Genomic DNA, 55,750 nt, shown 5'->3' on the forward strand with positions numbered 1-55,750 from the left:
CGGCCGAGACCCCAGGCTCCGCCGTCCGGCGTGGTCGGCAGCACATAGGTGTGCTCCCCCCGCACGAAGGCGTCGGTCCACCCTCCGTGCACGTGCCATAACAGGATCCTCATCGGTGTCCCCTCGTTGGTCGGCGGCCCTCGGTGCGGCCGATGCTGCGGCGTGAGCCGAGTGACGATATCCCGGAGCTGAGCCGGAGCACGGCGTCCATGACGTCCTCCGGGGAGACGCCGGACAGGCAGGGATGCCCCTGCACGGGGCAGACGCGGGCCCGGCTGAGCGCGCAGGCCGCGTCCTGGTCGCCGAGCAGTTCCACGGGCACACGGTAGGGCGCCCAGCGTACCGCCGGGACCACGGGCGAGAACAGGCAGACGACGGGCGTGCCGACGGCGGCCGCCAGGTGCGCCGGCCCGGTGTTGCCGGTGACGATGACGGACGCCCCGGCGATGACGGAGCCCAGCGTGGCGAGGTCCGTCCTGCCCCCGAGGTCCAGTGCCTCGGGGCCCGCGACCGTGGACGTCAGGTCGGTCTCGTTCGGCCCGCCGGTGACGACCACTCGGAAGCCCGCGGCGGTCAGGAGCTCGACGGCGGCCGCGTGGTGGAGCGGGGGCCAGGCGCGCGCGGGCACGGTGGCACCCGGGTGGACGACGACATAGGGTCCGCTGCCGACGAGGCCGGAGGCGTCGGTGAGGCCCGTGACCTGCAGCCGGCCGTCGTCCTCCGGGGGCAGGGCGTAGCCCGCCGCCTCGGCGATGCCGAGCGCCCGTTCCGCTTCCGGCTGGTCCTCCGGGAAATCCTCGCCCGGCTTGAGCCGGACGTCGAGGAGCGATCCGGCGTAGTCGACGGACGCCCCCGCGATCCGGCGGACGCCGGCGAGCCGGAGCAGCAACGCGAGCGGCAGCGGCGACTGGTGGAACGAGGTCAGGAGTACGGCCTCGTCCACGGCGAGCGCCACCACGGCTTCGTGCAGCTCGGTCATCAGCTCCGGCGTGGGCTCGGGGGCCGGGTCCACGATCCAGGGGGCGGACCAGGTGATGACGTCGACGACGCCGGGCAGCAGCCGCGCGGCAGCGGCGCCCTGCGGCCCGCACAGCATGACGACGTCGTTCGGGGAGTCCCCGTGGTCCCCCGCGGCGATGGCACGGACGGCGGGCCCGGCGAGGAGGACGTCGCCGGCGCTGTCCAGGCGGGCGACGAGGACCCGGCGCCTCACGGCGCCCCCGTCCACAGCGTGTCGACGGCCTCGGCGAGGGTCCGTGCGACGGCGGGAGCCGACCGGATCTCGTCCTCGAGCGTGACGCTCGTCGGGACGAGGACGGCCCGCGCACCCGCGGCGGCCGCGGCTCCCATGTCCGCCCCGATGTCCCCGATCACGGCGACGTCCCGGGCCTCGAGCCCCAGGCGGGAGCTGGCCGCCAGGACCATCCCCGGCGCGGGCTTGCGGCACGCGCAGCCGTCGTCGGACCCGTGGGGGCACAGTTCCCAGACGTCGAACGGTCCGAGCAGTTCCTCGACGCGGGCGTTGACGGCGTCCACCTGGTCACGGGTGATGAGTCCCCTCGCGATCCCCGACTGGTTGGTCACCACTCCCACCGGGATGCCGCGGGAGCGCAGGCCGTCGAGCACCTCGCGCGCCCCGGGCATGGGCCGGACGAGCGCGGGATCGCCGTTGTAGGGGACGTCCACGACGATCGTCCCGTCGCGGTCGAACAGGACAGCCCGGGGAGCTGTCCGCGTGGGTCCGGCCGAAGTATGCATACAGGCTTAGTTCCCGGACAGGAGCACTGCTAAACACTTTCCGTCGAACTTCTTCCCGGGAGGCGCTCTCGCATGCCCCGCGAGGTGCAGCACTCATCCTCTGGCAGGATCATTCCCATGACTCCCGAGGGCACCAGCACCACAGGCACGTCCGCTCGACCGTCCGGGCCCGATTCGGGGCCCGGTCCGCGGCCGGTGGCGGCCTCGACCCCCGCACCGGACGGGCGCCCCGAGATCCTGGCGCTGCGGGCCCTCAAGCTCGGGGACCTCCTCGTGGCGGTGCCCGCGCTGAAGGGGTTGCGGCGCGCCTTCCCGGAGCACCGCATCCTCTATGCCGCCCAGGAATGGCTCCGTCCGATCATTCCGCTCACGGACGCCGTCGACGACCTGCTGCCCACCCATGGTCTGGACGACCCCCTGCCCATCGAGCACGGCCGGATCGACCTCGCCGTGAACCTCCACGGGAGCGGCGGGGAGAGCCGGGGGCGTCTCGAGGAGATCGGCGCACGACGCCGGATGGGGCACCGCTCCCGGGGCTGGGACGGACCCGAGTGGCGCACCGGCATCCTCGAGCGTGAGCGGTGGGCGTCGCTCATGACCTGGCACGGGGTCCCCGCCGACCCCCTGGACTGCAGGCTCCGTGTGCCCGACGTCGGGAATCCGGCGCCGGGCGCGGTCGTCGTGCATGTCGGGGCCGCCTACGGGAGCCGGCTCTGGCCTGTGGAACGGTTCGCCGAGGTTGCACGCACCCTGGCCGCCGCCGGACACCGGGTGGTGTTCACGGGTAGCGCCAAGGAGCGTCCGCGCGCCCTCGCGGTCGCCGACGCCGCGGGCCTGCCGGAGGCTTCGGTCGCCGCCGGGGCCCTGCCGCTCGACGTCTTTGCGGGACTGGTGGCCGGCGCTTCCCTCGTGATCTCCGCGGACACGGGGGCGGCACACCTAGCCTCGGCCTATGCGCGGCCCTCCGTGGTGCTGTTCGGGCCCGCGCCGCCCTCGGAGTGGGGCCCGCCGCCCGGACCCCACACCGTCCTGACGGACGAATCGGTGCGGGTCGGTGAGACGTTCTCCGCCACACCGGATCCGGCCCTCCTCGCCGTCACCGTGGACCATGTGCTGGCCGCGGCGGCGGACCACGGGATCTCCTAGGCGATACCGGACCGCACGGGGTGCTCGGCCTCGGCGACGGGGGCGCCCAGGAGCCTCTTCTGCAGCTTCACCAGGATGCGTGCCAGCGCCCGCGAGACCTGCATCTGGGACATACGGAGGTCGTCGCCGATGCCCTGCTGGGTCTGCTCCATGAAGTACCGGCGGTAGAGGAGTTCCTTCTCGCTGCCGCTCAGTTCGTTGACCGCACCGCGCAGGGAGATCAGGTCGTCGCTGCGCTCCGCGCCCCAGGTATCGCTCGCCAGGGTATCGGCCCACGTGCGCCCCTCGACGGGCGCGTCGAGCGACACCGGCCGGAGGCTCGACGAGCAGGCCTGCGCTTCGAGGACCCTGCCCTCGGGCCGGCCGAGCTCGAGCGCCAGCTCCCGGGCGGTGGGCTCCCGGCCGAGCCGCTGTGCCAGGGCGGGAGCCGCCCGGGCGATCTCCGTGCGGAGGTCCTGCACCTCCCGCGGCGGCCTGACGACCCAGCAGGAGTCACGGAGGTAGCGCTTGATCTCACCGCTGATGGTGGGGACGGCGAACGAGGCGAACGCGATGCCACGCGAAGGGTCGAAGCGCTGCACTGCCTTGATCAGTCCCAGATAGGCGACCTGACGGATGTCGGCTGCTTCGGGGCCGCTGACCGCGAAGGACCGCGCGACCGATTCGGCGATGTCCAGGTGCCGCAGGGCGATGTCGTCCTGCAGGGCGGCTTTGAGGGGCCTGTCCCGAGGTGCAGGACCGGCCTGAGCATCCACGGCAGCTGCATCGGCGGAACGGCTCGGGCGCGCCAGGACGGTCGGCCGGGCTTCGGCGGTGGTCTGCATGCTGTTCTCCGATGGGCGCTGGACACTCACGTGTCCCAACCAAACATCAGCACGCTTAGTAAGCAAGGGTGCTCGGCAAGAAAAGCACAATCAGCCGGGGGTCTTCCCTTTTCCGCCGCGTGGAGGTACGGCACGGTGGTCCGTGCCGGCCGCCGCCGGGCATCGTCCCTTCCGATGGCTTCGGACCGTTGTCACGGCGGGTGCGTGGTGGCAGGATCACAGCGGGGTCACCCTGGGACCCCCGTGAAGTCATCGCACACGAGCGCATCGAGGAGTTGTTCATGAACTGGACGCTGGAGGTCGTGGTCGTGCCGGTGGCCGACATCGACCGCGCCAAGGCCTTCTATTCCGACAAGCTTGGCTTCGTGGTCGACCACGACATCACCATGGGTCCCGGCCACCGGCTCGTTCAGCTCACGCCGCCGGGCTCCGGCTGCTCGGTCGTGATCGGCGAGGGGGTCGTACCGCGGATGCCCCCTGGCTCCCTCCAGGGACTGCAGCTGGTCGTCCCGGACGTGGTCGAGGCGCACGCGCAGCTCGTGGAGCGCGGCGTCGACGTCGGCGATATCCAGGTGATGGGCGGTGACCCGGATGCGGTGCGGCAGGGCGGGACGGCCCTCGACAACGTCGGGTTCGTGTTCTTCAGCGACCCGGACGGCAACGGCTGGGCGGTGCAGCAGATCTCCGCGCGGGCCTGATGGGGCGTCAGAAGCCGCATGGAAGTGCCACTGCCGGGTTCAGTGCAGCTCTGTCGAATTGCCCCCACTTCCCCCGTTAGGGAATGCTCGCTGCTACGCCGGCGCCGCCGTCCGCATGCGGAGGGCCGGCGAAACGCTTCAGGGCGCTCCCATCAGAACCGCGGCCGATCGACGATCCATCTACGGGAATGCCTTCCCTCGCATGCTGAGGTCCTTGAACGCGACCACCTCACCGAAGAGTTCCTCTCCGGTGGGAACGAAGCCGAGCTTGAGGTAGAACCCTTCCGGACCATGCTCGCCTCGCTCCCACAGGACGGAGATGCGCTCCACGCCGCGGTCACGGGCCTCCTCTTCCAGGGCATTCACGGCGAACCGTCCCACGCCGCGTCCTTGAGCGGACGCGGCCACGCTGAGTCGCCAGATGCCGGCGCGGAATGCTTCGAGTTCGTGGTCGGGATCGAAGTTACCCATGATGAAGGCCAGCACGTCGTCGCCGTCAACCACGACCCGTGGCCAGGCCGTGGGGTTCACGTAAGCTTCGGCGATCGATTGCACAACCGGTGCGACGAAGGCCTCCTGTTCGGGCCGGAGCGTGATGCCGACGGCCTTGCCGAGGTTCTCCGGAGTCAACGGCACAAGTCTCATGAACCGACGATAGGTGCAGTTGCGGTCACGTGCGGTCCTGATCGGCGAACAGCAACAGGCGCTTCAGTCGACCCTTACCGGACAACGAGGCGTGCTGGACCGGCGAGTTCAGAACTGGAGATTCTCCGGGATCAGCTCTTTGGCACGATCCGTGATTTCGAAATACAGCTTCATGACCGGGCCCAAGGGGTCTTCTACGGGGGCGTCGTCGAGCCACGCCTGCATTCGGGAGGACAGCCCGGCGCCCGCTTGATCCCACAATTGAATGCGATCGGGAAGTATCACACCGACGCGGACGTAGTCCGCCGCTTGATGGAGCACGGCCCACTCGATGGAGTCTCGCCTGACGTTCAGTGAACCGCGGTCCCGGAGTTGCTCTCCGACTTCAGCAAAGAGGATCCAGTCACGCCACCCTCGGGAAAGTGTTGTGAGGTCAGGAACCGGAACCAAGGTCATGGCCGTCCTTCCAGATGCATTCCCAGCGATACGGTCCCACCCTACCCATACCGAGCCCGGCCCTCCCGCCGAGCGGTCGCCCGTCGGGCGTTTCGCTGGTGGGTGCGACGATCGTTGTCGGGGATTGGTCGCGTAATTGCCCATGTGGCGGTCGAGGGTCGATCAGAATGAGGTTATGGGAAAAACACGTCGGCCTTGGATGGGATCTCTGATCTTCAGCGCGGGGGTGTTGCTCGCTACGGTCGCGGTCATGGTCTTCGTCCCGACGGAGCAGGTGATTCTGGAAGTCGGCGTGATGCTGGCAGGACTATGTCTGGGGGCTGTGTGTACGCGGTGGGGCGTCGCCCGGCGGTGGATGGGCTCCGTCGTTCTCGTGTCATTTCTGGCAGTGTGGTTCGCCCTGGGCACTGCGGGGTATGCCTGGTTCGGCGGGTTCCTTGCGGGTGTCTGGCTCGGAGTGGCGTGGGGGCGGGCTGGTAGGACGCGCGTCGTCGAACCGGCGGCACTCTGGACTGTCAACGAGCAGGGCTTCCAGAGCGTCGCGGACGCCGGTGCGGCCGCGATCGGCGCGCTGCATGCTTTGAATGGCACGACGCGCGGGCGGTTGGTCGTCGAGTACGGGTCGGCTCGCTTCGAGGCGGCCGGGAGTGCGGCGTCCGGACTTGTATGTCATCGCACCGCCCGAGGTGAGCAAGATGGCTCGTGGGCTGTCCTGTCGCAGGCTGGAGGGACGGACGACGAGGGTGTGGAGGTGCCGATGGGTCCGGTGACGGCTCGCATTCCTTTGCGCTTCGTGCAGGAGGCTGGACCAGTGGAGGCGGCCCTGAAAGATTTTCTGAGAAGTCCTGAATCAGAGTTGCCGAGTCCGGACTGGATCCTCGGCAATGACGCTGCGGCGATGCGCCTCAGGTCCTGATTCCCCGGCACCGCGCCGACAATGGATGTCGGCCCCCTTTCCGCCCACGCAAGATACCCCTACCTCCCGGGCGAGGGGCTTTCATCAGGACACTGGGTCCCGCAGTCGGGTCAGCTGGGCACGGTAGGGACGGTGGCAGCGGGCCCGGCAGCGTTGGAGCCCTCGGCTGCGACACCCTCGCTCGAGGCCGCGCCCGCCGCTGTGTAGTTCCAGCGCGGCGCACCGAGTTCCCGGATGACGGTCTTCAGGTGGCTCCGCAGCTCCTCGGAGACCAGACCCCCGCCGGCCACCAGGGTGCGCTCGATGTCCTCGGAGGCCTCGAGGACCTGGCGCCCCGCGGGCGAGATCGAGACCATGTGGGAGCGCCGGTCCAGATCGTTCCGCACACGCGTGACATGGCCCCTGGATTCCAGCCGGGAGAGGGTCTTGCCCATCGTCTGCGCCTGCACACGCACGATCTGGGCGAGACTCGCCTGCGTCATTGCTCCCTGATCAGCGAGGACACCGAGGGCTATCACTCCGGCGTGGGTCACTCCGATATCGACCAGACGCTCATTCCATGCGTGCTCGACCAGACGCGCCGCTGTCGTCAGCAGTCGACCGGTGGGCCATTGCTCCAGATCGGGCATAGAACCGTGCACTTCCTCTCGCTCACGAGACCGGCGGCCGCCATCGGCGTCGGACCTTCCAACTATGATAGCTAGGCTGGCTGCCCGATCTCTCCATTCCGGCCACCAGGGCCCCGGCCCTGCGGCGCGTCCCGCGACGCCGCCGTCCCATCGATTCCCAGGAGCATGCATGTCGCAACGACTGACCACGGGCGCTGGTGCCCCCGATTTCACGCTCAGGGATGCCTCGGGCCGGGACGTGACGCTGTCCTCCCTCAGGGGCACCAACGTCGTCGTGTACTTCTACCCGGCCGCCGCCACTCCGGGCTGCACCACCGAGGCCTGCGACTTCCGCGACAACCTGGCCTCGCTCGGCGCGGCCGGTTACAAGGTGCTGGGAATCTCCCCGGACCCGGTGGGTAAGCTGGCCGCCTTCTCCGAGAAGGAATCGCTCACCTTCCCCCTCCTCTCGGACGAGGACCACGCGGTCGCCGAAGCGTACGGGGCGTGGGGCGAGAAGAAGAACTACGGGAAGACCTACGAGGGCCTCATCCGCTCCACGGTGGTGGTGGACCCCGAGGGCAGGATCGCGATGGCCCAGTACAACGTGCGCGCCACCGGTCACGTCGCGAAGCTGCGTCGCGACCTCGGGATCGACCGGTAGGAAGTTTCCAGGAACCACGGACGCCGATCCATTGGCGTTACAGTGAAGGACAAGGAATGCCCTCCGCGTGAGCGGCATCCCGAGCGCGAGTGGCGGAATTGGCAGACGCGCTGGATTTAGGTTCCAGTGTCTTCGGACGTAGGGGTTCAAGTCCCCTCTTGCGCACGGTAGGACGCACAGGCAGAAGCATTCCCGCGGGCTTGGGCCCGCCACTGTCAGCATGTGCTGATCGCGTTCAGTCATGGCGATCGAGGACGTACCGTCTCGCCAAGACCTGCGTCGATTTGTTATCGTGTCGACTTTGGAGTCGAGTTGAGGAAACAGCTTGGCTCAAGCACGGCGAACGGCCAGCTGTGACCCCTGCAAGTGAGAACTTGACCCCCCTACCGGGGGCTGTATCCGGTATCGAGTACTTCGTTGGTTGCCCGACCGGCACCGCCGAACAGTACTTCTTTGATGGCGCTCTCCGGTGGTCGGACGGGCTGTACCGCATCCACGGCTACGAGCGCGGCGACATCATCCCCACTCTTGACCTGTGCCTGTCCCACATCGAACCCCCCGACCGCGATGCCGCCCGCAACTTCTGGGACGGCCTCTCCTCGACAGGGGGGCCCACATCGATATGCATGTCCATCCGTGACCTCAAGGGGCGAGCCCACAAGGTCCTCATCTTCGGCGACCGCATCCTCGACGGCGCGGAAGCGATCGGCCGGATGATTCTGGTCGTGGACCTCACCCGTTCGATCCACTCCGATACGCTCCAGGTCGCGAACGAAGCTGTCACCGCCTCGGCAGCGGGCCGCGCGGTCATCGAGCAGGCCAAGGGCGTCCTCATGGCCTTCGCCGGCATGAACGCCGCAGAAGCCTTCGACCGGATCACTTCATACAGCCAGCGAACGAATGGCAAGGTCCTCATCGTGGCGCAGGAGATCATCGACTGCGCAGTCAAGCTCACCCCCGAGAATCAGCACCAATCCCGCGAGCAAGCCTTTCTGGACCTCGTCGTCGCACATTGAGTCATGAACTGAACGGGCGCCCGATGTCGCAGGCAGCGGCAGTGGGTGACCCAGAGCCCCTCCGTGATGGCGCCAGCTGATCAGAGGCGCGGCAGCTGGTGACCACTGCCCCCTCCTGCGCACCATCACCACCACGCACCGGACCGGACCGACGCCGCATCCGCCCGCATCGTCGCAGGTCACGGCCCGGTCGCGGAATCGGCCTGGGATACCTTCCCGAGAAATCCGACCCATCCACCTCTCCGGCACGCCCGAAGTACCTCCGAGACATCGACACGATGTGTTTCACACGACAGTCACAGACCGAGGCAGATGCCGGGTCGTAACTATGGAGGAATTTCATGCAGATCACCAAGCGTAGGAACCTGTCCATCCTGGGTATCGCGGCAGTCTCGATGTTCGGCCTCGCGGCCTGTGGCGGAGGCGACGAAGCAGCGTCCGGTTCGGACTCGAGCAGCATGGCCGAGGAGACCACCATGGCCAGTGAGTCCCCCTCGATGGAGGCCAGCATGAGCCCCTCCGCTGACGCCATGATGGACCCCGCAGCGAACCTCGTCGGCCCCGGTTGCGAGGGCTACGCCGCTGAAGTTCCCGAGGGCGACGGATCGGTGGCCGGCATGGCGCTCGATCCCGTGGCGACCGCCGCCGGCAACAACCCCCTCCTGACCCAGCTGACCGCTGCCGTCTCCGGCGGCATCAACCCCGAGGTAGACCTCGTGGACACCCTCAACGGCGGCGAGTTCACCGTCTTCGCACCGGTCGACGACGCCTTCGCGGCACTGCCGGCCGAGACCGTCGAGGGCCTGAAGACCGACACCGACGGCCTCAACAGCATCCTCACCTACCACGTGGTCCCGGGCAAGATCCAGCCGTCCGAGCTCGAGGGCACCATGCAGACCACGGTCCAGGGCGCGGAGCTGGAGGTCACCGGTTCGGGCGACGAACTCCAGGTCAACGGTGCCAACGTGATCTGCGGCGGCGTCCAGACCGCCAACGCCGTCGTGTACCTGATCGACACCGTCCTCACGCCCCCCGCCGGCTAAGGACTCCCCCGCCTCCCTGGCGCATCCCTCTAACATGTCCCAGGGATCACGGACGGGCCCTCGCACCCCTCGGGGTGGGGGGCCCGTTCGTGTATCCGGACCGGCCAGTCCCTGGGCGGGCCGGACAGGACCATCGCCTACACTGGGGCATTCCAGCCACCGGCCCATGACGGACCGGCCCCCTGCCCTTCGGAGACCGACGCCAGTGAACAACCCTGCCGCGCGCCGCACCAGCCACGCACGGGCGACCCACGGTGTGAAACGCGTCGCCGCTATGGCAGCCGCCCTCGTCTCAGCGGTATCGCTCGCCTCCTGCACGGTGGGCCAGGTTCCGTCCCCCGAACCCGTGACGACGACGTCGGCCCCGGCCTCGGACGCCGCCACGTTCACGTTCGGCACGGCCGCGCATCCCCGCACGCTGGACCCGGCGCTCGCGAACGACACCGAGTCCTACCGCGTGAGCCAGCAGATCCTCCAGGGACTCGTGGGCGTCGATCCGCTGACCTCCGAGCCGACGCCGCTCCTGGCGGAATCCTGGGACGAGTCGGACGACGGGCGGACCTACGAGTTCACCCTGCGCGACGACGTCGTCTTCCAGGACGGCGAGACGTTCGACGCCGCCGCCGTGTGCGCCAATTTCGACCGCTGGTACACGCTCCCCGAGAGCGCGCGAGCCGCTACGAACCGGCTGCCCTTCGAGAACGTGTTCAAGGGATACTCCGACACCCCCGAGGTGAGCCTCTACGAGGACTGCACCGCGACCTCGGCGCACACCCTGGACCTCCAACTCACCTCCCGGATCACGGGGCTGATCCCGGCGCTCGCCACACCCGCCTTCGCCATGTCCTCGCCCGCCGCGCTCGAGGCCGGTGCTGCGGACGAGTTGACCGGGACACGGGACGGCGCCCCCATCTCCCGCTACGGCCAGGCGCCCGTCGGAACCGGACCGTTCCGACTCGTCTCCTGGGAGGAAGGGGATGTGGAGCTCGCGTTCTTCGACGACTACTGGGGTGAGCGCGGCGAGGTGGATCGCGTGGTCTTCACCACCATCGCGAACCCCGACTCCCGGGCGCGCGCCCTGACCTCGGGCCGGATCGACGGCTACGACTTCGTGTCCGTGGACAGCGCCGTCGACCTCGCCCGCAACGGTCTCCAGTTCCTGCAGCGCGATCCGTACTCCGTGCTCTACCTGGGCATGAACCAGGGCTTCCCCGGCGTCGACGACCCCCTGTTCCGCGAAGCCGTAGCGCACGCCATCGACAAGAGCGCCCTCATCGACGGCCGTTTCCTCAACGGGACGAAGCCGGCCCGTCAGTTCATCCCCGAGAAGCTCGGTGTGAGCAACGAGACGGTCGAGGATTACGGCTACGACGTCGAGCTCGCCAAGGACCTGCTCGAGCGCTCCGGGTACGACGGGCGCGAGCTGCCCTTCTACTATCCCCGCAACGTCTCCAGGGCCTACCTGCCCTCCCCCGAGAAGGCCTACGCGGAGCTGAGCCGGCAGCTGACCGAGGCCGGCTTCAACATCAAGCCGGTACCCGTCGACTGGAGCGAAGGCTACGTCGAGGCGGTCCAGCAGTCCGGGGACCGGGCGTTCCACCTGCTCGGATGGAGCGGCAGCTACCAGGACCCCGACAACTTCGTGGGTGCACTCTTCGGCATGTACTCGGAGGAGTTCGCCTATGAGGACCCGCAGCTGTTCAGCAAGATCAACCGGGCACGGGGACTGCCTGCGGGCGAGGACCGCACCGAGGCCTATGCGGACATCAGCGCGCAGGTCTCCGACCGGATCCCGGCCGTCCCGCTCGCGTTCCCGATCTCCGCGCTGGCGATGAGCCCGCGCGTGACGACCTACCCCGTGAGCCCCGTCATGAACGAGGTCTTCAACCGCATCGACCTGGCCGATGTCGAACCCCGGCCGACGCCGTCGGACTGAGCTGCCCGGCACGGCATCCCGGGGGCGGCCGCGACCTCAGGACGATTTAAGTTCGGTCACCACCAGACGCTAGTGTTTGTCTCCTAGTGACCTCGCGACTGGAGACTCCGTTGACCACAATCCATCAGGGCACGCCCGCCAAGACCACCGACGTCGTCCTGATCGGCGGCGGGATCATGAGCGCCACCCTCGGCGCGTTCCTCCGGCAACTGCAGCCCGAGTGGGACATCTCCCTCTTCGAACGGCTCGACGTCGCGGGCCTCGAGAGCTCCGACCCCTGGAACAACGCCGGCACCGGCCACTCGGCCCTCTGCGAGCTGAACTACTCCCCCGCGGGGAAGGACGGTTCCGTCGATCCGGCGAAGGCCGTGGCGATCAACGAGCAGTTCCAGGTCTCGCGCCAGTTCTGGTCGCACATGGTGTCCGAGGGGTTCATCGGCGACCCCCGCACCTTCATCAACCCGGTGCCTCACATGAGCTTCGTATGGGGCCAGGCCAACGCCGAGTACCTGCGCCGGCGCTACGAGGCACTCAGCCCGCAACCGCTGTTCAGCACCATGGAGCACAGCGAGGACCACGACACCATCGCGGGATGGACCCCCCTCGTGATGCAGGGCCGCAACCCCTCCCAGCCCGTCGCCGCCTCGCGCGTCGAAGGCGGCACCGACGTCGACTTCGGTGCCCTCACGCGCCACCTCACCACCTACCTCGAGGGAACCGGCGTCGACCTGCACTACGGATTCGATGTCCTCGACGTCGCTCGGGCGACCGACGGCCGCTGGGACGTGAAGGTCAGGAACAAGGCGACCGGCGAGACCAGCACCGTCACCACGAAGTTCGTCTTCATCGGCGCCGGCGGAGGCGCCCTGCACCTGCTGCAGCGCAGCGGCATTCCCGAGGGCCGCGGGTTCGCGGGCTTCCCGGTCTCCGGCCAGTTCCTGCGCTGCACCGATCCGGACCTCGTGGGCCGGCACAACGCGAAGGTCTACGGCCAGGCGTCGGTGGGTGCCCCGCCGATGTCCGTCCCGCACCTGGACACGCGCTTCGTCAAGGGCGAGCGCTCCCTGCTGTTCGGCCCCTACGCCGGTTTCTCCACCAAGTTCCTCAAGAGCGGTTCCTACCTGGACCTGCCGACGTCGATCCGCCCGTCGAACCTCGTGCCGATGCTCGCGGTCGCCAAGGACAACATGTCCCTGACGAAGTACCTCATCACGGAGGTCCTCAAGAACCGCGATGCCAAGAACGACGCCCTCACCGACTTCCTGCCGATGGCCGAGGGCGGAAGCTGGGAACTGATCTCCGCGGGCCAGCGTGTACAGGTCATCAAGAAGGCTCCCGGGAAGGGCGGCGTGCTGCAGTTCGGGACCGAGGTCATCACCTCCTCGGACGGCTCGGTCGGTGCGCTCCTCGGCGCCTCTCCCGGAGCGTCCACGGCGGCGCCGATCATGGTGGAACTGCTCAGGCGATGCTTCCCGGCCAAGATGTCCGGCTGGGAGCCGAAGCTCAAGGAGATGCTGCCCGGGTACGGCGTCAAGCTCAATGAGACTGCGTCCCTGGCCGCCGAGGTGCAGTCGATGACCGACCGGGTCCTCAAGCTCGCATAACGTCCGACGGAGCCAGCCGGCCGGTCGACCCCAGCATCAAAGGCAGGTTCCTTGTTCCGTCTGGCTCACTTCTCCCTGGGCAACAGGGCGCTGATCGCGCTGATCACCATCCTCGCTTCCGTCTTCGGCGTCATCACCCTCGGCTCCCTCAAGCAGGAACTCATCCCGTCCCTCGAGTTCCCGCAGATCACGGTCATCTCCGCGCTGCCCGGGGCGTCCCCGGAGTACCTCGACCAGCAGGTCGGCGGGCCGCTGGAGGCGGCGCTGAGCGGCGTCGAGGGCCTCGAGTCGTCGTCGTCCACCTCGCGCTCCGGCATCTCGACCGTCAGCCTCGTCTTCGTGTACGGCACGAACCTCGACCGGGCCCGGGCGCAGGTGGACCGCGCGATCTCCACGGTGCGCCCCACCCTGCCGGAGGACGTCGAGCCGCAGGCCCTCGCCGGCAGCATCAGCGACCTGCCGATCGTGTTCATGGCGGTCTCCTCCGACCAGTCGCTGAGCGAACTGAACGGTGACCTGGCCCGGTTGACCGTCCCCCGCCTGCAGAAGATCGACGGCGTGCGGACCGCCGACGTCTCCGGAGGATCCACCCAGCACGTCGCGATCCTTCCGCGCGAGGGCGCCCTCGCCGCCGCGGACCTGACGGTCGGCGACATCAGCAGCACCCTCGAGGACAACGGTGCCCTGTTCCCCGTCGGCAGCCTGGAGGAGGACCCGCGATCGCTGACCATCCAGGCGGGCAGCCGCATCGGGTCCCTCGAGGACATCGAGGCGCTCCCGGTGCTCCCCTCCTCGGACACCCCCTCCCCGGGTCCGGTCAGCACGATCGGCGACCTCGCCGACGTCGGCCTGGCCGACGACGAGCCCACCTCCGTCGCTCGCACCAACGGGATCGAGACGCTCGCACTGACGGTGACCAAGGTGCCCGACGGCGACACCGTGGAGATCTCCCAGCAGATCGTGGGCCTCGTTCCCGAGCTCGAGACCGAACTGGGCAACGCCGCGGACATCACCGTGGTCTTCGACCAGGCCCCGTTCATCGAACGCAGCATCGACGACCTCACCACCGAGGGGCTGCTGGGCCTCGGCTTCGCCGTGCTGATCATCCTCGTGTTCCTGCTCTCGGTCCGCTCCACCCTGGTCACCGCGATCTCGATCCCGCTGTCCCTGCTCATCACGTTCATCGGGCTGTACGTCGCGGGGTACTCCCTCAACCTGCTGACCCTCGGCGCCCTGACGATCGCCGTCGGGCGCGTGGTCGACGACTCGATCGTCGTCATCGAGAACATCAAGCGGCACCTCGGGTACGGGGAGGAGAAACGGGAGGCCATCCTCACGGCGGTGCGCGAGGTGGCCGGAGCCATCACCGCCTCGACGCTCACCACGGTGGCCGTCTTCGCTCCGATCGGCTTCGTCGGCGGCCTCGCCGGAGAGCTCTTCCGCCCCTTCGCCATCACCACCGGGATCGCCCTGCTGGCCTCCCTCGCCGTGTCCCTCACCATCATCCCGGTGCTCGCCTACTGGTTCCTGAGGCGCACACCCCCGGCACCCCACGAGGCCCGCCACGTCGCGGCCCCGGCCGCCTCCGCCGTTCCCTCCACCTCCCTGGCCGCCGCCACATCCCCCGCCTCCCGGGCGGAGCCGTACGATCGGCCGTCCCTCCTCCAGCGCGGTTACCTCCCGATCCTCACCGGCACCCAGCGCCACCCGGTGATCACCCTCATCAGCGGTGTGATCGTCCTGGGCGCAACGGCCGCCATGGTCCCGTTCCTGCCGACCAACCTGCTCGGCTCCTCGGGCCAGAACAGCTTCTCCATCACGCAGACCCTCGCCCCGGGCACCAGCCTGGCGACGACGGCGGAGACGGCGGCCCGGACGGAGGAGGTCCTCATGGACAACCCGGAGATCCGCGACGTGCAACTGACGGTCGGCAACGCCGACGGGGCATTCGCGGCGCAGTTCTCCGGCGGCGCCTCGGTGGCGACCTTCACCGTCATCACCGACCAGGACGCGGATCAGGAAGGCCTGCAGGAGTCCGTGCGCCAGGACCTCGAGGGCCTCGATGACGCGGGCACCATCTCCCTGTCCAGCCAGCAGGGCGGCTTCGGGACCTCCAGTACCATCGACATCGACATCACGGCGCCCGTCACCGCGGATCTGCAGGCCGCGGACCGCGCCGTCCTCGAGGGGCTCCAGGGGCTCGACGGCGCGGGCGAGATCACGAGCAACCTGGCGGCGGCCCAGCCGCAGGTCCAGATCGACGTGGACCGCACGGCGGCCGTCGAGGCGGGCCTGAGCGAAGGCCAGATCGCGGGCCTCCTCGGTGGCAGCATCAGCCCGGTCCCGGCCGGTTCGGTGCGCTTCGATACCGACGATTTCCCGGTGCTGATCGGCGAGGGGACCACGATCTCGAGCCTCGACCAGCTCCGGGACCTGCGGATCCCGACGGCGACGGGGCCGGTCCCCCTGACCGACGTGGCGTCCGTCGAGGAGGTCCAGGTGCCGCTGTCGGTGACGAGCTCCAACGGTGAGCGCACGGCCCGGATCTCGATCACGCCGTCCGGTAACGATCTCGGCACCCTGACGGGGGCGGTGGACGAGCGCCTGGCCGGCATCGACCTGCCACCCGGTGCCACCGCGACCATCGGTGGTGCCTCCAGCCAGCAGGCGGAATCGTTCGACCAGCTGTTCCTCGCGCTGTGGGCCGCCGTCGCCATCGTGTACGTGATCATGGTCGCGACGTTCAAGAGCCTCCTCCAGCCCCTGATCCTGCTCGTGTCCATCCCGTTCGCGGCCACCGGCGCCATCGCCCTGCTGCTGATCACCGGGACCCCCCTCGGACTGCCCTCCCTGATCGGCATGCTGATGCTCGTGGGCATCGTGGTCACGAACGCGATCGTGCTGATCGACCTCATCAACCAGTACCGCCTCCCCCACGACGGCCGACCGGGGATGCCCGTCGCTGACGCGATCCGCGAGGGCGCCCGTCAGCGCCTGCGGCCGATCCTCATGACCGCGCTGGCGACCATCTTCGCCCTGACGCCGCTGGCCCTCGGCCTGACGGGGAAGGGTGGCTTCATCTCGCAGCCCCTCGCCATCGTGGTGATCGGCGGACTCGTCTCCTCCACCGCGCTGACCCTCGTCCTGGTCCCTGTCCTGTACCGGCTCGTCGAGGGCCGGCGCGAGCAGCGGGCGCTGCGCCGGGAGGCCGAGGCCACCGCCTGACCGGTGGGCCGGCGGGAGGAGGACGGCGTAGACTCGATGCGTCCGTATCTAGTTGCCGGTGCCCCGGCAGGAGGCCCGAAACCGCCATGGCTGACCGCTTGCCCACCGCCGTCGACCCCGCCGACGAACCCGCCGACGGCCCGGCGAGCGTCGGGGGCGCCGAGTCGACGGCTTCCGTCCGCCAGGCCTCGGAGACGTGGGAGTCGCTCTTCCGTGCGCAGGTGGGCATCATGCAGCGCATCCGGCAGGACCCCTCCTTCAAGGACCTGCCCATTCGCGAGTACGACGTCCTGTTCAACCTCAGCCGGTGCCCTACGGGCTGGACGCGCCTCAACGAGCTGAACCACCACCTCCTGATCAGCCAGCCCAGCCTCAGCCGCATGGTCGATCGGCTCGAGGCCAGGAACCTCGTGCGCAGGCGGCCTGCCGCGACCGATCACCGGGGCATCGAACTCGCGCTGACCGAGGAGGGCAGGGCGCTCCAGCGGCGGATCGGCTCGGGGCATGTGCAGCGTATCCGGGAGGTCCTCGCGCCCGTCCTGGACCCCGAGGAGATGGACCAGCTCAAGGCCCTCACGGACAAGATCAACGCCCGGCTGGGCGCCTGACACCGAACCCCGCGGACCCCGGGGCAGGACGCACGAACAGTAAGGACCAGGATGAACGACGACTTCACAGCGGACGCGATCGGCGATCTCACGGGCAGGCGCGCGGTCATCACCGGGGCCAACAGCGGGCTCGGTCTCCAGACCGCCGTCGGGCTCGCGAGGAAGGGCGCCGAGGTCATCCTCGCCTGCCGCAGCGAGCAGCGCGGGCGCGAGGCCGAGCAGCGGGTCCGCTCGATCACGGGCAGCGAGAGGGTCGAGCTGCGCCTCCTCGATCTCGCCAGCCAGCAGTCCATCCGCGAGTTCGCGGCCGGGCTCAGCGGTCCGGTGCACCTCCTCGTCAACAATGCCGGGGTGATGGCGACGCCGCGGTCCACGACGGCCGACGGCTTCGAACTGCAGTTCGGCACCAACCACCTCGGCCACTTCGCCCTGACGGGCCTGCTGCTGCCGAACCTGCGCGAGGCAGGGTCCTCCCGCGTCGTCACGCTCTCGAGCCTCGCCCACAAGCGGGGGCGCATCGACTTCGACGACCTGCAGTCCGAGCGCCGCTACCGCCGGTGGGCCGCCTACGGACAGAGCAAGATCGCCAATCTCTACTTCATGGTCGAGCTCGACCGGCGCGCCCGTGCCGCGGGCTGGGACCTCACGTCGGTGGCAGCGCATCCGGGCGGGGCCACCACGAACCTGACGGCCGGCATGAAGATGCCCGCGGTACTCGACGTGCTCTCGGGGTTCGTCGCACTGATGGGCCAGTCCGCCGCGGCCGGCGCGCTGCCCGTCCTCTACGCGGCAACGGCTGCCGACGTCCGGGGCGGGGACTACTACGGGCCGTCCGGTTTCGGCGAGACCCGCGGCGCACCCCGCCTCGTCGCCCCTGTGCCCCGCGTGCTGGACCGCGACGTCGCGGTGCGCCTCTGGAACCGCAGCGCCGAGCTCACCGGAGTGGACTTCGGGGCCCTGCAGCCCGTCGACTGAGGACTCGCTGCGCGAGGAGGTCAGCCGGTGGTGCCCGGGGCGATCCGGAGGGAGCGGAGCATCTCGCGGATGGTCGCGAAGTCCGGGGTGTCGTAGTAGGCCTGGGCCTCCCCGATCGTCCCGAAGGTGACCGTCTGCGGTCCGGTGTTCGCGGGCGCCTTCGGTGCCAGCACCTCGAGGTCGCCGAAGCTGACCCGGCCGAGGGCGTCGCCGCCCTCGACGGTGTTGGACAGCGTGCAGGCCAGACCGTCCGCGCCGCCGGCCTGATCGGTGATGCCGTAGGCCGCGAAGAACCGGAAGCCCGTGATGAGCCGGATCACGAAGCGCGGCTCGACATCCGCATCCGCCGATGCTTTACCCGTGAGTTCGAGCGGTTCGCTGCCGATGACGTAGTAGGGGGTCCGCTCCGCCTCGGGGCAGGGCGCCTCCGGCGTCTGGATGCCGGTGTGCAGCTCGGCGGTCGTCACGCCCTCCGGCGTGCGGACCGCATAGTGCAGCGAATCGGGGGCGTAGACCCCGGGTTCCGGCTCCAGGAGCTGCACCACCCACGCCTCGGGGAGCTCGAAGCTCAGAAGCCGCCCCGGATCGGTGAAGACCTTCCAGCCCTCGCGTGCCTCACGCAGGGGCGCCGCCGCGGCCTCGGCTGGTTCGGCCGTCGCGGTCACGGCGGTCGTCGCGGGCGACGACGGCGCGCCGCCGTCGCCCCCGGGGCCCGTACACGCGGTGGCCAGCATCAGCGTCAGAGCGGCAGCGGCGAGGGCCTGCGGCAGTCGCCCACCCGGCCCTCCGGACGGTCCGTGCTCCATGGCGTCCCTCCCTGGGTGTGGCTCGGTGCGGCCAGTCTAGGCTCCGGCGGGGCTGCCCGCGTGTGCCGCGCCGAGGGACCGGACGGCCTTCACGGCATCGACGACGGCGCGGGCCGCCTGGGCCAGATCGGCGGAGGACGTGTCCTGCGTCCAGGAGAGCCGCACGGCGCTCTGCGCCGTCTCGCCGTCCAGGCCGAGGGCCAGCAGGACGCCGGAGGGTTCGGAGGATCCCGCCGCGCACGCGGACCCGCTCGAGCAGACGACGCCGCGGCGCTCGAGTTCCAGGAGGATCGCCTCCCCGCTGACGCCGGGGAAGCAGAAGGAGGCGAGATTCGGGAGCCGGCGCACGGCGTCGCCCGTGAGGAGCGCCCCGGGCACATCGGTGAGTACCCGCGCGGTCAGGGCGTCGCGGGCGGTCGCCGACCGGTCGGCGGCACCGGGCAGGGCTGCCCGGGCGAGCTCCAGGGCGCGGGCGAGCCCCACCGCGCCGGCCACGTTCTCCGTACCCGACCTGCGCCCGCGCTCCTGGCCGCCGCCGTGGAGCACGGGTTCGCACGGCGTGCCGGAGCGCAGGTACAGCAGGCCGATGCCCTTGGGTGTGCCGAGCTTGTGCCCCGAGATGCTGAGCGCTGTGACGCCGAGGCGGTCGACGTCCAGGGGAAGCCATCCCGCCGCCTGCACGGCGTCGGTGTGGAAGGGTACGCCTGCGCGCCGGCAGACCTCCGCGAGGGCGGGGACGTCCTGGACGGTGCCCACCTCGTTGTTCGCATACATCACGGTGCACAGCGTGGTTCTCTCCTCGAGCGCGGCGGCAAGGTCCGACGGCGAGATCCGGCCAGCGGCGGACACGGGCAGCACCGTGATCCGGAAGCCGTGGAACTCCCGCAGGTAGGCCAGGACCTCCAGCACCGCCGGGTGTTCGATCGCGCTGGTGACGAGGTGCCGACCGCGCGGGGCGGCGAGCGCCATGCCCTTGAGGGCCAGGTTGTCCGCCTCCGTGCCGCCCGAGGTGAAGATGATCTCCCCCGGCCTGCAGCCGAGCAGCGCGGCGATGCGGGACCGGGCGCGGGCGTAGTCCGACGCCGCGGCCTCGCCGTAGGTGTGGTGGCTGGAGGGGTTGCCGAACGTCGTGGTCAGCAGGGGCCACATCTCCTCGAGGACCTCACGCCGGGCGGGCGCGGTGGCAGCGGCGTCGAGGTAGATCATGGCCGCCCTCCCGGGTCCATGATCGCCGCCCGCTGCGCGACGAAGTCCAGGCCCAGATCGAGGGACCGCACGCTGTGGGTGAGCGCTCCCGCGGAGATGATGTCGACGCCGGTGGCCGCGATCGCCCGTACCGTGTCGAGGCGGACGTTGCCGCTGGCTTCGACGAGCGCGCGGCCGCCGATCCGCCGCACGCCCTCGGCGAGGTCATCCAGCGTGAAGTTGTCGAGCATGACGGTGTCCACCCCGGCGGCGAGCACGGGCTCGATCTGGTCCAGGCGATCCACCTCCACCTCGACGTGCACGGTGTGCGGGAGCCTGGACCGCGCCGCGCGGAGCGCCTCGGTGAGGGCCTCCGGGCCGTCCACGGCGAGGAGCGCCAGGTGGTTGTCCTTGACCATGACGGCGTCGGACAGGCCCGAGCGGTGGTTCGAGCCACCCCCGCACCGGACGGCCCAGCGCTCCAGGACCCTGAGCCCCGGCGTCGTCTTGCGGGTGTCGGTGATGCGCGCGCGGGTGCCGGCGGCGGCATCGACGAAGGCGCGGGTCATCGTGGCGATCCCGCTGAGCCGCTGGGCGATGTTGAGGGCGGTCCTCTCGGCGGTGAGGATGCCGGCGGCCGGTCCCTCGATCTCCGCGATGGTGTCCCCCGCGGCGAAGGCGCTCCCGTCGGAGCGGGGGAAGGCGACGCGGATCCGCGGATCGGTGAGGCGCATCGCGGCCTCGATGGCGGCCGTCCCGCAGAGGACGCCCGGCTCGCGGGCCGTAATGGTCGCCGTCGCCCGCTGGTCCGGGCCGATCAGGGCCTGGCAGGTGAGATCCCCCCACGGCGCGTCCTCGGCGAGGGCGGCGGCGACGACGGCGTCGATCAGGTGCTGCGGTGGCCGCACGGGCTCGACGGCGTCCTGCCGGACGGGTGGGACGGTGGCGGTCTCGGTCATGGGTGGGTTCCTTCGGTGGCTCGAACGTAGGACCGGCTCGGGGCGGGAGCCGGAGGGGCGGCATCGGGCTGGTCCGAGCGGTGGTGCGCCCCGCAGGACGCGGAGCGTCGGGACGCCGCGTGCACGAGCAGCCGCGCACACAGCAGCAGGTTGGCCAGCTCGGGGTCGGTGTCCGGACGGTAGGAGGCGAGGTGCTTGCGGGCGAGGTCGAGGCCGGTGCCCGTGCGCAGCACTCCCGCGTGGTCGGTCATGACGGCCTGCAGGTCGCCGCGCGTGAACGACTGCGTGGCCGTCTCCTCCGCCTCGAGGTCGAGGTGTTCGACGTCGAAAGACGGCGCCCTCCCTCCGCCGGCGGCGAGCGCGGCGGCACAGCGGGCACCGAACACCACTCCTTCGAGCAGGCTGTTGGAGGCGAGCCGGTTCGCGCCGTGCACTCCGGTCCGGGCCACCTCACCGACCGCGAAGAGGCCCGGGACCGACGTCCGCCCCGAGGTGTCCGTCCGCACGCCGCCCATCCAGTAGTGGGCGGCCGGCACCACCGGGACGGGCGCGGAGGACCAGTCGAAGCCGTGCTGCACGGTCAGGGCCGTGAGGGTGGGGAAGCGCCGGGTCAGGAACGCACGGCCGAGCGCCGTTGCGTCCAGGTAGACGCCGGTACGCCGACGCCCTTCCGGTGTGCCGTCGCCGGAGGCGTTGCGGGAGCGGCTCCCGACGAGGTGCTGCGCGATGCTGCGCGAGACGACGTCCCGCGGCGCGAGGTCTCCGTCCGGGTGGTAGTCGGCCATGAAGCGGTGACCGTCGGCGTCGACCAGGCGTGCCCCCTCGCCCCGGACCGCCTCCGAGATCAGCGGGTTGCCGGGGACGTCGAGGGAGGTGGGATGGAACTGGAAGAACTCGAGGTCCGTCACCGCGGCCCCGGCACGCCAGGCCAGTGCGACGCCGTCGCCCGTGGCGATCCGCGGGTTGGTGGTGGATTCGAAGAGCTGACCCGCCCCGCCGGTCGCAAGGACGACGGCGTCCGCCCGGAGGGTCCGCGCGACTCCGCCGTGGAGCACCTCGACGCCCGAGGCGCGCCGGTCGTCCTTGGAGGACGGGGCCGCCTCGCCGCCATCGCCGTCCTGGGTAGAACTGTCGTGCAGCAGCACGTGCGTCACGAGGGTGTCCTCGAGGACCTCGATGCCGGCGTCGCGGCGCACCGCGGCGGTGAGCGCCGCGACGAGCCCCGCCCCGGTGGCGTCGCCGCCGAGGTGCAGGACCCTCGGCGCGGAGTGGGCGGCTTCCCGGCCCCTGGCCGGCACCGCCGCGTCGGCCGGGGAGGCGTCGAAGACGACCCCCGCGGCCTGGAGGGCGGCGATCCCCTGTGCCGCCCCCTCGCAGAGCACGGCGGCGGCCTCGGGCTCGGCCAGGCCCGCACCCGCGGTCAGGGTGTCGGCGATGTGATCGGCGACGGAGTCGTGCGCGCCGGCGGCAGCCGCGTCCGGGACGACGGCGGCGATACCCCCCTGCGCGTACCGGGTGTTGCTCTCGGCGAGCGCCGTCTTGGAGACGAGGACCACCTCGCAGTGCGGCGCGAGCCTGCGCAGCACGAGTGCTGTCTGCAGTCCGGCGACGCCCGAGCCCACGATGACCGCGCGCTGCACGGCATCCGCCGTCATGGCCGGACCGCGAGCATCCGGTTCAGCGCGACGCGGGCCGGTTCGGCGACGGCGTCGGACACCGTGATGCGGTTGAGGACCCGGCCCTCCACGAGCCCCTCGAGCACCCAGGCCAGGTAGCCCGGGTGGATCCGGTACATCGTGGAACACGGGCAGATGACCGGGTCCAGGCAGAAGATGGTGTGCTGCGGGTACTGGGCGGCGAGGCGGTTCACCATGTTGATCTCGGTGCCGACGGCGAAGGTGCTGCCGGGTGCGGCGGCGTCGATCGCCTTGCGGATGTAGTCGGTGGATCCCGCCTCGTCGGCAGCGTCGACCACGGCCATGGGGCACTCGGGGTGCACGATCACGCGCACGCCGGGGTGGTCGGCGCGGGCCTTCTCGATCTGCGCCACGGTGAAGCGCCGATGCACCGAGCAGAAGCCGTGCCAGAGGATCACGCGGGAGTCCTTGAGCGTCTGCTCGTCCGTGCCGCCCCAGGGCTTGCGCGGGTTCCACAGGGGCATCTGCTCCAGCGGCACACCCATGGCCTTGGCGGTGTTGCGTCCGAGGTGCTGGTCCGGGAAGAACAGGACCCGCTGGCCCCGCTCGAACGCCCACTCCAGCACGGCGGCCGCGTTCGAGGAGGTGCACACGATCCCGCCGTTCTCCCCGCAGAAGCCTTTCAGGGCCGCCGAGGAGTTCATGTACGTCACGGGGATCACGGGCCGGCGGCCGTGGGCGTCCGGCGCGGAGCCGAGGAGCGCGGTGAGCTGGTCCCAGCACTCGGAGACGGAGTCGATGTCCGCCATGTCCGCCATCGAGCAGCCGGCGGCGAGATTGGGGAGGATGACGGCCTGCTCCGGCGTCGAGAGCATGTCCGCCGTCTCCGCCATGAAGTGCACCCCGCAGAAGATGATCGCCTCGGCCGCGGTGCGTTCCGTGGCGGCGCGGGCGAGCTGGTAGCTGTCGCCCACGAAGTCGGCGTACTGCACCACCTCGTCGCGCTGGTAGAAGTGGCCGAGGATGACGACGGACTCGCCGAGGGTCTCCCGGGCCACGCGGATACGCCGGTCGAGGTCCTCGGCGGACGCCGTCCTGTACTCCTCGGGCAGCTCCCCCTGCCGGGGGGTCGCGGCCGGGGCGGTGTCGAACATGGACGCGCCCGGGCCGTAGTCGGGCAGGGGAAGGGCATCGAAGGCCCAGGGGTTCTGCGCGAGGTCCGGCGTGCAGGTCCCGGTGGCGCCGGCGGCCCCGGGGGCCCCGGCCTCTCCGCGGGTGATCAGCTGGATGGCGGTGGTGACGGACATGGGGCTTCTCCCTGGGATGGGGCCGGCACGGCGGTCGGCAGCGGGGCTGGAGGTGGGGCCGACCTCGGGTACGACGTCGGGGGTGGGCTAGGACGCCGGCGCGGTCGGTGGCTCGGCGCCGGAGGTCGACGTCCCGGGAGCAGGCGCCCCGGAATGCGGTCCCGTGTAGCGGTAGAGGCGCGGCGGCCGGTTCCGGCCGCCATGGAGGACCTCGTCCGTCGCGGCGATGTCCTGCGCCGATCGGAGCTGGCGCCGGAAGTTGGCCGGGTCGAGGTGTTTGCCGAGCACGGCCTCGTAGACGCCCCGCAGTTGCGCGAGGGTGAAGCGATCGCCGAGGAAGTGATAGGCGACGGACCCGTAGGTGACCTTTCCGCGCAGGCGCTCCAGGGCGTAGGCGACGATCTCGTCGTGATCGAAGGCGAGGCCCACCGCCTCGGCGGCGCGGAACCAGCGCACGTTCTCCGAGTCGCGGGCCAGATCCGCCTGATCGGGACGGACGAGGGCCCAGTACACGATGGACACGAGCCGTTGGGTGGCGGACCTGTCCAGCCCGCCGAAGGCGTAGAGCTGCTCGAGGTAGGTCGGATCGAGCGCCGTCGTGTCCCGCAGGTTCCGCGAGGCGGCGTCCTGCAGCGACTCCCGGGCGCCGAGCGGGCCGCCGGGCAGCGCCCACTTGCCGAGGTGCGGCTGCCTGATGCGGCGGACGAGCGGCAGCCAGATCTCCGACCGGCCCGATGAGGGGTCGGTGCGGAGCGCGAAGATCACGGTCGAGATGGCGAGGGCGGGAGCCTGGGACTGCCGCTCCGAGACGTTGGCCGAGCCGTACACGCCCATCCTCCGTCCGCTGGATGAGTCCCACTTGTTAGGGTCAAAATGACTATAACTCACGTCGGACGATTCGACCAGCCTTCTCGTCCCGCCTCGGCCCTCGAAGGGGTGTCCCGCGACCTGCCCGATCCCGGCGCGCTTACGATGGGAGGCATGGACCACCATTCCGTACACCTCGTCGAAGGCGTCGACCCCCGCCTGTCCATCACGCGCAGCGATGCGGGTGAGCCACTCGAGCTGCCGCCGGTCCTGCTGCTGCACGGCTTCGGCTCCTCGTCCCGGCAGAACTGGGTGGACACGGGCTGGGTCCGCTTCCTGAACGACGCCGGGCGTAGCGTCATCATGGTGGATCTCCCCGCGCACGGGGACAGCGCGGCGCCGGAGGACGCGGGAGCCTACGCACCGAGCCGCATGCGCGCGGACATCCTGCAGGCCCTCTTCGACGAGCGGGTCCTCCCCCTGCGCAGTGACGTGCCGGGGTCCGGCGTGGACGTCGTCGCCTACTCCCTCGGGTCGCGCCTGGCCTGGGAGTTCGGCGCCACCCAACCCGAGCTGGTCCGCAGGATGGTGCTCGGCGGGCCGGGCACCGCCGATCCGCTCGCGACGTTCGATCTTCCGGGGGCCGAACTCCACCTCGCGGGCGGGCCCGCCTCGCAGGACCCGACGACGGCGGACCTCCTGCGCATGGCGCAGGCCGGACCGCACAACGATCTCCCCTCGCTGCTCGCGATGGTCTCCGCCATCAAGACGGAGCCGTTCGACCCGCAGCAGGCCGTCCCGAAGATGCCCCTGCTCCTGGTCGCCGGAGACCAGGACGAGTACGCGGAGGGCATCACCGACCTCCGGGACTGGGCGCCCGATGCCCGCATCACGACACTGCCGGGCAGGGATCATTCCAACGCCATCACCGCCAGGCTCTTCAAGGATGCGGCGGTCGCTTTCCTGGCGTGACCCACCCCTGATCAAGGTTTGGTAAAGGGCATGGCAGTGCGGTATCTTCACCGAGCCCTCGCGTTATACTGACATTTGATCAGCACACTTAGGGTGCGCCGGCGATCGCCGACCATCACCACCAGCGGGAGGACACGCGTGACCGTTCTCCTCGGGGACCGATACCAGACCATGGACCTGCTGGGGGTCGGCGGCACGGCATCCGTGTACCGCGCGGTGGACCGCAACCTCGGGCGCGACGTCGCCGTGAAGCTCTTCAACCCGACGACCTCCACCGACGACGACTACCGCCGCCAGCACACCGAGACGATCCTGCTCTCCACCCTGAACCACCCGGGTCTCGTGACCCTCCACGATGCAGGGATGCACGAGGACCACGAGGGCCGCACGGCCGGCTTCCTCGTCATGGAGCTCGTGGACGGCGAGGATCTCCGGCACCTGCTCAAGCGCGGCGCACTGCCCGCCGACGACGTCGCGCAACTCGGGGCGGACCTCGCCGATGCGCTGGCGTACATCCATTCGGAGGGCGTCATCCATCGGGATGTGAAGCCCGCCAACATCCTCATGTTCCACAGCGGGGACAACGGGACGCGGCTGTACCCGAAACTGACCGATTTCGGCATCGCCCGCATGGTGGAGGCCACCACGGCGACGGCCGTCGGCGCGACGATCGGCACGGCGAACTACCTGAGCCCCGAGCAGGCCAAGGGCGACCCGCTGGACGAGCGGAGCGACATCTACTCGCTGGGCCTCGTGCTCCTCGAATGCCTGACCGGCGAGAAGTCGTTCCCCGGCCCGGTGGTCGAGGCCGCGCTGGCCCGGCTCCTGCGCGATCCCCACGTGCCCGATTCCCTCGAGCCGGAGTGGAGCGGACTCCTGCGCCGGATGACGGCGAGGGATCCGGCACTCCGGCCCGACGCGCACGAGGTGGCCCTGCAGCTCCGCAGCCGTGACGAGGTCCGGGTCGACGCCCGGACCATGGCGTCCGTCGCATCCGTGGCCCGCCTCGCCTCGCCGGTGGGCTCCGGCGGGACCGACGACGGCGACCTCGTCACCGGCGGTGTCTTCACGGGGAACGTCCACATCCCCGATCCGCCCGCCCGCGCTCCCCGCATCAGCTGACCCCGGGCGTCGCCGGCCGGACAGCCGGTGTGCTCGTGGTCCTCACCGTGGAACTGCGCCCACCGCCGGTCGATCCGGTGGGGGCGCAGTTTCACGGTGTCGTCGTACGATCGAGCCGGCTAGCGCCCCTCGCCCGCATCTTCCTCGGGCTCGAAGTTGCTCGACTCGTCCGTGGAGCCGGCTGCCACCCCGTCCTCACTGGCCGGGATAGTGCCCTCGGGGCCGGCGCCCTGTGATTCTGCGGCGTCGTCGCGCTCGGTGCCTTCGGTGCTCATGCGTCCTCCTGGATCTGGGTGTCCTACGATCCTATGCGTGACGCGCGGCGATTGTCAGCCTGCTGAGCATCGGGGCGGGCGCCTCAGGCCCGGCTGACGTGCCGCAGCGCGATGGCGGACACGGACCCGAGGACGAGTAGGACGGCCGCGGCGGCCGCCGGGACGACGACGGCGGCCGCAGCACCCCCGGTCTCGGCGAGGATCCCTGCCAGTCCGGACCCGACGGCGGTGCCGGCGACGATGCCGCTCGCGAGGAGCGTCATGACCGTGCCCAGGCGGTGGGCCGGTGCGACCGCGGAGCCGATGGAGAAGATGGTGACCATCGTGGGTCCCACGAAGAGCCCGAGGAACAGCAGGGCGACGAGCATGGCGGCGATCGAGGCGGGCAGGGCCAGGGCGGCCGCGGCAACCGTCATGGCCGCGGCCGAGGCCATCCACCGGGTCGTGTGGCGGAGGCGCTGCGGCCAGTAGGCGACGGACAGCGCGGCGACCGCCGAGGTCAGGCCCATGACCGCGTAGAGCAGGCCCGACGACTCGGTGGCTCCGAACTGGCCCGAGAAGGCTGTCAGGAAGGTCTGGGTGGAGCCGAAGAACGTGCCCACCGCCACCATGCCCGCCACGGGCAGCAGGACGAGGGCGAATCGGGGGGCCCCGGCCGCGGAGGGGCGGGCCGCGTGCGACGCAGCCCTCAGGCCACCGTCGGCGCGTGTGCCGGCGTCGTCGGCGAGGGTGCGGGCGTCCAGGGATCCCCGATCGCTGTAGACCACGGTCCGGTGCACGGCGAAGGCACTCACGAGGGTGATGGTGAGGGTCGCGGCCAGCGCGAGCGGGAGCCACGGGGCGATCAGGCTCGCGAGCAGCCCGACGAGGGCCGGCCCGAGCACGAAGGTCAGCTCGTCCGCTGTGCCCTCGTACGACAGTGCGGTGTCCAGGGCCGACCGGGGGCTCCGCCGGGTCATCGCCATCCAGCGGACCCTGGCGAGCGGACCGATCTGGGGGCAGGTGAAGCCGACGGCGAAGGCTGCCCCGAGGACGAGCGTCAGCGCGCCCCCCGTGAAGACCGCGCTGGTCAGCGTCACGATCAGGAGGGCCACGATCGCCGCCGTGTTGAGCAGGGCCGAGACGAGCAGGACGATCCGCTGCCCGCGTTTGTCCGCGAGGAGACCGAGCAGGGGTGCCCCGAGCGCGGAGCCGAGGCCGACGGCGCCGGCCGAGAAGCCACCCGCGGCATAGGAGCCGCTCGCCGTGGTGACGAGCGTCAGGGCGCCGACGGTGAGCATGGCCAGGGGAAGGCGTGCGAAGAGGCCGAGGACCAGGAAGGAGGTGCCAGCGAGGTGCGGGAGGACGCCGAACCTGCCGAGGCGGGACCGCTCGGGGCCGGGCGGCGGCGGGGTCGAAGGGGCGTCCTGGGACGGCGTGGGGTCCGGCGAGGCCGGTGAAGGAGTCTGGTACATGCGCTTTCCGGGTGCATCGAACGCGCATCGTCCCTCCTCCCGATGCGCCCGACCCGGTAACGCCCCGAGTTTACACGCTGGCTGGCTGCTCCACATAGCGGAGGACCGAGCCCTGCCTGCCCTTCACGACCTGCAGCTGCGCGCTCACCCGCTGCTTCAGCTCCTGCACGTGGCTGACCAGTCCCACCACGCGTCCGCCGCTCCGCAGTCCCTCGAGCGCATCCATGACCTGCTCGAGCGCCTGGTCGTCGAGGGAGCCGAAACCCTCGTCGACGAAGAGGGTCTCGATGTCGAGCCCCCCGGCCTCCTGCTGCACCACATCGGCCAGTCCGAGCGCGAGGGCGAGGGAGGCCATGAAGGACTCTCCTCCGGAGAGCGTCGAGGTGTCCCGCCGGTTCCCCGTCCAGCCGTCGATCACGTTCAGGCCGAGACCGGACCGCCGGTTGCCTGCGGTGGCGTCGCTGTGGACGAGCTGGTACCGGCCGTCCGACATCTGCAGCAGCCGCTCGGTGGCAGCGGCCGCCACCTGTTCGAGGCGTGAAGCGAGCACGTAGGTGGCGAGGGACATCTTGTAGAGGTTCTCCCCGCCGCCGCGCGCGGTGTCGGCCACCGCCGCGGCCAGGTGGGCCTCCTCGCGGAGCGGCGCGATGTCCTTCTCGAGGTCGGCGAGCTGCCCGGTGTACGACTCGAGCTGTACCACCGAGTGCCCGAGCACCTCGGCGCCGATGCCCGCCCGGTGCGCCCTCGCCCTCAGGTCGTCGGCCGTGGCGCCGGCGAGGCGCTCGTCGTCGTCGGTCGGCGCAAGGATCCCCTCCTGCTCCTCGCGGAGGGTGTCCCGGACGGCGTCGTCGTCCTCCGCGGCATCGAGGCGGTGCCCGCGCTGCTCGTACTCCTTCAGCGTGGCCGCGAGGCTTGCCGAGCGCTCCTCCGGCAGGAGGGCGGTGCGCGCCTCCTCCGCTGCATCGAACGGTGTCCCCTGGAGGGCGTCCCGGAGCCGCAGGGCGTTCTCCTGCTGCGTGCCGGTGGCCCGGGCCAGCGCGTCGAGGGTCTCCCGGACGCGGTCGAGGTCGTCGTGGGCGCGCTGGACGGCGTCGATCCGAACGGCGAGCGACGGTGCGTCCGCCTGCAGCCCGGCGATCCGCTGGGACAGCTCGGCGTCCTGGTCCGTCAGGGACGATCGCCGGCTCTCGGCGGCGGCGCGCTCCTCGCGCAGCGCGTCCCGCAGCTCACCGATCCTGGCCTCCTCAGCGAGCGCCCGGCGCATCCGCTCCTCGACGGCGGCGCACTCGACCTCGGCGGCCTCGGCGCGCTGCAGTGTGGAGCGCGCTGCCCGTGTCGCTGCCGCGGCGTCCTCGGGGACGGCCTCGCCGCCGCGGGCGGCCAGCTGCGCCACCGCGAGCCGCTCGTGGTCCCGCACCTCGCGCGCCGTCTGCAGGGCCGCTTCCGCCTCGGCCTGCAGGCGCCGTGCGGCCTGTTCCTCGTCGAGGCTGATCCGCTCGCCCTCCGGCGACGGCACGGGGGCCGGGTGCTCCGTGCTCCCGCACACGGGGCACGCGTAGCCGTCCTCCAGCTGTTCGGCGAGTTCCTGCGCCGCCTGCTCGAGCCGGAGCTGCAGCTTGGCCAGCCACTCCTCCTTGAGCGTCAGGAACCGCTCCGAGGCCAGCACGTAGCCGGCCTCCGCTGCGGCCTGGCGCTTCGTCGCGGCGCCGTACTGCTGCACCGTCTCCTCGGCGGCCACCGCGGCGGCGAGGCCCGTGCGGAGGTGGGCGAGCCCGTCGGCGGCCTCCCTCAGGGGCGCGAGGCTCCCGGCGTCGTCGGTGCGCTGACGCTGCAATCGCGCGATGCCCTCGCGGGCGTCGTCCAGCCCGTCATCAAGGCGTCGGATCGTCGACCCGAGGGCTTCCAGCCCCTCACGGACGTCGAGCAGCCGCTGCTCGTCCGGCAGGGCCGCCCGCAGGACGGCCAGGACGGAGGAGGACGCCGTGCAGGCGCTCGTCAGGGCGTCACGTGAGACGCTGCCGTCCCCCTCTCCCCCGGGGATCCCGGGTCCAACGTCGAGGTACTCGCCGGCCGTGTCGTTGTGCCGGAGGCGGTCGAGCGCTTCCGTGTGCCGGGCGCGCGCCTGCTCGACCAGCGATGCCGCCTCGTCGTCGAGCCGGAGATGGGCGGCGAGCCCGCGGGCCTGGTCGTGGCGTCGCGCCAGGTCCACCAGTTCGGCGATCTCCTCCGCCCGGCCGCGGTGCTCCTCGCGCTGCGCCCGGAGTTGCGCCAGCGCGTCGAAGCGGTGCCGCCGGTGCCTGAGCGTCGCCAGCGCACCGTCGGCGAGTGCACTTTGCTCCGCGAGTTCCGTGGATTCGCGGGCGGCGGCGGCGCGGCGTTCGGAGAGCGCCAGGGACAGCGCCTGCAGGGTTGCGGCCCAGGCGTCCGGGGCATCGGGATCGGCGCCCACGTCCGCGGGTGCGAGATCGTGGCGTCCGGCCTCGTCGACGGCACGCTGGAACAGGTGCCGCTGCCGGCCCTCCTGCTCCGCGAGGCGTCGGGCGGTCCGCTGGTGCTCCTCGGCGAACAGCCTTTCGAGGTCCTCGAAGCGTGCGGTCGAGAAGAGCCGCTGCAGCAGTTCCCGGCGTGGTTTGGCGTCCGCCCGCAGGAAGGCCGCGAACTCGCCCTGCGGCAGCATCACCACCTTCGTGAACTGCTCCTTGTCCATCCCGAGCAGCGACTGCAGCTCGAGCCCGGCCTCGTCGTTCCGCGCGGACTTCTGGACCCAGTCGCTGCCGATCCGCTCACTGAGCAGGGTGCGCGCCTGTTCGGTGGTCGTGCCGCTCCCGCGTCGCGACGGCCTGTCCCAGGCCGGTGACCGTTCGACCCTGAAGCGGCGATCCGAGACGGAGAACTCGAGGGAGACCTCCGGGGCGAGGGACTCGGCCGCGTGGTCGCTCCGGAGTCTCTTCGCCGCCTGGCGCGCCCCCGGGACGGAGCCGTACAGCGCGAAGCAGACCGCGTCGAGCACGCTCGACTTGCCCGCGCCCGTGGGCCCGTTGAGGAGGAACAGGCCCTGGGCCGAGAGGGCGTCGAAGTCGACGCTCTGCCGGTCGGCGAAGGGCCCGAAGGCCTGGATCTCGAGGTGATGAAGTCTCATGGGGTGGCCTACCGTTCGTGGGCGAGGCTCAGTGCGGCGTCGACGGTCGACCGGACGAGCGCCTGCTCCTCGGACGACGCCTTCCGGCCACGCACGTGCTCCAGGAAGCCGCAGCAGATCTCGGCGTCGTCCCGGGCCTCGGCGAGGCGCTGGCTGTACGTGCGGGTGTCGGCCTGCTCTCCACCGTCGGGCGCGAAGGCGAGGACGAGCGTGTCCGGGAACCGGGCGCGCAGGCGCTCCATGGCCCGCGCCGGCCGTTCGGGGTCGGTGAGTGTGATCTGGCAGTAGGCCTGCTCGGCCCAGGCGAGGTCGTCCCGGACCAGCAGGTCCTCGAGCCGCCCGCTGAGGACCGCGAGGTCGCGGGGCGCGGGCCACTCCACGGCCTGGATACCACCGATCCCGTCCGGGGTGACCTCGACGAGCCAGGCACCCTTGGCCTGGTTGGCCTCCGAGAAGGAATATGCGAGGGGGGACCCCGAGTAGCGCACGGTCCCCGAGAGTCTCTGCCGTCCGTGGAGGTGCCCCAGGGCGCTGTAGTCGAAGCCGTCGAAGAGGGAGAGCGGCACGGCTCCGAGACCGCCGATCGCCAGATCGCGTTCGCTGTCCGAGCCGGCACCCCCCGCGGCGAAGGTGTGGGCGAGGACGATCGAGACCGTGCGCCGCGCGGCCGATCGCTGGACCAGGTCCTCGCGGATGCGGTCGAGCGCCGCCGTGGTCACCGCCGTATGCGTGGGGGCCTCCGCCTGCAGGCTCTCCGCGACGACCCGCGGTTCGAGGTAGGGCACACCGTAGATCGCGAGGTCGGCCTCCCCGCCGAGAGGGAGGACGACGGGGACGGCGATGTCCTCGAGGCGCGTCCGCAGGTGGACCCCGCCGCGAGCGAGGATGCGCCCGCCGAACCCGAGCCTGGTCGCGGAGTCGTGGTTGCCGCTGCTGATGACCACCTGGGCACCGGCGATCGTCAGCCGGTCCAGCGCCTCGTCGAACAGTGCGACGACGTCCACCGCGGGCAGGGCCCGGTCGTAGACGTCCCCGGAGATCAGGACGACGTCGATGCCCTCCTCACGGACCGTCTTCTCCATGTTGTCCACGAAGATCCGCTGGGCGTCGAGGGTGCCGGTGCCGTGGAAGGACCGGCCCAGGTGCCAGTCGGACGTGTGAAGGATCTTCATGATTTTTACGCTACCGCCGTACGCCGACATTCCATGGATCAGCGCGCGGCGGGGCCGCGATCGGGTGGGGGTCCGGGCCCCGCCTCCTAGACTGGTCGGGTGATGACGAACAACACCGCCGCCGGCGGCGACACGGACTTCGGCACGGGCGACGCGCAGGCCGCCGGGGATGCACGACAGGGGGCCGCAGCCGCCTACGAGGACCGGGTGCTGGGGTGCCTCCTCGGGACGATGGCGGGTGACGCCTACGGCCTCCTGTACGCAGCGGGGGACGATCCGCTGCCCGCCCTGGTCGATCCCTCGGACCTGGCCGTCTCGGACGCCACCCACCTGACGCTGTACACCGTCGACGGCCTGACGGACGCGCTGGAGTGGGCGAACGACGGCGTCGCAGCCGACGAGACCGCCTGCCTGTGGCTCGCCTATCTGCGGTGGCTCACGCGCCAGGGAGAGCACCTCCCACCCAGGGCGCCGGCAGCGCCCGCCCGGTGGCTCGACCGGCAGGAGGACATCCTCCCGGTGCACGAACCGGACGCCGACACCGTCCGGGCCCTCCTCACCGGCGAGATGGGGACCCGCGCACGGCCGCTGAACCCGGAGGCGGAGGGAGCGGGTGCGCTGATGCGTTCGGCACCCTTCGGCCTGGTGCCCCGCATCCCGGCCAGCCTGGTCGAGCGGCTGACCGTCGAGGCCGCCGCCCTCACGCACGGGTCCGCCGCCGCCCGGGCCACCGCGGCCCTGTACAGCGGGGTCATCCGCTCCCTCGCCATCGACGGCCTCACCCTCGAGGAGGCCGTCCTCGCCGAGCGCGGCGAGGAGCGTCACCTGGCGGAGGACACGGGGACGGATCCGGCACGTGCCGCCTCGGAGGGGGTCACCGCGCACCGATCCCCCGCCGAACGGACGGGGGCGGACGCGACGACGGCCGCCGCGACCCTCGAAACGGCCCTTCAGGCTGCTCGCGAGGGGGCGTCCGCGGCATCGCCCCGCGAACAGCTCGCTGCAGCGCTGGCACATGCGGCGGCCGCCGGCCGGCCCGACGCCTCACCCGTGGTCGCGGCCTCGCTCGCGGGCGGCATCGTCGGAGCACTGCACGGGACGATCGCGCTGCCTGACGCCTACCTGACCGCTCCCGGGGCGGCCGGCGTCGTCCGGTCCATGGCCAGGACCCTCCTGAAGGCGACCACCGGCTCCTGACCCGTCCCGTCCGCGGCCGCCGGATCCCAGCGGCCGGGGACGGCGGAGCGCTCTAGGCTTGGTCCCATGTGGAACCCTGTCCAGCTCCCTCCGCTCGCCGGCGAGCGCATCCTCGTCACGGGCGGCAACGCCGGTCTCGGCTACTTCGCCTGCGAGCAGCTGGCCGCCGCGGGCGCCCACGTGATCCTGGCGTCACGGAGCGCCGACAAGGCCGCGCGGGCCATGGACGCCATCCGCGGCCGGTATCCCGGCGCCGGTCTCTCCTTCCAGCCCCTCGACCTGGCGGATCTCGCGTCCGTCCGCACGGCCGCCGCGACGATCGCTGCCGGAGCGCCGCTGAGCGGCCTCCTCGCGAACGCAGGCGTGGTGGGGTCCGGGCGACGGCGGACGACGGCGGACGGCTTCGAACTCCAGTTCGGCACCAACCACCTCGGGCACTATGCGCTGATCGCCCGCCTCCTGCCGTCGCTGTCCGCCGCGGGCACGAGGATCGTGCACCTCGGCAGCATCAGCCACCGTTGGGCGCGGCTCACGCCGTCGTTCCTCCAGCCGTCGTCGTACAGCAGTGCGCGCGCCTACGCGACGTCGAAGCTCGCCGTCATGGCCTTCGCCTTCGAGCTCGCCCGGCGCCTCGACGCCACCGGCAGCCAGGCGACCAGCGTCGTCGCCCATCCGGGACTGGCCCTCGGCATGCTGACCCCGGACCGCCCCGGGGTCGCCGCGCACCGCTCCGCGCCCCGGTGGAGGCAGCGGGTCATGGAGCCGGTGGCGCAGGGGAAGGACGACGGCGCCTGGCCGCTGGTCCGCGCCACGATCGACCGTCAGATCCCGAACGGCGCCTACTGCGGTCCGGACGGCTGGTTCCAGCTCACGGGGCAGCCCGTCGTCGTGCCCGCGAAGCGGCACGCGCTGGAGCGCAACGCCGCGAGCCGGCTGATCGACCTGTCGGCCCGGCTGACCGGCGTCGACCTCCGCTTCTGACCGGAGGGTGGGCAGCCGGCGTCGCGGTCACTGGCTGTCGGCAGGCCAGCGTCCGCCGGTCATCTGCAGGAACTCCGCCTCGGACAGCACCTCGATCTCCTGGCCCCGCTCGTGCAGTTCGAGCACCCGCCGTGCCTTGCCGGTGACGCGGCCGTTGCGGAGGTCGGATGCCACGAAGCCGTCCCCGACCACGAGGACCGTGGTACGCCGGGTGACGGAACTCGCCGGCTGCGCTCCGAGGCGCGCCGCACGCTCCTTGGCCTGGGGGCGCGGGATGCCGAGATTGCCGGTGAAGACCACGGTCTGCCCGTACAGCGGGTGCCGCGGATCGGCCTGGGCGTTTGCGTGGGGGTTCTCCCCCTCCTCCGGCCAGCCGGACCAGCCCGTGGGCGACGTGCCGCGCTCGAGGGCCGTGCGCGTCGCCTTCGACAGCTCGTCGACGCCGGGCGCGTAGGGCTCGGCGCGCGAGAGCCGGAGGTTGTGGCGTTCGAGCACGCCCTCGACGGTCGGCGCGTCGTACCGGCGCGCGATGTCGATCATGATGCCGGCGCAGGCCCGGGCGTCCTCCACGGCGTCGTGATGGTTGAGCAGGGGCACCCCGGCCGCCTCCGCGACGAACGGCAGGGAGTAGGAGGGCAGCGAATAGCTCTTGCGGGAGAGCACCACGGTGCAGGCGTAGTCCCACGCGGGACCCGACAGCGCGGAGACCTCGAGCGCCGACCGGATGACGCCGAGATCGAACGCCGCGTTGTGCGCGACCAGGACGTCGGAGCCGATGAAGCCCCCGATCTCGGGGAAGAGCTCGCCGAAGCGGGGGGCGTCCTCGACCATCGCCGAGGTGATGCCATGGATCGCGATGTTGCGGGAGTCGAAGTGGTCGTGGCCCACGGGCGGACGCATCAGCCAGGAGGCCTCCTCGACGACCCGGCCGTCCCTGACCTTGGTCAGGCCGACGGCGCACGGGGAGCCGCGGAAGCCATTCGCCGTCTCGAAGTCGATGGCCGTGAACGCGATTCCCACGGTCCCCAGTTTACCGCTGCCCCGGCGCCGACCGTTCACCCGAAGTTCACCGCAGCATCGGTGCCGTATCCCGGGGCGCGTTCCTATGCTGGACCATGGCCCGCACTGACAGTCAGCACCGGTGGTACCTCTTCGACTACGGCAACGTGATCTCCACGCCCCCGACACCCCAGGACTGGGACCTGCTCGCGGAGGCGGCCGGCGTCGACCACCTCCAGGACCAGGGCTCCGCCTACTGGCGGCACCGCTTCGCCTATGACGCCGGGTCCCTGACCTCCGACGAGTACTGGTCGCTCGTGTGCGGCAGCCGCGTCGGGTCCCTCCGTGCCGGCTGGCTCGACATCCTCGACGCGAACCAGTGGTCGCACCTGAATCTCGACACACTCGACGTCCTCGAGGACCTGGACGGGCGGGGCGACCGCCTGGCGGTGCTGTCCAATATGCCGGCGGCCATGGCCGCGCGGTTCGCGGGCGCATCGTGGACGAGGCTCTTCAGGCACAGCTTCTTCAGTTCGTCGCTGCGGCTGGTCAAGCCCGACCGCGCGATCTTCGACCACGTCCTCGCCGAACTCCGGGCCGGGCCGGAGCAGGTGACCTTCGTCGACGACTCGCCCGCGAACATCGCCACGGCGAAGGAATTGGGCATCCACGCGGTGCTGTTCGACCCGTCGGCGGACCTCTCGCGCCTGCTCACGGAGAGCCGCGCGGTCAGTGGTGCGTACCGGGAATGAGCAGGTCCCGGACGGCGTCGGCTCCCTGCACGTCGGCCACCCAGTCCGGTAGGACGAAGTCCTCCCGGGCGAGCAGGAGGTTCTGCTGCACATCGACCTCCCCGCGGCGGGCCTCCACGAGCGAGGTCCCGTTCGGGGCGTAACCGAGCCGCGTGGACACGCCCAGCGAGGCACCGTTCCAGGCCGCGGCCTCGGACACCGCGGAGGTCGCCCCGAGGTGGTCGAAGGCGAACTGCAGCACGGCCGCCCGCATCTCGGTCCCGAGCCCCCGACCGTGGACGGACCGGGTGAGCCAGGAGCCGGAGCCGACGCGCCGGAGCAGCGGGAAGGAGTGGGCGGTCAGGTCCTGGACGCCGATCACGCGGCCCTCGTGCAGCACCGCGAAGTTGATGGTCCAGGCGTCCGCCGAGACCCCCGCGCGGATCCGCCACTGGTGCTTCGCCGTCTCCGTGATCAGGACCTCCCGCGGCGCGTCCGTCCACGGGACGCTGAAGGGCATCTCCGCGGGGTCGTGGATGCCGGCAAGGACGGCGTCGACCAGCTCCGGCAGATGATCGTCGCGGACCGGGGTGAGCACCAGCCGCGGTGTCGTGAGCACGAGCCCGAACAGCGGCCAGACGCGGACCAGGGGGTCCGCGGCGGCACCGGCGGGCCCGCCGGTCACTGGATCCGCTTCTTCGCGCGGTGCTTGCGCACCTTGGAGACGACGAAGTAGACGGCGAACAGGACGACGGCGATGATCACGAGTTTCTGGAACGTGTCCGCGTACTGCTCGACGATGTGCCAGCTCTCGCCCAGGTAGAACCCGGCCATCACGAAGATGGTGTTCCAGATGAGGCTTCCGGCCGTGGTGAGGAGGAGGAACTTGCCGATCGGCATGCGTTCGATGCCCGCCGGTATGGACACGAGGCTCCGGAAGAGCGGGATCATGCGGCCGAAGAAGACGGCCCGGTAGCCGTGCCGGTCGAACCATGCCTCCACCTTGTCGACGTCCTCGAGGTCGATGAGCGGCACCCTGGACACGAGCCGCCGCATGCGGTCCCGGCCCAGCCACGCCCCGAGGGCGTACAGCGCGTAGGCGCCGACGACCGAGCCGATGGTGGTCCACAGGATCGCCTCGAACAGGGAGAAGTTGCCGCGGCTGGCGGTGAAGCCTGCCAGGGGCAGGATGACCTCGCTCGGCAGGGGCGGGAAGAGGTTCTCGAGGGCGATGGCCAGGCCGGCACCGGGCGCTCCGATGGTCTCCATCAGATTCACCGCCCAGTCCGTGACGGCGCCGAGGGCCGAGCCGTCCGACGTCGTGGTCGCCGCTGCGACGTCGATCGTCTGGACTGTCTGGGTGATGCTCACGGTGTATCCGTCCCTCTCATGGTCCGTCCTGCGGGACGGTCGGCGTGCGGTGCTGGCAGGTGGTGCTGGCAGGTGGTGCTGGCAGGTGCGTCGGTCGACCGCTACTGCAGTGCGTCGACGAGGTGCGGCAGGAGCGCCCTGAACGCGATACCGCGGTGGCTGATCGCGTTCTTCTCCTCCGGGGCGAGTTCCGCGCACGTCCGGTCGAGTCCTTCGGGGACGAGGATGGGGTCGTAGCCGAACCCGCCCGCGCCACGCGCTGCGGTCAGGAGCGATCCCCGCAGCTCGCCGCGCTCGGTGTACCCGGCCGGTGCGCCGTCCGGGTGTGCGAGGGCCGCCGCGCAGACGAAGGCCGCGCCGCGCCGCTCCTGCGGGATGTCGGCGAGCTGCGCGAGGAGGAGGTCGAGGTTGGCGGCGTCGTCGCCGTGCCGGCCCGCCCACCGGGCGGAGAAGATGCCAGGGGCCCCGCCCAGGACGTCCACGGCCAGCCCCGAGTCGTCGGCGACGGCGAGGAGGCCGGTGGCCCGCGCGGTCTGCTCGGCCTTCAGCAGGGCGTTCTCCTCGAACGTGACACCGCTCTCGACGACGTCCGGGGCGCCGACGGCGGCGGCGTCGACGACCTGCGTGTCGACGTCGAGCCCGGGCACCTGCCCGCGGAGCAGCTCACGCAGTTCGCGCAGCTTGCCGGCGTTCCGGGTGGCGAGGACGAGCCGGGGCCGGGACGGCTCAGGCATCCTGCGAGTCCCGGAGGGTGTCGATCTGGATCTGCGTGAGCTGGGCCGTGCCCACCAGCGCGAGGTCGAGCAGGGCATCGAGTTCGGCGCGGTCGAAGGGCGCGCCCTCCGCGGTCCCCTGGACCTCGACGAAGGTACCCGACCCGGTGACGACGACGTTCATGTCCGTCTCGGCGCGCACGTCCTCGACGTAGGGCAGGTCGAGCATGGGGACGCCGTCGATGATGCCGACGCTCACGGCGGCGACGGTGTCCGTGAGCGGGGAGGCCGAGGCGGGGATGAGCTTCTTGTCCTTGGCGTACCGGATCGCGTCGGCGAGCGCGACATACGCTCCCGTGATCGCGGCCGTCCGCGTGCCGCCGTCGGCCTGCAGGACGTCGCAGTCGAGGACGATGGTGTTCTCGCCCAGCGCCTTCGTGTCGATGACGGAGCGCAGCGACCGTCCGATCAGCCGGGAGATCTCGTGCGTCCTGCCGCCGATCTTCCCCTTGACCGACTCGCGGTCGGAGCGCGTGTTGGTGGCGCGGGGAAGCATGGCGTACTCGGCGGTCACCCAGCCCTTCCCCTCCCCCTTGAGCCACCGCGGCACCCCGCTGGTCAGCGATGCCGTGCAGAGCACGCGGGTGTTGCCGAACTCGATGAGGGCCGATCCTTCGGCCTGCTTCGACCAGCCTCGCGTGATGGTGATGGTGCGCAGTTGATCGGGTGCCCGACCGTCCGCGCGGAGGACGGGGGCGGTGCTCCCGGGGGCAGGGACGGACGTCGGGTTCGCGGGGGTCATGGCTTCCAGTCTAGACGGGGACGCATGGGAGAACGCTGGCAGGGACGACCACCGCTCGTCACCGGGCGGGCCGGCGCCGTCCGTCAGACCGTGTAGGAGACACCGGCGACGGCGACGGCGAGGTGGCCGTCGTAGCTCTCGCGGGCCTCGCTCACGGCGACGTTGGCGTCGTTCCAGACCGGCAGGTGGGTCAGGAGGAGGCGCTTGGCCGACGCCCGGGTGGCGACGTCGCCCGCCCGCTTGCCCGTGAGGTGCACGCCGGAGATGCCGTCGTCGCGGCCTTCGTGGAATGCGGCCTCGCACAGGAAGATGTCCGCGTCGCGGGCGGCGTCCACCAGGCCGTCGCACGCGTCGGTGTCGCCGGAGTAGGTGATGACGCGCGTGCGGTCCACGCCGTCGGCATCGGCCTCGGCCACCTCGACGCGCAGCGCGTACGCCTCCTCGATGGGGTGGAGGACCTGGAACGGGGTGATCGTGAAGGGCCCTACCGTCACGGGGCCGCGGTCGGTCCAGGACTGGAAGTCGAAGTCCTCGTGCATGCCCGGGTCGGGGTCGAGTCCGTAGGCGCTGGCCATCCTGTCCGCCGTCGCCGCCGGTCCCCAGACGGGGATGCGGGGCAGCCCCCAGCCGGAGGGATCCCAGTGGACGGCGACGTGCAGGCCACACAGGTCCATGCAGTGGTCGGGGTGCAGGTGGGAGAGGAAGATGGCGTCGATCTCGCGGAGGTCCATGTGCCGCTGCAGTGCGCCGAGCGACCCGTTGCCGAGATCGAGGAGGATCCGCCAGGTGCGGCCCTGCCAGTGCGCGCTGAGCAGGTAGCAGGAGGCCGGTGACTGGGGGCCGGGGAAGGAGCCGCTGCACCCGACGATCGTGAGCTTCATGCCCGTGGGAACCCCGCGGCCGCGATCATCTCGGGCGTGATCCGCGCGAGGCTGCCCGTCGGGTACTGCGCGGCCACGTGGTCCACGTGCTGCACGCTGAGCACCTCGGGGCCGAGGAAGCGGCGGGCGAGGACCTCGAATCCTGCGGCGTTGCCGGTCGCGATGAACCGATGCACGCCCGGTGCGGTGGTCTCGCGCTCGAGGCCGTGCAGGACGAGGGCGCGGTAGACGTCCTTGGCCGTCTCCTCGGCGCTCGAGACCAGGGTGACGGTGTCCCCCATGACGTAGGAGATGACGCCGGTCAGCAGCGGATAGTGGGTGCAGCCGAGCACGAGCGTGTCCACGCCCGCTGCCTTGAGGGGTCGGAGGTACTCCTCCGCCGTCCGCAGCAGGGCCTCACCGCCGGTGACACCGGCCTCCACGAACTCGACGAACGCAGGGCAGGCCACGGAGGTGATCTCCAGGTGCGGGGCGGCCGCGAAGGTGTCGTCGTAGGCGCGGGAGCCGACGGTCGCCGTCGTCCCGATGACGCCGATCCTGCCCGAGCGCGTGGCCGCGACGGCCCGGCGCACCGCGGGCTGGATGACCTCGATCACGGGGATGCCGTAGCGGGCCGTGTACCGCTCCCGCGCATCGCGGAGGACCGCCGCCGAGGCCGAGTTGCAGGCGATGACGAGCAGCTTGACGCCCGAGTCCACGAGTTCGTCCATCACCCCGAGCGCATGCGCGCGCACCCGGGCGATCGGCAGCGGGCCGTACGGGCCGTTGGCGGTGTCGCCGACGTACATGACGGACTCGTGGGGCAACTGGTCGATGACCGCTCGGGCGACCGTCAGTCCGCCGACGCCGGAGTCGAAGATCCCGATGGGCGCTTCGCTGCGGTCCGTGTTCGCTGGCTCTGGGCTCATGATCCTTCGACAATATGACGTGTCGCCGTTGAAAACTATTCGCCGATCCGTGGGTTCTGTCACAGCTCCTGTCCGACCGCACGCGGCCGGTCCGGTGGGCCGACGGGTCAGCGCTCCAGCTTCGCCGCTTTCAGCATCGCCTGCACGAGCGATTCCTGGAGCCACGTGATGAAGTTGTAGACGAGGGCGAGGTAGGACTCGACGTCGTCGACGTCCTTGGAGTCCGCGATGTCGTGGAGCCGTTCGGCGTCCTCCTCCGTCTCGATGCTCAGCCGGTCCGCGAGGACCAGCCGGACGTCGTTGAGGGCCTGCGCGAGCAGGCGGGCCTGCTCCCCGGTGAGCGTCATGGGGCTGGACTCGAGGAGCAGCGCACTGCTGCGGAGGGCGCCGATCTTCTGCTCCCGCAGGGAGCGCTCCGTCAGGCGGCGGAAGGCGAGCGCTTCGTCGTCGTCGCCCCGCACGGCATCCGGCAGGAGGCGTCGGACGGCGGAATCCTCGGGGGCCGTGGCCTCGGCGTCGGCACCGGACATGCCGACCAGCGCCGCCAGCGGATCCTCGCTGGGAGCGGACTCGGGCTCGAGCATGGAGATGACGTCGTCGAGGAGGGCTCCGAGCAGGCGCGCCTCACCGGGCTCCAACGCTCCGGTGATGCCCCGGCGCGTCGATTTGAAGGGTTTCGCCATGGGGTCCGCCTACTCGCTTCCGGCTTTTTCGAAGGTGGCCCACAGCCCGTACGAGTGGAGGGCGACGGTGTCCTGCTCCACCTTCTCGCGGGTGCCCGAGACGACGGCGGAGCGGCCCTGCTCGTGCACTTCGAGCATGAGCGTGCGCGCCTTGGCCTCGCTGTAGCCGAAGTAGGACTGGAAGACGAAGCTCACATAGCTCATGAGGTTCACGGGGTCGTTCCACACCACCACGACCCAGGGCTGGTCGAGGTCGGTCTTCTCGGCCGTGCCCGTCTCTTCCCGGGTGTCGGTACCGGTTGCAAAGCCAACTGTCATGATCGCCATTCTAGGGCGGCTCGCCCGCGCGGGGTGGCCGGGTACTCTCTCGGCGGACGCCCGGCTATCGTTTTCAGGGTGACCGATGCCCTGACCACGAACCCGCCGGCCGCTGCCGGTCCCACACCGCCGGCGGTGACCGCGCCGAACAGTGCCCTGTTCACCGACCAGTACGAACTCACGATGCTGCAGGCCTCGCTGCACTCCGGGGCGGCCCACCGCCGCTCGGTGTTCGAGGCCTTCGCACGCCGCCTCCCCGCGGGTCGCCGCTACGGCGTCGTCGCGGGCACGGGGCGGCTGCTGGAGGCGCTGGCGGCCTTCAGGTTCGACGACGTGCAGCTCGCGTTCCTCAGCGACCACCGGATCGTCGACGACGCCACGCTCGCCTGGCTGGCCGGCTTCCGCTTCACCGGATCGATCTCCGGATACGCGGAGGGCGAGGCCTACTTCCCCAACTCCCCCATCCTGACGGTGGAGTCGACCTTCGCCGAGGCCTGCATCCTCGAAACGCTCATCCTGTCGATCCTGAACCATGACAGCGCCATCGCCTCGGCGGCCTCCCGCATGACGGGCGCCGCGGCAGGACGCCCCTGCATCGAGATGGGTTCGCGCCGCACGCACGAGGAATCCGCGGTGGCCGCGGCGCGCGCCGCGATCATCGGCGGCTTCGCCAGCACGTCCAACCTGGAGGCCGGCCGGCGGTACGGCGTCCCCACGGTGGGCACGGCCGCGCACTCCTTCACGCTCCTGCACGACTCCGAGCGGGCGGCCTTCGAGGCGCAGGTCGCCGCCCTCGGACGCAGCACCTCGCTCCTGGTGGACACGTACGACGTCGAACAGGGCGTCCGGACCGCCGTCGACGTGGCGGGGCCCGAGCTGGGCGCCGTCCGGCTGGACTCCGGCGACCTCGTGGCCCAGGCGCGGTGGGTGCGTGAACTCCTCGACGACCTCGGCAACCACCTCACGAAGATCGTCGTGACCTCCGACCTCGACGAGTTCGCCATCGGGCTGCTCGCCTCGGCGCCCGTCGACTCGTACGGCGTGGGTACGTCCCTCGTGACGGGGTCCGGCGCGCCGACCGCGGGCATGGTGTACAAACTCGTGAGCAGGCAGGACGACCACGGCACCTTCGTGTCCGTCGCGAAGGCGGCCAAGAACAAGGCGTCGGTCGGCGGACACAAGCGCGCGCTGCGCCGCCTCGACGAGCACGGCAGGGCGCAGGCCGAGATCGTGGGGATCGGCATCAGCCCCGGCGACGACGGCAACGACCGCCCACTGACGCAGCAGTTCGTCAGCGACGGCGTCGTGCTGCCCGGCTGGACCGGACCGGAGGCCGTCACCCGCGCCGCCGAGCGGCACCTGCGCTCCATCGCCGAACTGCCGGGAGCCGTCCGGCGGCTGCAGCGCGGCGAGCCCGTCATCCCCACCGAATACGAGGAGGCAGCATCATGACGCGCGCACTGATCATCGTGGACGTGCAGAACGACTTCTGTGAGGGCGGGTCGCTCGCCGTCGTCGGGGGCGCGCAGGTGGCCGCCGACATCAGCGACCACATCGACGAGCACGCCGCACGGTACGACTACGTCGTCGCCACCCAGGACTGGCACATCGATCCGGGGACCCACTTCTCGGAGACGCCGGACTTCGTCGACTCCTGGCCCGTCCACTGCGTCGCGGACACCAAGGGCTCCGACTTCCACCCGGACCTCGACACCGAGAGCATCGACGCGGTGTTCCGCAAGGGTCGGTTCGAGGCCGCCTATTCCGGGTTCGAGGGCGTCAAGGCACCCGACGACGAGGTGCCGACCGGCGACCAGAAGCTCAGCGGGGCCGCCGTGGACAGCGATGAGGACCCGATGACCCTCGACGACTGGTTGCGGGACCACGACGTGGACGACGTCGTGGTCGTCGGCCTGGCGACGGACTACTGCGTCCGGGCGACAGCGCTGGACGCACTCCAGGCGGGCTACACGGTCACCGTGCAGGCCGGGCTCACGCGCGGCGTGCACGAGGACAGCTCCGAGGAGACCCTCGACGAGCTGGAGGCCGCGGGCGCCGAGCTGGTCCGCTAGGGCCTTCGCTCACTTCCTTACTTCTTCCCGATGAACCAGTCCTGCAGCTTCTGCAGGCGGCGCTGGAGCTGGTCCTCGTTGGCCTGCGCCACCGCGGGTCCCCCGCACTGGCGCCGCAGCTCCGTGTGGACCTGGCCGTGCGGCATCCCGGTGCGGGCCGCCCACGCCGAGACGTTCTTGGCGAGCAGGCCCCGCAGCTCCGTGAGCTGGCGGTGATCCACCACGAGCGGCTCGGCGGCGGGTGCTGCGGCCGGCCTGGACTTCCGGCGGACCTGCTGCTCCTGCTGGCGCTGGCGCAGCAGCTGGCCCACCTGGTCGGCGTCGAGCAGTCCGGGGATGCCCAGGAAGTCCTGCTCGTCCTCGCTGCCCATCTCGCCGCCGGTGCCGAACTCGCCGCCGTCGAAGAGGACGCGGTCGAAGGACGCCTGTGACTCGAGCGCCTCGAACTTCTGCTTGGTCAGGGAATCCGACGCCTTGTCCTCGCGGTTCGCGGCCTCCATGAGGGCGTCCTCGAGGCCGAACCCCTCGTCGTCCTTCTCCGGGCGGTCGAGCGCGTGGTCACGCTCGAGTTCGAGCTGGTTGGCCAGCGCCATGAGGTTCGGCACCGAGGGGAGGAAGATCGACGCCGTCTCCCCGCGCCGTCGCGCCCGGACGTACCGGCCGACGGCCTGGGCGAAGAACAGCGGGGTCGCCGTCGACGTCGCATAGACGCCCACCGCGAGACGCGGGACGTCGACGCCCTCGGACACCATGCGGACCGCGACCATCCAGCGCTTGTCCCCCGCGGAGAACTCCTCGATCTTCGAGGACGCCTTGGCGTCGTCGGACAGGATGACGGTCGGGGACTCCCCCGTGATCCGCTTGAGCTGGCCGGCGTAGGCGCGGGCGTCGTCGTGATCGGTGGCGATGACGAGGCCACCGGCGTCGTGCACGGTGCGCCGCACCTCGGTGAGGCGCTTGTCCGCGGCGGCGAGGACGGCGGGGATCCATTCGCCCGCCGGATTCAGTGCCGTCCGCCAGGCCTGGGCGGTGATGTCCTTCGTGACCGAGGCCTCACCGAGGGACGCCGCCATCTCCTCGCCCGCGCTCGTGCGCCAGCGCATCTGGCCCGAGTACGCCATGAACATGACGGGGCGCACCACGTGGTCCTTGAGGGCCTGGCCGTAGCCGTACGTGTAGTCGGCACGGGAGCGGCGGATGCCGTCGCGGTCCTCGGCGTACTCGACGAAGGGGATGGCCGCGGTGTCCGAGCGGAAGGGCGTCCCCGTGAGGGCGAGGCGGCGGGTCGCGGGCTCGAAGGCCTCACGGATGCCGTCGCCCCATGAGAGGGCGTCACCGCCGTGGTGGATCTCGTCGAGGATCACCAGGGTACGGGCGGCTTCCGTCTTGGCGCGGTGCAGCATGGGCTTGCTCGCGACCTGCGCGTAGGTCACGGCGACGCCGATGAACGCCCCGCCGTGACGTCCGTCGGCGTTCTTGAAGTTGGGGTCGATCGCGAGGCCCACCCGGGCTGCGGCGTCGGCCCACTGGCGCTTCAGGTGATCAGTGGGGGCGACGACCGTGACGCGGTTGACGATGCCCCGCTCCACGAGCTCGGTCGCCACGCGGAGCGCGAAGGTGGTCTTGCCGGCGCCGGGCGTGGCGACCGCGAGGAAATCGCTCGGGGATTCCTGGAAATACTTCTCCAGCGCTTCGCTCTGCCACTGGCGCAGCTTGGGGGCTGTCCCCCAGGCGGCGCGCTCCGGGTACGCGGGAGGCAGGGCTGCGCCGGCACCGAACAGGGTGTCATTACTCACGCCGGGACAGTACCTTCCATTGACTTTCTGGGGGAGAGACCGGGGCCGTCACCGGGTGACCGGGCCCCTCTCAGACCCGAAACTATACCTGCTGCCGTGAACACCCAGAGAGCCAGCCAGATCGCAACAAAGGTGGGGACGTGTCCCGGATCGGCGTCGTCGTGCAGGAGGGCGAAGAGGGCTCCCGCACCCGCCGTGCCCACCACCCCGCCGAGCTGGTCGGAGATCTGCAGGGCTGCCGAGTTGCGCCCCTGCTCGTTCGGCGCCGACAGTTTCAGCACCAGCACCGAGGTACTGGAGAGCGTCATGCCCATGGCGAAGCCCGACAGTCCCCACACCACGGCCAGCACCCACAGCGGCGCCTCCACCGCCGTGGCCAGAGCGAAGCCGCCGAGGCTCAGCGACAGGATGGAGGACCCGGCGACCAGCAGCCACTGGCGCGCGAAGGTCACGCGTGCCTGGACGAAGGACCCCGCGCTCCAGCCGAGCGCGCCGGCGCTCAGTGTCAGTCCTGCCGTTCCCGGGCTGATGTCGCGCGAGCTGACGAGCATGAGCGGGATGAAGGCCTCGGTGCCGAAGAACGCGACATTGACGAAGCCGCGCGTGGCGATGATGCTCGGCAACCCGCGCCCCAGGACCAGCGTGCCCTTCGGCAGCAGGGCGGGGAGCACGAGGAGGGCGACGACGACTCCCGCGGCCGCGAGGCTCACCAGCCCGACCACCGTCGCACCGCCGGGATCCTCGGTGTCCGCGAGATGGACCAGCGACCACTGCGCGGCGAAGACGCCGGAGGCCAGCGCGAGGCCACGCAGGGTGCGGGCCTTCGCCGATCCGGCGTCGGGGGCCTCGACCGGTCCCAGGTTCCTCGTCTTCGGCCAGACGATGACGACCGCGGCGAGCACGATCGGTACGACGCCGAGGAACACCCAGCGCCAGCCGAGGTGCTCGGTCACGAACCCGGCCACCACAGGACCGATCAGCGCGGGCAGCACCCACGCAGCCGCCAGCCAGCCGAAGACCACCGGCCGGGCCTTCTCCGGGAACGACCGCCCGATGACGACGTACACCGCGACGATCATGAATCCGCCGCCCAGCCCGGAGATGGCGCGGCCCACCGTCACGAGCCAGAAGGCGGGTGCGGCACCCGCGGCCAGCAGGCCGAGGACCATGAGGCCCAGCCCGACGGCGAGCGCAGGCCGGGGCCCCTTACGGTCACACCATGAGCCGGCGACGACCGTACCGAGCAGCGACGCCGTCAGGTACATCGAGAAGGCGAGGCCGTAGCTCGATTCCCCGGAGAGCTCACGCGCCACCGACGGCATGGCCGTCACCACGGCCATCGCCTCGAAGGCCGCGCACGTGATGATCGCCAGGATCCCGATGGTCAGGGGGCGCAGCTCGGGCGACATCGCCCCTCCGGTTGCACCCGTGGATGTATCCGCAGTCTTGCTCATGTCACCTCGGGTTCAGGTCGGGGCGCGTCCCGCCGCGAGTGATGGGGTACTCCCATCGGGGCGCACCAGTAGCGCCGACCATGGGCCGACGCCGAGTGGCGCGCCGAAGGTCCGCCGCTGTCAGTCCTTCGGCTTGTCGTTGCCGGGGCGGAGACCATTGTAGATCTCCTTGCACTCGGGGCAGACGGGGAACTTCTCGGGATCGCGTCCGGGGGTCCACACCTTGCCGCAGAGGGCGATCACGGGCTCGCCGGTGAAGGCAGACTCCATGATCTTCTCCTTGCGGACATAGTGCGCGAAGCGCTCTGCGTCGCCGGGCTCGACCTCCTGGCGGACTTCCTCACGCTCGATGGTCGCAGTCGAGCCACCGGTGCCGGGATCGCGTGGATCGTTTGCAAAGGGATCAGCAGGCATAGTCATGGAGCCAGTCTATCGCCCGTCCCCCGCGCCCTCGAGGCCCGGGGAGCACGCCCCGCATATCGGCGTCCGGAGTACGCCCGAGCCCGGAATCGCATTGTCCGAGGGGCGCGACAATGGACTGGCGAGCGCCCGGATAATGTCGGTGGCGGGCGGGAGAATGTATTCATGAGGACGTCGACGGAACACGGGTTGGAACTCGATCGGATATCCGCTCGGATCACCGACCTGAGTGCCGAGAAAGCGCGGATCGACGCCGAACTCGCCGCGAGTACCGAAGAATTGCGGAAAGTCTTCGAGACGAAGATGATGGACCATTTCTGGCCCGGTCGGCCCGGACCGCACCGCACCAATCTCGCCGACACCACCACCGCCACGGAGATCGCCTGCCTGCTGCGCATCTCCGAACGCACCGCGCACCGTCTGGTCCAATACTCCGCCCTGCTGGTCAACTACCATCCCCGGACGCTCACCGCCCTCGGCGACGGTACGATCTCCTGGCCGCACGCCACCACACTCCTGCACGAATACCTCGGCCTGCCCCACCACGCCGCCGCCCGCCTCGAAGAGGCCCTGCTGCCCATCGCCGCGGACACCACCCTCTCCCGCCTGAGCTACCGGGCCCGCCGGCTCCGTACTCAGCTCCACCCCGAAGCCCTCGAGGAGCGCGCCCGCACCGCGGCCCAGGGACGGCGCGTGGACTTCGAACCCGCCGACGACGCCATGGCCTGGCTCCACGTCCACCTGCCGGCCACGGATGCCGCCGCCATCGATGCACGACTCACCTCCACGGCTCGCGCCCTCCAGGCCCCCACCGAACGCCGAACGCTCCCGCAGCTGCGCACCGACATCCTCACCGATCTCCTCCTCGGCGAGCCCGAACGCCAGGACGGCATACCCGGGCCCGATTCCGGCCCGGTGGCACCGGACGGATACCCGGTCCGGGCGCACATCAACGTCACCGTCCCGGTCCTGACCCTGCTCGGTGTCGACGACGCCCCCGCGGATCTGGAAGGCTACGGGCCCATTCCCGCCGACCTCGCCCGCCGGCTCGCCGCTCACGCACCCTCCTTCACCCGGCTCCTCACCCACCCCGAGACAGGGGCCGTCCTCAGCGTCGGACGCACCACGTACACCGTTCCCGCGGACCTGAAGAAGTGGTTGCGGGTCCGCGACCGCACGTGTCGACACCCGGGGTGCAGCGTCCCCGCGGCCCGCTGCGAACTGGACCACACCACCCCCTGGTCCCGCGGCGGACCCACCAGCCACGACAATCTCGCCCACCTCTGCCGCAAACACCACATGCTCAAGAGCGAAGGCCTCTGGCACTATGACCAGCCCGCGCCGGGCACCCTCGTCGCCACCTCACCTGCGGGCAGGACCTACGCCTGCGATCCCGAGCCTCCACCCTTCTGATTGGAACCACCACGTCGCAGGAGAACATCGGCGGGCTATCGGGTAGGAGCTTCGCAGCCGATTCCTCGGGGATTCTCGATGCAGTTCTCGCTCACGTTGTGCCCCTTGGTGCGCCAGATACTCATGAGGTGGGGCTCCGACACGACCGCCGCCTGACCGGCGACCGGCTGGAAGGGCCCTCCATCCACCGAGTAGTCACCGGCGAAGAAGGTCGTCAGCGTGAGCTGGAAATCACCGGTCTGCGTGTACTGGTGGCTCGTCGGCGTCTGGGTGTCGAAGGCAGCCCCGTCCACCGGGCCTCCCGGGGTGGTCGTCGTAGCGCTGGTCCCGTCGCCGTAGTTCCACTGGTAGGACACAGGGCGGGCCTTCAACACGATCGAGGCGTCCTGGAACTCGAAGGTGAACTCCTGCTCCCGCGCCTGCGCGTAGATGTTGGAGTGCGCATTCCTGAGCCCGAAGTTCGAGGGCTGCGACACGATGGTCGCTGCAAGGACGGGCTGCTTCTGGAACTCTTCGAGGGTGATCACGATCGGTATCTCCTCGGCGACCTCTGCTCCCTCGACCGGCGGTGCGGGAGGCTCTCCGGGATACATGCAGGACGACCTGCCGGTCGGCGTCCGAGTTGCCGGCTGTGCGTTGTTGTTCACCTCGATCCAGTTCACGAGGATGCCGTCGTCCTGGGCATCGCACTGGGCGTCCATGCGAGGGCAGGTCGCCGGATCCAGGGCACTCCCGGCGCCGGCAGTGCAGGCGCGGACGTAGGTGTAGGAGATCCCGTCGTCCGTAACAAGAGCCGCAGATTGCACTGGCACCACGTCAGTTTTTTCTTCTTGACCCATTGAGCTAGCTGGCCGCTGCGATTTTTTAGAGTTAACAGCCCCAAATTCGTTGTTGTCGGCGAAAGCATTAGGCGCCTTGGTCTGACCAACAGCGGAAGAACTCGATGTTGCTGCAAAAAGAGTAATGAGAAACAAACATGTAATACTTCGCAGACGGCGCATCACGAACCTTCTGGACTTCCGAAGTCGAGCAAAAACCATGCGCCCTCTTCGTAAACACTGAAGGTGACATTGACTGACGCCTCTGGAGCTTCGCCTTGCGATTGAGAACCGTTACTTTCGTAATACATTAAATCATCTTGTTGGTACCTCACGATGCTCTGGATCGAACCGGACGTATTTATGCGAAAGTCAGTGCCAAAATCAAGGAGTTGAAATCCTCCTCCACCCATCCACCCTCCTCCCGTGTAAAACTCCTCGACAACTTGCTGTGTTTGAGCACAGGTGCGACACCCAGGATCAGTCACCGCCTCGAACGGCGCCCAGTCATTCGTCTCGTAGCCGTAGGAGAACAGCTCGAGCCAGTACTCCGTGAAGGCCTCGAGCCCTTCGGCCGTGTTCTGGTCCGCGAGCGCCGGCTTCACTGGGACGGGGAGGTTGGTGGCCGGACCGGCCGACGACGCCGGCGATGGTTCAGGTGCGGCCGAAGGGGTGGACGCCTCAGCGGTCGAGGGCGCAGCCGTTGACGGCGGCGGATCGGAAGTCGGTGCGGGCGAGGCGTCCGCATCGTTCTGGCAACCGGTCAGGAGCGCCAGCGCCACTGCTGCCCCGGCAAGGATCGGTGCTGCCCGTCGATGGCCCTCTGCACGCACAGGAAACACGCAACTCCCCCATCACTTCGCCGATGTCGCCGGAATGGGCCTCAGCATAGCCCGGAGCAGTCGGCGTCAAGAGGGTTATGCACAGCCGGGAGGGCAGCCGCACTACTCGAGTCGAACCACCCTTGTCAGGCGGACCTGCTGGCCTTAGGGTGACCGCCGGCGTACGTCCGGACAGCCCGCCCGGGCCGCGGGAGCGCTCCGGGCAGGAGACCTGCGCGGCAGGTGGCCGGAGCCTCAGCGGTTCGCCGAGACCGCCAGCAGCAGTTCGGGAGCCCTGCGGTCGTACCATCGGCCTCCGGTCCGGATCCCGACCACCAGCAGGACTGCGCCGAGAACCACTCCGACCAGCAGGCTCAGCCACCCGAACAGTGCGTCCCCGGTCACGAAGTAGGCGATCGTCAGGGCGATCTCCGGCAGCGCCAGCAGCAGCATGACGATCCAGCCGATGAACTGCACGGCGAACATCAGGAAGTTCGTTCCCGGCGGTGTCTTGAAGGCGCTCTCCCCCGGGAGCGGAACGTTGTAGGTATAGCGCGCGGACACGAGGCTCGACAGCCCGGTCCCAGTCAGTAGGAGACCGATCCCCAGGCCGAGCATCACCGGCAGGTCCTCGAGCCGTCCCATCATCAGCAGCGGACCCACGGTGAACACCAGGGTGGTCGGCACCGCGAACACCAGCAGTGCGAGCGCCCGGCCCAGACGATCGTCGCGTCCGCTGACCCCCGTCGAGAGGTGCAGGCTGAACGCCGTGTTGTCGTAGGAGATGTCGGCGGAGATGGACCAGGCCAGCAAGAATGCCGTGATCGGACCGAGGTACGCGAGGGCCCCGCCTCCACCTCCCGAGAAGAAGAGCAGCACGGCAATGAAGGGGATCACCACGAGCGAGGCGGAGTAGCGCGGATCCCGCAGCCAGTAGGTCAGGGCACGCGCGGCCACAGCACCCGCGGGCGTGGGCGGGAGCCGGCCGAGCCACCCCAGGTTCCCGCCCGCGCGCTTGGCCACGGCGTTGTACGGAGGAGTGACCAGCGCGTGGCTGAGGCTGCGGCTCCACAGCAGGAGGAACAGACCGACCGTCCCGAGGCCGATCAGGAACCGGAGCGCAGCGATCCCGGCGTTGCCGGCGGCGACGTCGGCGGGCGCGGCCCACAGCGCACCCAGCGGCGTCCAGGCGAGGACGTCGGCCAGCGTGGCGGCGAAGCCGGGAGAGTTCTGGAACCCTGCCGTCACTCCCCCGATGATCGGCCCGAGGAAGATCAGCGGGATGAAGGCGACGATGCCGTTGATGTCCTTGAACCTGCGCGAGCCGGTCATGGAGGACACCGCCGTCGTCACCAGCCGTGAGGCGACCACACACAACAGGACGGCGACCAGCCCGCACACCAGCGCGGTCACCGCCGCGGCCGGATACCGGATCCAGGTGAACACCTGCGCCAGGGCGGCGACGAGGGTCACGACGCCCGGGATGCCCACGAGTCCGCCGAGCACGAGCCCCGTGAGGAGCTGCCGCTGCGGGATGGCGAAGGTCACGAACCGTGCGGGGTCGAGCGTCATGTCGATACCGGTCGCTGCGATCGGGATCACGATCCAGCCGAGCACCACGGCGGATCCTCCGAGCACGAGGACGGTCCGGATGAACTCGGGGTCGGCTGCACCGAGGAACACGAGCCCGACCACGATCGTCCCCAGGACGCCGAGCCCGTACAGGCCGCCGAGGATCACGCCGACCAGTTGCGCGGTGCTCCGCTTGAGCGAGTTGCGCAGGAGGAGGAGCTTCAGCTTCAGGAGGTCCGCAACCACGACAGCCCCTCCGACGTGTTGCGTCCACCCACGAGTTCGACGAAGCGGTCCTCCAGCGTCGCGTCGCCGCGGACCTCGTCGATCGTCCCTGCGGCGAGGACGGTGCCCGCGGCGATGACGGCGACGTGGTCGCACATGCGCTGCACGAGGTCCATGACGTGGCTGGAGACGATGACCGACCCTCCGGACTCCACGTAGCCGGCCAGGATGTCGCGGATGTTCGCGGCCGAGACCGGATCCACGGACTCGAACGGCTCGTCGAGAACCAGCAGGCGGGGGGCGTGGATGAGGGCGGAGGCGAGCGCGATCTTCTTCGTCATGCCCGCCGAGTAGTCCACCACGAGCGTGCCGGCGTCGTTCGCGAGATCGAGCGCCCGCAGCAGGTCGCCGGTCCGTTCGGCGACGGTCTCACGGTCCATGCCGCGCAGCAGTCCTGCGTAGGTGACCAGCTGCTCACCGGTCAGCCGGTCGAACAGCCGGACGCCGTCGGGCAGGATCCCCATGAGTTTCTTGGCTTCCAGCGGCCGGCCCCAGACGTCGACGCCGTGGACGAGCACCTGCCCGAAGTCGGGGCGGAGCAGACCCGTCGCCATCGAGAGTGTGGTGGTCTTGCCGGCACCGTTCGGCCCGACGAGCCCGTAGAAGGACCCCTGCGGGACCTCGAGGCTGACGCCGTCGACGGCGATCTTCTCGCCGAACCGCTTGGCCAGCCCGCGGATGCTGAGGGCGGCGCTGCCGGCTCGCCCCCCGGGTTCGTTCTCGACGGATGGCGACGGCGCAGGGGAACTCATGGCTCCACGCTAGCAACGCGCCGCTCCGCCGATCGTCATCCCAAAGGAGGAAAAGGGCGTCGTCAGTAGGACCCGGCACGCTCGTACTGCGGGGCGGGTGCCAGCTCGTGTCCGAGCTCGTGGGCAGCGCGCATCCACCAGTGCGGGTCGCGCAGGGCGGCCCGCGCGATGAGCACGACGTCGGCCCGCTCCCCGCGGATGATCTCCTCCGCCTGGCGCGCATCGTCGATGAGGCCGACGGCGCCCGTCGGGACGCCGGAGGACCGCACCTCCTCGGCGAGTGACACCTGATAGCCCGGCCCCACGGGGATGGCGGCGGCCGGGACCGCACCGCCCGAGGACACGTCGACGAAGTCGACGCCCTCCTCGGCCGCCCGCTTCGCCAGCCGGGCGGAGGTGTCGCCGTCGAGCCCGCCCTCGGTCCAGTCCGATGCCGAGATGCGCAGCAGGAGCGGCATGCCCTCCGGGATGGCCCGGCGGACCGCCCGGACGACCTCGAGCGTGAGCCGGAACCGGGCCTCCTCCGAGCCGCCCCAGCCGTCGGTCCGCGTGTTGACCAGGGGTGAGAGGAACTGGTGCAGCAGGTAGCCGTGCGCGGCGTGGATCTCCATCGTGTCGAACCCCGCCTCCACGGCGAGCGACGCGGCGGCGCCGAAGTCGCGGATGACGTGCTGGATGTCCTCCTCCGTCATCGCGCGCGGCGCGGCATACGCACCGAACGCCTCGTCCGTGGGACCGAGGGTCTGCCAGCCGCCGTCGGCCTCCGGCACCGAGTCGCGCCTGCCGCTGAACGGCCAGTACGTCGAGGCCTTCCGGCCTGCATGGGCGAGCTGGACCGCGGTCTTCGTCCCGACGGCGCTGTGCTCGTGGATGAAGTCGTTGATCCGGCGCCACGCCTCGGCCTGCTCCCGCGTGTAGATACCGGCGTCGCGCGGGCTGATCATGCCCTCGGGGCTCACCGCGGCCGCCTCGGTGATGATGAGCGCCGCACCGCCGAGGGCGAACTGCCCGAGGTGCACGAGGTGCCAGTCGGTCGGCACGCCGGCGGCGCCGACGGGGTCGCACGAGTACTGGCACATCGCTGCGACCCAGCCGCGGTGCGGCAGCTCGAGGGATCGGAGCGTCAGCGGATCGAACAGGCCGGGCACGCCGGCCGGGGAAGCTGCGGGAGTCATCGTGGTCCTCTGGTGGAGAGTGGGTCGACGCCGGGGCGCCCGGCAGGGCGTCCGGGAGAAGCGCCTAGAACAGGGCTCGGGCCAGCGCGCTGCGCGCCTTCGTCACGCGCGGGTCCGTGACGCCGACGACGTCGAACAGTTCCAGCAGCCGCCTGCGGGCCGCTTCCCGGTCCTCGCCGGAGGTCCTGCCGATGAAGGCGATGACGCGGCCGAAGGCGTCCTCGACATGCCCGCCCGTCAGGTCCAGGTCGGCGACGGCCAACTGGGCCTCCAGGGCGTCGGGCTCGTCGGCCCCGCGCTGACGGACGCCGGCGGCGTCGAGGTCCTGGACGCGCTCCATGAGTTCCACCTGCGCGAGGCCGGCCTTCGCGTCGGCGTCGGCCGGCTGCTCCGCGAGGGCACGACGGTACGCGATCGCGGCCGCCCCGTAGTCGCCGCGCTCGATCGCATCGAACGCCTCCTGGTGGAGGGGCGGCAGCGGCGGCTCCTCCGCGCCGGCCGGTCCGGGCTGGGAGCCGTCGTTGAGCGTCCCGGTCACTCCGTTCGCCTCGGCGACCTTCATCAGCTCGTCGAGGTAGGCGCGGATCTGGGGGTCCGGGAGGACACCCTCGAAGAGGGGGACGGGCTGGCC

The 55,750-nt window shown here is 70.7% G+C and carries 54 protein-coding genes and 1 tRNA gene (2 of these 55 only partly in view); 20 read left to right on the top strand and 35 right to left on the bottom strand.

What is annotated here, in order from left to right; all coding sequences use genetic code 11:
* The 3 genes in view from AC4D2F_RS04025 to AC4D2F_RS04035 are tightly spaced (each overlapping or abutting the next) and all read right to left on the bottom strand, a layout consistent with a single transcriptional unit that may run on beyond the window.
* Window positions 1–113, bottom strand: partial view of a glycosyltransferase gene (locus AC4D2F_RS04025; protein WP_490909568.1) — the 5' end (the start) only. The gene continues 889 nt to the left of window position 1, outside the view; the window shows 113 of its 1,002 coding nt (coding positions 1–113); the start codon lies at window positions 111–113; its stop codon lies off the left edge, out of view.
* Complete coding sequence (locus AC4D2F_RS04030; protein ID WP_490909569.1) at window positions 110–1,213, bottom strand: glycosyltransferase family 9 protein; 1,104 nt, start codon at window positions 1,211–1,213, stop codon at window positions 110–112. Before AC4D2F_RS04030 ends, AC4D2F_RS04025 begins: the two co-directional genes overlap by 4 nt.
* Window positions 1,210–1,758: a D-glycero-alpha-D-manno-heptose-1,7-bisphosphate 7-phosphatase gene (locus AC4D2F_RS04035; protein ID WP_104165556.1), complete on the bottom strand. Its 549-nt coding sequence runs from the start codon at window positions 1,756–1,758 to the stop codon at window positions 1,210–1,212. The genes AC4D2F_RS04030 and AC4D2F_RS04035 overlap by 4 nt, the downstream gene beginning before the upstream one ends.
* 117 nt (window positions 1,759–1,875) lie before the next feature.
* Between AC4D2F_RS04035 and AC4D2F_RS04040 the strand changes: the two genes are divergently transcribed.
* Window positions 1,876–2,904 carry a glycosyltransferase family 9 protein gene (locus AC4D2F_RS04040; RefSeq protein WP_490909570.1) on the top strand — a complete coding sequence of 343 codons (1,029 nt, stop codon included), beginning with the start codon at window positions 1,876–1,878 and terminating at the stop codon, window positions 2,902–2,904.
* Here the strand turns inward: AC4D2F_RS04040 and AC4D2F_RS04045 are convergent.
* Complete coding sequence (locus AC4D2F_RS04045) at window positions 2,901–3,728, bottom strand: sigma-70 family RNA polymerase sigma factor (protein WP_490909571.1); 828 nt, start codon at window positions 3,726–3,728, stop codon at window positions 2,901–2,903. The genes AC4D2F_RS04040 and AC4D2F_RS04045 overlap by 4 nt on opposite strands.
* Before the next feature lie 281 nt (window positions 3,729–4,009).
* Between AC4D2F_RS04045 and AC4D2F_RS04050 the strand changes: the two genes are divergently transcribed.
* Window positions 4,010–4,426: a VOC family protein gene (locus AC4D2F_RS04050; RefSeq protein WP_490909572.1), complete on the top strand. Its 417-nt coding sequence runs from the start codon at window positions 4,010–4,012 to the stop codon at window positions 4,424–4,426.
* Between the two features lie 180 nt (window positions 4,427–4,606).
* Here AC4D2F_RS04050 and AC4D2F_RS04055 read toward each other — a convergent pair whose 3' ends face one another.
* Complete coding sequence (locus AC4D2F_RS04055) at window positions 4,607–5,071, bottom strand: GNAT family N-acetyltransferase (protein WP_490909573.1); 465 nt, start codon at window positions 5,069–5,071, stop codon at window positions 4,607–4,609.
* 108 nt (window positions 5,072–5,179) lie between these two features.
* On the bottom strand, window positions 5,180–5,527 hold the full coding sequence (locus AC4D2F_RS04060) for a hypothetical protein (RefSeq protein ID WP_490909574.1): 348 nt from the start codon (window positions 5,525–5,527) through the stop codon (window positions 5,180–5,182).
* A 250-nt stretch (window positions 5,528–5,777) separates the two neighbouring features.
* On the opposite strand from AC4D2F_RS04060, the gene AC4D2F_RS04065 reads away from it, so the two are divergent.
* Window positions 5,778–6,443 carry a hypothetical protein gene (locus AC4D2F_RS04065; RefSeq protein ID WP_490909575.1) on the top strand — a complete coding sequence of 222 codons (666 nt, stop codon included), beginning with the start codon at window positions 5,778–5,780 and terminating at the stop codon, window positions 6,441–6,443.
* A gap of 110 nt (window positions 6,444–6,553) precedes the next feature.
* On the opposite strand, the gene AC4D2F_RS04070 is transcribed toward AC4D2F_RS04065, so the two are convergent.
* Complete coding sequence (locus AC4D2F_RS04070; protein ID WP_490909576.1) at window positions 6,554–6,925, bottom strand: MarR family winged helix-turn-helix transcriptional regulator; 372 nt, start codon at window positions 6,923–6,925, stop codon at window positions 6,554–6,556.
* A gap of 316 nt (window positions 6,926–7,241) precedes the next feature.
* On the opposite strand from AC4D2F_RS04070, the gene bcp reads away from it, so the two are divergent.
* From bcp to AC4D2F_RS04115, 9 genes are all read left to right on the top strand, one after another.
* Window positions 7,242–7,715 (top strand): thioredoxin-dependent thiol peroxidase, encoded by a 474-nt coding sequence (gene bcp, locus AC4D2F_RS04075; protein WP_104165571.1) that lies wholly within the window; start codon window positions 7,242–7,244, stop codon window positions 7,713–7,715.
* Window positions 7,716–7,798: 83 nt separating this feature from the next.
* Window positions 7,799–7,880, top strand: a tRNA-Leu gene (locus AC4D2F_RS04080).
* A gap of 209 nt (window positions 7,881–8,089) precedes the next feature.
* Window positions 8,090–8,731, top strand: coding sequence for a PAS and ANTAR domain-containing protein (locus AC4D2F_RS04085; RefSeq protein WP_490909577.1), 642 nt, complete (start codon window positions 8,090–8,092; stop codon window positions 8,729–8,731).
* A 341-nt stretch (window positions 8,732–9,072) separates the two neighbouring features.
* Entirely contained in the window at window positions 9,073–9,774 is a 702-nt protein-coding gene (locus AC4D2F_RS04090; protein WP_104165574.1) for a fasciclin domain-containing protein, read from the top strand.
* A gap of 205 nt (window positions 9,775–9,979) precedes the next feature.
* Window positions 9,980–11,710 (top strand): ABC transporter substrate-binding protein, encoded by a 1,731-nt coding sequence (locus AC4D2F_RS04095; protein WP_490909578.1) that lies wholly within the window; start codon window positions 9,980–9,982, stop codon window positions 11,708–11,710.
* Window positions 11,711–11,829: 119 nt separating this feature from the next.
* Complete coding sequence (locus AC4D2F_RS04100) at window positions 11,830–13,314, top strand: malate:quinone oxidoreductase (protein ID WP_104166720.1); 1,485 nt, start codon at window positions 11,830–11,832, stop codon at window positions 13,312–13,314.
* Between the two features lie 51 nt (window positions 13,315–13,365).
* Window positions 13,366–16,539, top strand: coding sequence for an efflux RND transporter permease subunit (locus tag AC4D2F_RS04105; protein WP_490909579.1), 3,174 nt, complete (start codon window positions 13,366–13,368; stop codon window positions 16,537–16,539).
* Window positions 16,540–16,625: 86 nt separating this feature from the next.
* A complete protein-coding gene (locus tag AC4D2F_RS04110) occupies window positions 16,626–17,147 on the top strand; it encodes a MarR family winged helix-turn-helix transcriptional regulator (protein ID WP_104165579.1) in 522 nt (173 codons plus the stop codon).
* A 51-nt stretch (window positions 17,148–17,198) separates the two neighbouring features.
* A complete protein-coding gene (locus tag AC4D2F_RS04115; protein ID WP_490909580.1) occupies window positions 17,199–18,122 on the top strand; it encodes an oxidoreductase in 924 nt (307 codons plus the stop codon).
* 20 nt (window positions 18,123–18,142) lie between these two features.
* Here AC4D2F_RS04115 and AC4D2F_RS04120 read toward each other — a convergent pair whose 3' ends face one another.
* The 6 genes from AC4D2F_RS04120 to AC4D2F_RS04145 form a co-directional block, all read right to left on the bottom strand.
* On the bottom strand, window positions 18,143–18,928 hold the full coding sequence (locus tag AC4D2F_RS04120) for a hypothetical protein (RefSeq protein ID WP_490909581.1): 786 nt from the start codon (window positions 18,926–18,928) through the stop codon (window positions 18,143–18,145).
* Between the two features lie 36 nt (window positions 18,929–18,964).
* Window positions 18,965–20,134, bottom strand: coding sequence for a cysteine desulfurase family protein (locus AC4D2F_RS04125; RefSeq protein ID WP_490909582.1), 1,170 nt, complete (start codon window positions 20,132–20,134; stop codon window positions 18,965–18,967).
* Window positions 20,131–21,072, bottom strand: a complete 942-nt coding sequence (gene nadC / locus AC4D2F_RS04130) for a carboxylating nicotinate-nucleotide diphosphorylase (protein ID WP_490909583.1) — start codon at window positions 21,070–21,072, stop codon at window positions 20,131–20,133. Before nadC ends, AC4D2F_RS04125 begins: the two co-directional genes overlap by 4 nt.
* Window positions 21,069–22,727 carry an L-aspartate oxidase gene (gene nadB / locus AC4D2F_RS04135; RefSeq protein ID WP_490909584.1) on the bottom strand — a complete coding sequence of 553 codons (1,659 nt, stop codon included), beginning with the start codon at window positions 22,725–22,727 and terminating at the stop codon, window positions 21,069–21,071. Before nadB ends, nadC begins: the two co-directional genes overlap by 4 nt.
* Window positions 22,724–24,016, bottom strand: coding sequence for a quinolinate synthase NadA (nadA, locus tag AC4D2F_RS04140; protein ID WP_490909585.1), 1,293 nt, complete (start codon window positions 24,014–24,016; stop codon window positions 22,724–22,726). The genes nadB and nadA overlap by 4 nt, the downstream gene beginning before the upstream one ends.
* 87 nt (window positions 24,017–24,103) lie before the next feature.
* Entirely contained in the window at window positions 24,104–24,850 is a 747-nt protein-coding gene (locus tag AC4D2F_RS04145) for an NUDIX hydrolase (protein WP_490909586.1), read from the bottom strand.
* Window positions 24,851–24,997: 147 nt separating this feature from the next.
* Here AC4D2F_RS04145 and AC4D2F_RS04150 point away from each other — a divergent pair, with 147 nt between their 5' ends.
* Together AC4D2F_RS04150 and AC4D2F_RS04155 are read left to right on the top strand one after the other, a co-directional pair.
* A complete protein-coding gene (locus AC4D2F_RS04150; RefSeq protein WP_490909587.1) occupies window positions 24,998–25,795 on the top strand; it encodes an alpha/beta fold hydrolase in 798 nt (265 codons plus the stop codon).
* A gap of 138 nt (window positions 25,796–25,933) precedes the next feature.
* Entirely contained in the window at window positions 25,934–26,917 is a 984-nt protein-coding gene (locus AC4D2F_RS04155; protein ID WP_490909588.1) for a serine/threonine-protein kinase, read from the top strand.
* Window positions 26,918–27,036: 119 nt separating this feature from the next.
* Here the strand turns inward: AC4D2F_RS04155 and AC4D2F_RS04160 are convergent, their stop codons facing one another.
* The 4 genes from AC4D2F_RS04160 to AC4D2F_RS04175 form a co-directional block, all read right to left on the bottom strand.
* The gene (locus AC4D2F_RS04160) at window positions 27,037–27,192 is read right to left on the bottom strand and encodes a hypothetical protein (RefSeq protein WP_490909589.1); all 156 of its coding nucleotides are present in this window, start codon (window positions 27,190–27,192) and stop codon (window positions 27,037–27,039) included.
* A gap of 83 nt (window positions 27,193–27,275) precedes the next feature.
* On the bottom strand, window positions 27,276–28,646 hold the full coding sequence (locus tag AC4D2F_RS04165) for an MFS transporter (protein ID WP_490909590.1): 1,371 nt from the start codon (window positions 28,644–28,646) through the stop codon (window positions 27,276–27,278).
* Between the two features lie 70 nt (window positions 28,647–28,716).
* A complete protein-coding gene (locus tag AC4D2F_RS04170; RefSeq protein ID WP_490909591.1) occupies window positions 28,717–31,785 on the bottom strand; it encodes an AAA family ATPase in 3,069 nt (1,022 codons plus the stop codon).
* A gap of 8 nt (window positions 31,786–31,793) precedes the next feature.
* Window positions 31,794–32,957 (bottom strand): exonuclease SbcCD subunit D, encoded by a 1,164-nt coding sequence (locus tag AC4D2F_RS04175; RefSeq protein WP_490909592.1) that lies wholly within the window; start codon window positions 32,955–32,957, stop codon window positions 31,794–31,796.
* A gap of 102 nt (window positions 32,958–33,059) precedes the next feature.
* Between AC4D2F_RS04175 and AC4D2F_RS04180 the strand changes: the two genes are divergently transcribed.
* Together AC4D2F_RS04180 and AC4D2F_RS04185 are read left to right on the top strand one after the other, a co-directional pair.
* On the top strand, window positions 33,060–34,154 hold the full coding sequence (locus AC4D2F_RS04180; protein WP_490909593.1) for an ADP-ribosylglycohydrolase family protein: 1,095 nt from the start codon (window positions 33,060–33,062) through the stop codon (window positions 34,152–34,154).
* Between the two features lie 66 nt (window positions 34,155–34,220).
* The gene (locus tag AC4D2F_RS04185) at window positions 34,221–35,135 is read left to right on the top strand and encodes an SDR family NAD(P)-dependent oxidoreductase (protein WP_490909594.1); all 915 of its coding nucleotides are present in this window, start codon (window positions 34,221–34,223) and stop codon (window positions 35,133–35,135) included.
* Between the two features lie 27 nt (window positions 35,136–35,162).
* Here the strand turns inward: AC4D2F_RS04185 and AC4D2F_RS04190 are convergent, their stop codons facing one another.
* Window positions 35,163–36,155, bottom strand: a complete 993-nt coding sequence (locus AC4D2F_RS04190; RefSeq protein ID WP_490909595.1) for an exonuclease domain-containing protein — start codon at window positions 36,153–36,155, stop codon at window positions 35,163–35,165.
* Between the two features lie 95 nt (window positions 36,156–36,250).
* Here AC4D2F_RS04190 and AC4D2F_RS04195 point away from each other — a divergent pair, with 95 nt between their 5' ends.
* Window positions 36,251–36,886 (top strand): HAD family hydrolase, encoded by a 636-nt coding sequence (locus AC4D2F_RS04195; protein ID WP_490909596.1) that lies wholly within the window; start codon window positions 36,251–36,253, stop codon window positions 36,884–36,886.
* Here AC4D2F_RS04195 and AC4D2F_RS04200 read toward each other — a convergent pair.
* From AC4D2F_RS04200 to clpS, 8 genes are all read right to left on the bottom strand, one after another.
* Window positions 36,864–37,550 carry a GNAT family N-acetyltransferase gene (locus AC4D2F_RS04200; RefSeq protein WP_490909597.1) on the bottom strand — a complete coding sequence of 229 codons (687 nt, stop codon included), beginning with the start codon at window positions 37,548–37,550 and terminating at the stop codon, window positions 36,864–36,866. The two genes, AC4D2F_RS04195 and AC4D2F_RS04200, sit on opposite strands and share 23 nt — an antisense overlap.
* Complete coding sequence (locus tag AC4D2F_RS04205) at window positions 37,547–38,236, bottom strand: DedA family protein (protein ID WP_490909598.1); 690 nt, start codon at window positions 38,234–38,236, stop codon at window positions 37,547–37,549. The genes AC4D2F_RS04200 and AC4D2F_RS04205 overlap by 4 nt, the downstream gene beginning before the upstream one ends.
* A 101-nt stretch (window positions 38,237–38,337) precedes the next feature.
* A complete protein-coding gene (gene rdgB / locus AC4D2F_RS04210) occupies window positions 38,338–38,970 on the bottom strand; it encodes an RdgB/HAM1 family non-canonical purine NTP pyrophosphatase (RefSeq protein WP_490909599.1) in 633 nt (210 codons plus the stop codon).
* Window positions 38,963–39,751 carry a ribonuclease PH gene (gene rph, locus AC4D2F_RS04215; RefSeq protein ID WP_104165612.1) on the bottom strand — a complete coding sequence of 263 codons (789 nt, stop codon included), beginning with the start codon at window positions 39,749–39,751 and terminating at the stop codon, window positions 38,963–38,965. Before rph ends, rdgB begins: the two co-directional genes overlap by 8 nt.
* Window positions 39,752–39,834: 83 nt before the next feature.
* Entirely contained in the window at window positions 39,835–40,632 is a 798-nt protein-coding gene (locus AC4D2F_RS04220; RefSeq protein WP_104165614.1) for an MBL fold metallo-hydrolase, read from the bottom strand.
* A complete protein-coding gene (gene murI, locus AC4D2F_RS04225; RefSeq protein WP_490909600.1) occupies window positions 40,629–41,540 on the bottom strand; it encodes a glutamate racemase in 912 nt (303 codons plus the stop codon). The genes AC4D2F_RS04220 and murI overlap by 4 nt, the downstream gene beginning before the upstream one ends.
* Window positions 41,541–41,647: 107 nt before the next feature.
* On the bottom strand, window positions 41,648–42,223 hold the full coding sequence (locus AC4D2F_RS04230) for a DUF2017 domain-containing protein (protein ID WP_104165618.1): 576 nt from the start codon (window positions 42,221–42,223) through the stop codon (window positions 41,648–41,650).
* A gap of 9 nt (window positions 42,224–42,232) precedes the next feature.
* The gene (gene clpS, locus AC4D2F_RS04235; RefSeq protein ID WP_490909601.1) at window positions 42,233–42,541 is read right to left on the bottom strand and encodes an ATP-dependent Clp protease adapter ClpS; all 309 of its coding nucleotides are present in this window, start codon (window positions 42,539–42,541) and stop codon (window positions 42,233–42,235) included.
* Between the two features lie 183 nt (window positions 42,542–42,724).
* Here clpS and AC4D2F_RS04240 point away from each other — a divergent pair, with 183 nt between their 5' ends.
* Both AC4D2F_RS04240 and AC4D2F_RS04245 read left to right on the top strand, forming a co-directional pair.
* Window positions 42,725–43,993 carry a nicotinate phosphoribosyltransferase gene (locus AC4D2F_RS04240; protein ID WP_490910520.1) on the top strand — a complete coding sequence of 423 codons (1,269 nt, stop codon included), beginning with the start codon at window positions 42,725–42,727 and terminating at the stop codon, window positions 43,991–43,993.
* The gene (locus AC4D2F_RS04245; RefSeq protein WP_490909602.1) at window positions 43,990–44,613 is read left to right on the top strand and encodes an isochorismatase family protein; all 624 of its coding nucleotides are present in this window, start codon (window positions 43,990–43,992) and stop codon (window positions 44,611–44,613) included. Before AC4D2F_RS04240 ends, AC4D2F_RS04245 begins: the two co-directional genes overlap by 4 nt.
* Window positions 44,614–44,630: 17 nt before the next feature.
* On the opposite strand, the gene AC4D2F_RS04250 is transcribed toward AC4D2F_RS04245, so the two are convergent.
* The 3 genes from AC4D2F_RS04250 to AC4D2F_RS04260 form a co-directional block, all read right to left on the bottom strand.
* On the bottom strand, window positions 44,631–46,409 hold the full coding sequence (locus tag AC4D2F_RS04250) for a DEAD/DEAH box helicase (protein WP_490909603.1): 1,779 nt from the start codon (window positions 46,407–46,409) through the stop codon (window positions 44,631–44,633).
* Window positions 46,406–47,863: an MFS transporter gene (locus AC4D2F_RS04255; protein WP_490909604.1), complete on the bottom strand. Its 1,458-nt coding sequence runs from the start codon at window positions 47,861–47,863 to the stop codon at window positions 46,406–46,408. Before AC4D2F_RS04255 ends, AC4D2F_RS04250 begins: the two co-directional genes overlap by 4 nt.
* A gap of 120 nt (window positions 47,864–47,983) precedes the next feature.
* A complete protein-coding gene (locus AC4D2F_RS04260) occupies window positions 47,984–48,283 on the bottom strand; it encodes a DUF3039 domain-containing protein (RefSeq protein ID WP_104165625.1) in 300 nt (99 codons plus the stop codon).
* Between the two features lie 165 nt (window positions 48,284–48,448).
* On the opposite strand from AC4D2F_RS04260, the gene AC4D2F_RS04265 reads away from it, so the two are divergent.
* The gene (locus AC4D2F_RS04265; protein ID WP_490909605.1) at window positions 48,449–49,696 is read left to right on the top strand and encodes an HNH endonuclease; all 1,248 of its coding nucleotides are present in this window, start codon (window positions 48,449–48,451) and stop codon (window positions 49,694–49,696) included.
* A 35-nt stretch (window positions 49,697–49,731) separates the two neighbouring features.
* Here AC4D2F_RS04265 and AC4D2F_RS04270 read toward each other — a convergent pair whose 3' ends face one another.
* The 6 genes from AC4D2F_RS04270 to AC4D2F_RS04295 form a co-directional block, all read right to left on the bottom strand.
* Entirely contained in the window at window positions 49,732–50,508 is a 777-nt protein-coding gene (locus tag AC4D2F_RS04270; protein WP_490909607.1) for a PKD domain-containing protein, read from the bottom strand.
* 188 nt (window positions 50,509–50,696) lie between these two features.
* Entirely contained in the window at window positions 50,697–51,356 is a 660-nt protein-coding gene (locus tag AC4D2F_RS04275; RefSeq protein WP_490909608.1) for a DUF6318 family protein, read from the bottom strand.
* Window positions 51,357–51,590: 234 nt separating this feature from the next.
* Window positions 51,591–53,153: a transporter gene (locus AC4D2F_RS04280; protein ID WP_490909609.1), complete on the bottom strand. Its 1,563-nt coding sequence runs from the start codon at window positions 53,151–53,153 to the stop codon at window positions 51,591–51,593.
* Window positions 53,135–53,944: an ABC transporter ATP-binding protein gene (locus AC4D2F_RS04285; RefSeq protein WP_258069703.1), complete on the bottom strand. Its 810-nt coding sequence runs from the start codon at window positions 53,942–53,944 to the stop codon at window positions 53,135–53,137. Before AC4D2F_RS04285 ends, AC4D2F_RS04280 begins: the two co-directional genes overlap by 19 nt.
* Window positions 53,945–54,006: 62 nt before the next feature.
* Window positions 54,007–55,119: an NADH:flavin oxidoreductase/NADH oxidase gene (locus tag AC4D2F_RS04290; RefSeq protein WP_490909610.1), complete on the bottom strand. Its 1,113-nt coding sequence runs from the start codon at window positions 55,117–55,119 to the stop codon at window positions 54,007–54,009.
* 64 nt (window positions 55,120–55,183) lie between these two features.
* Window positions 55,184–55,750: the 3' portion of a co-chaperone YbbN gene (locus AC4D2F_RS04295; protein ID WP_490909611.1), read on the bottom strand. Its footprint extends 387 nt past the window's final position; only the last 567 of its 954 coding nucleotides appear in the window; the start codon falls outside the window, past its right edge — the gene reads right to left on this strand; the stop codon is at window positions 55,184–55,186.

The organism is Arthrobacter sp. TJ-263 (assembly GCF_058269155.1).

What these genes read in the sequence shown, in the direction of transcription:
- AC4D2F_RS04035 (WP_104165556.1), bottom strand. Translation starts at nt 1,758, where the DNA reads ATGCATACTTCGGCCGGACCCACGCGGACAGCTCCCCGGGCTGTCCTG.
- AC4D2F_RS04040 (WP_490909570.1), top strand. Translation starts at nt 1,876, where the DNA reads ATGACTCCCGAGGGCACCAGCACCACAGGCACGTCCGCTCGACCGTCC.
- AC4D2F_RS04045 (WP_490909571.1), bottom strand. Translation starts at nt 3,728, where the DNA reads ATGCAGACCACCGCCGAAGCCCGGCCGACCGTCCTGGCGCGCCCGAGC.
- AC4D2F_RS04050 (WP_490909572.1), top strand. Translation starts at nt 4,010, where the DNA reads ATGAACTGGACGCTGGAGGTCGTGGTCGTGCCGGTGGCCGACATCGAC.
- AC4D2F_RS04055 (WP_490909573.1), bottom strand. Translation starts at nt 5,071, where the DNA reads ATGAGACTTGTGCCGTTGACTCCGGAGAACCTCGGCAAGGCCGTCGGC.
- AC4D2F_RS04060 (WP_490909574.1), bottom strand. Translation starts at nt 5,527, where the DNA reads ATGACCTTGGTTCCGGTTCCTGACCTCACAACACTTTCCCGAGGGTGG.
- AC4D2F_RS04065 (WP_490909575.1), top strand. Translation starts at nt 5,778, where the DNA reads ATGGTCTTCGTCCCGACGGAGCAGGTGATTCTGGAAGTCGGCGTGATG.
- AC4D2F_RS04070 (WP_490909576.1), bottom strand. Translation starts at nt 6,925, where the DNA reads ATGACGCAGGCGAGTCTCGCCCAGATCGTGCGTGTGCAGGCGCAGACG.
- bcp (WP_104165571.1), top strand. Translation starts at nt 7,242, where the DNA reads ATGTCGCAACGACTGACCACGGGCGCTGGTGCCCCCGATTTCACGCTC.
- AC4D2F_RS04090 (WP_104165574.1), top strand. Translation starts at nt 9,073, where the DNA reads ATGCAGATCACCAAGCGTAGGAACCTGTCCATCCTGGGTATCGCGGCA.
- AC4D2F_RS04110 (WP_104165579.1), top strand. Translation starts at nt 16,626, where the DNA reads ATGGCTGACCGCTTGCCCACCGCCGTCGACCCCGCCGACGAACCCGCC.
- AC4D2F_RS04115 (WP_490909580.1), top strand. Translation starts at nt 17,199, where the DNA reads ATGAACGACGACTTCACAGCGGACGCGATCGGCGATCTCACGGGCAGG.
- AC4D2F_RS04120 (WP_490909581.1), bottom strand. Translation starts at nt 18,928, where the DNA reads ATGGAGCACGGACCGTCCGGAGGGCCGGGTGGGCGACTGCCGCAGGCC.
- AC4D2F_RS04125 (WP_490909582.1), bottom strand. Translation starts at nt 20,134, where the DNA reads ATGATCTACCTCGACGCCGCTGCCACCGCGCCCGCCCGGCGTGAGGTC.
- nadC (WP_490909583.1), bottom strand. Translation starts at nt 21,072, where the DNA reads ATGACCGAGACCGCCACCGTCCCACCCGTCCGGCAGGACGCCGTCGAG.
- nadB (WP_490909584.1), bottom strand. Translation starts at nt 22,727, where the DNA reads ATGACGGCGGATGCCGTGCAGCGCGCGGTCATCGTGGGCTCGGGCGTC.
- nadA (WP_490909585.1), bottom strand. Translation starts at nt 24,016, where the DNA reads ATGTCCGTCACCACCGCCATCCAGCTGATCACCCGCGGAGAGGCCGGG.
- AC4D2F_RS04145 (WP_490909586.1), bottom strand. Translation starts at nt 24,850, where the DNA reads ATGGGCGTGTACGGCTCGGCCAACGTCTCGGAGCGGCAGTCCCAGGCT.
- AC4D2F_RS04150 (WP_490909587.1), top strand. Translation starts at nt 24,998, where the DNA reads ATGGACCACCATTCCGTACACCTCGTCGAAGGCGTCGACCCCCGCCTG.
- AC4D2F_RS04160 (WP_490909589.1), bottom strand. Translation starts at nt 27,192, where the DNA reads ATGAGCACCGAAGGCACCGAGCGCGACGACGCCGCAGAATCACAGGGC.
- AC4D2F_RS04165 (WP_490909590.1), bottom strand. Translation starts at nt 28,646, where the DNA reads ATGTACCAGACTCCTTCACCGGCCTCGCCGGACCCCACGCCGTCCCAG.
- AC4D2F_RS04170 (WP_490909591.1), bottom strand. Translation starts at nt 31,785, where the DNA reads ATGAGACTTCATCACCTCGAGATCCAGGCCTTCGGGCCCTTCGCCGAC.
- AC4D2F_RS04175 (WP_490909592.1), bottom strand. Translation starts at nt 32,957, where the DNA reads ATGAAGATCCTTCACACGTCCGACTGGCACCTGGGCCGGTCCTTCCAC.
- AC4D2F_RS04180 (WP_490909593.1), top strand. Translation starts at nt 33,060, where the DNA reads ATGACGAACAACACCGCCGCCGGCGGCGACACGGACTTCGGCACGGGC.
- AC4D2F_RS04185 (WP_490909594.1), top strand. Translation starts at nt 34,221, where the DNA reads ATGTGGAACCCTGTCCAGCTCCCTCCGCTCGCCGGCGAGCGCATCCTC.
- AC4D2F_RS04195 (WP_490909596.1), top strand. Translation starts at nt 36,251, where the DNA reads ATGGCCCGCACTGACAGTCAGCACCGGTGGTACCTCTTCGACTACGGC.
- rdgB (WP_490909599.1), bottom strand. Translation starts at nt 38,970, where the DNA reads ATGCCTGAGCCGTCCCGGCCCCGGCTCGTCCTCGCCACCCGGAACGCC.
- rph (WP_104165612.1), bottom strand. Translation starts at nt 39,751, where the DNA reads ATGACCCCCGCGAACCCGACGTCCGTCCCTGCCCCCGGGAGCACCGCC.
- AC4D2F_RS04220 (WP_104165614.1), bottom strand. Translation starts at nt 40,632, where the DNA reads ATGAAGCTCACGATCGTCGGGTGCAGCGGCTCCTTCCCCGGCCCCCAG.
- murI (WP_490909600.1), bottom strand. Translation starts at nt 41,540, where the DNA reads ATGAGCCCAGAGCCAGCGAACACGGACCGCAGCGAAGCGCCCATCGGG.
- AC4D2F_RS04230 (WP_104165618.1), bottom strand. Translation starts at nt 42,223, where the DNA reads ATGGCGAAACCCTTCAAATCGACGCGCCGGGGCATCACCGGAGCGTTG.
- clpS (WP_490909601.1), bottom strand. Translation starts at nt 42,541, where the DNA reads ATGACAGTTGGCTTTGCAACCGGTACCGACACCCGGGAAGAGACGGGC.
- AC4D2F_RS04240 (WP_490910520.1), top strand. Translation starts at nt 42,725, where the DNA reads ATGCTGCAGGCCTCGCTGCACTCCGGGGCGGCCCACCGCCGCTCGGTG.
- AC4D2F_RS04245 (WP_490909602.1), top strand. Translation starts at nt 43,990, where the DNA reads ATGACGCGCGCACTGATCATCGTGGACGTGCAGAACGACTTCTGTGAG.
- AC4D2F_RS04255 (WP_490909604.1), bottom strand. Translation starts at nt 47,863, where the DNA reads ATGAGCAAGACTGCGGATACATCCACGGGTGCAACCGGAGGGGCGATG.
- AC4D2F_RS04260 (WP_104165625.1), bottom strand. Translation starts at nt 48,283, where the DNA reads ATGACTATGCCTGCTGATCCCTTTGCAAACGATCCACGCGATCCCGGC.
- AC4D2F_RS04265 (WP_490909605.1), top strand. Translation starts at nt 48,449, where the DNA reads ATGAGGACGTCGACGGAACACGGGTTGGAACTCGATCGGATATCCGCT.
- AC4D2F_RS04285 (WP_258069703.1), bottom strand. Translation starts at nt 53,944, where the DNA reads ATGAGTTCCCCTGCGCCGTCGCCATCCGTCGAGAACGAACCCGGGGGG.
- AC4D2F_RS04290 (WP_490909610.1), bottom strand. Translation starts at nt 55,119, where the DNA reads ATGACTCCCGCAGCTTCCCCGGCCGGCGTGCCCGGCCTGTTCGATCCG.